This window comes from Betaproteobacteria bacterium, from assembly GCA_016713305.1.
Classification (GTDB): Bacteria; Pseudomonadota; Gammaproteobacteria; order Burkholderiales.
Map to the genome: position 1 here is coordinate 1 of JADJPK010000007.1, position 57,671 is coordinate 57,671.

General features: G+C 66.6%; 50 protein-coding genes and 3 pseudogenes (1 of these 53 running past the window's edge). 28 read left to right on the forward strand and 25 right to left on the reverse strand.

What is annotated here, in order from left to right:
• Positions 1-369 (reverse strand): hypothetical protein (locus IPK20_08145; protein ID MBK8016687.1); only part of this gene is annotated, 369 nt, incomplete at its 3' end.
• 117 nt (positions 370-486) lie between these two features.
• On the opposite strand from IPK20_08145, the gene IPK20_08150 reads away from it, so the two are divergent.
• Together IPK20_08150 and IPK20_08155 are read left to right on the forward strand one after the other, a co-directional pair.
• Positions 487-1,257, forward strand: a complete 771-nt coding sequence (locus tag IPK20_08150; GenBank protein MBK8016688.1) for a 2-hydroxychromene-2-carboxylate isomerase — start codon at positions 487-489, stop codon at positions 1,255-1,257.
• Between the two features lie 89 nt (positions 1,258-1,346).
• On the forward strand, positions 1,347-1,745 hold the full coding sequence (locus tag IPK20_08155; protein ID MBK8016689.1) for a hypothetical protein: 399 nt from the start codon (positions 1,347-1,349) through the stop codon (positions 1,743-1,745).
• 81 nt (positions 1,746-1,826) lie between these two features.
• Here IPK20_08155 and IPK20_08160 read toward each other — a convergent pair whose 3' ends face one another.
• A complete protein-coding gene (locus IPK20_08160; GenBank protein ID MBK8016690.1) occupies positions 1,827-2,930 on the reverse strand; it encodes a 3-deoxy-7-phosphoheptulonate synthase in 1,104 nt (367 codons plus the stop codon).
• 153 nt (positions 2,931-3,083) lie between these two features.
• Here IPK20_08160 and IPK20_08165 point away from each other — a divergent pair, with 153 nt between their 5' ends.
• Entirely contained in the window at positions 3,084-4,655 is a 1,572-nt protein-coding gene (locus tag IPK20_08165) for a carbonic anhydrase family protein (protein ID MBK8016691.1), read from the forward strand.
• 184 nt (positions 4,656-4,839) lie between these two features.
• Here IPK20_08165 and IPK20_08170 read toward each other — a convergent pair whose 3' ends face one another.
• The 4 genes and pseudogenes from IPK20_08170 to IPK20_08185 all read right to left on the reverse strand — a co-directional run bounded on the left by IPK20_08170 (position 4,840) and on the right by IPK20_08185 (position 9,094).
• On the reverse strand, positions 4,840-6,294 hold the full coding sequence (locus tag IPK20_08170) for an amidase (GenBank protein MBK8016692.1): 1,455 nt from the start codon (positions 6,292-6,294) through the stop codon (positions 4,840-4,842).
• A gap of 10 nt (positions 6,295-6,304) precedes the next feature.
• Positions 6,305-6,631 (reverse strand): NIPSNAP family protein, encoded by a 327-nt coding sequence (locus IPK20_08175; protein MBK8016693.1) that lies wholly within the window; start codon positions 6,629-6,631, stop codon positions 6,305-6,307.
• 432 nt (positions 6,632-7,063) lie between these two features.
• Positions 7,064-8,066: pseudogene (locus IPK20_08180) on the reverse strand (FAH family protein).
• Positions 8,067-8,134: 68 nt separating this feature from the next.
• Positions 8,135-9,094 carry an NAD-dependent epimerase/dehydratase family protein gene (locus tag IPK20_08185; protein MBK8016694.1) on the reverse strand — a complete coding sequence of 320 codons (960 nt, stop codon included), beginning with the start codon at positions 9,092-9,094 and terminating at the stop codon, positions 8,135-8,137.
• An 81-nt stretch (positions 9,095-9,175) separates the two neighbouring features.
• Between IPK20_08185 and pcaD the strand changes: the two genes are divergently transcribed.
• The 3 genes from pcaD (at position 9,176) to IPK20_08200 (ending at position 11,919) form a co-directional block, all read left to right on the forward strand.
• A complete protein-coding gene (pcaD, locus tag IPK20_08190) occupies positions 9,176-9,958 on the forward strand; it encodes a 3-oxoadipate enol-lactonase (protein ID MBK8016695.1) in 783 nt (260 codons plus the stop codon).
• Between the two features lie 137 nt (positions 9,959-10,095).
• Positions 10,096-10,677, forward strand: a complete 582-nt coding sequence (locus tag IPK20_08195) for a hypothetical protein (GenBank protein MBK8016696.1) — start codon at positions 10,096-10,098, stop codon at positions 10,675-10,677.
• Between the two features lie 57 nt (positions 10,678-10,734).
• Positions 10,735-11,919 (forward strand): fumarylacetoacetate hydrolase family protein, encoded by a 1,185-nt coding sequence (locus IPK20_08200; GenBank protein MBK8016697.1) that lies wholly within the window; start codon positions 10,735-10,737, stop codon positions 11,917-11,919.
• Positions 11,920-11,985: 66 nt separating this feature from the next.
• Here IPK20_08200 and IPK20_08205 read toward each other — a convergent pair whose 3' ends face one another.
• The gene (locus IPK20_08205) at positions 11,986-12,921 is read right to left on the reverse strand and encodes an aldo/keto reductase (protein ID MBK8016698.1); all 936 of its coding nucleotides are present in this window, start codon (positions 12,919-12,921) and stop codon (positions 11,986-11,988) included.
• A complete protein-coding gene (locus IPK20_08210; GenBank protein MBK8016699.1) occupies positions 12,839-14,116 on the reverse strand; it encodes an MFS transporter in 1,278 nt (425 codons plus the stop codon). The genes IPK20_08205 and IPK20_08210 overlap by 83 nt, the downstream gene beginning before the upstream one ends.
• A gap of 284 nt (positions 14,117-14,400) precedes the next feature.
• Between IPK20_08210 and IPK20_08215 the strand changes: the two genes are divergently transcribed.
• The 3 genes from IPK20_08215 to IPK20_08225 all read left to right on the forward strand — a co-directional run bounded on the left by IPK20_08215 (position 14,401) and on the right by IPK20_08225 (position 18,011).
• On the forward strand, positions 14,401-14,604 hold the full coding sequence (locus IPK20_08215; protein ID MBK8016700.1) for a cold-shock protein: 204 nt from the start codon (positions 14,401-14,403) through the stop codon (positions 14,602-14,604).
• 309 nt (positions 14,605-14,913) lie between these two features.
• Positions 14,914-16,152 carry a threonine ammonia-lyase gene (locus tag IPK20_08220; GenBank protein ID MBK8016701.1) on the forward strand — a complete coding sequence of 413 codons (1,239 nt, stop codon included), beginning with the start codon at positions 14,914-14,916 and terminating at the stop codon, positions 16,150-16,152.
• A gap of 242 nt (positions 16,153-16,394) precedes the next feature.
• The gene (locus IPK20_08225) at positions 16,395-18,011 is read left to right on the forward strand and encodes a methyl-accepting chemotaxis protein (GenBank protein ID MBK8016702.1); all 1,617 of its coding nucleotides are present in this window, start codon (positions 16,395-16,397) and stop codon (positions 18,009-18,011) included.
• 168 nt (positions 18,012-18,179) lie between these two features.
• On the opposite strand, the gene IPK20_08230 is transcribed toward IPK20_08225, so the two are convergent.
• Positions 18,180-19,028 (reverse strand): D-hexose-6-phosphate mutarotase, encoded by an 849-nt coding sequence (locus IPK20_08230; GenBank protein ID MBK8016703.1) that lies wholly within the window; start codon positions 19,026-19,028, stop codon positions 18,180-18,182.
• A gap of 167 nt (positions 19,029-19,195) precedes the next feature.
• Here IPK20_08230 and IPK20_08235 point away from each other — a divergent pair.
• Positions 19,196-20,403, forward strand: a pseudogene (locus IPK20_08235) (multidrug effflux MFS transporter).
• 16 nt (positions 20,404-20,419) lie between these two features.
• Here the strand turns inward: IPK20_08235 and IPK20_08240 are convergent.
• Complete coding sequence (locus tag IPK20_08240) at positions 20,420-21,271, reverse strand: DMT family transporter (GenBank protein ID MBK8016704.1); 852 nt, start codon at positions 21,269-21,271, stop codon at positions 20,420-20,422.
• A 172-nt stretch (positions 21,272-21,443) separates the two neighbouring features.
• Positions 21,444-22,283, reverse strand: a complete 840-nt coding sequence (locus tag IPK20_08245) for an HAD-IA family hydrolase (GenBank protein ID MBK8016705.1) — start codon at positions 22,281-22,283, stop codon at positions 21,444-21,446.
• 332 nt (positions 22,284-22,615) lie between these two features.
• Here IPK20_08245 and IPK20_08250 point away from each other — a divergent pair, with 332 nt between their 5' ends.
• Complete coding sequence (locus tag IPK20_08250) at positions 22,616-23,440, forward strand: PEP-CTERM sorting domain-containing protein (protein MBK8016706.1); 825 nt, start codon at positions 22,616-22,618, stop codon at positions 23,438-23,440.
• Between the two features lie 59 nt (positions 23,441-23,499).
• Here IPK20_08250 and mdeB read toward each other — a convergent pair whose 3' ends face one another.
• Positions 23,500-26,199 (reverse strand): alpha-ketoglutarate dehydrogenase, encoded by a 2,700-nt coding sequence (gene mdeB / locus IPK20_08255; GenBank protein MBK8016707.1) that lies wholly within the window; start codon positions 26,197-26,199, stop codon positions 23,500-23,502.
• A gap of 193 nt (positions 26,200-26,392) precedes the next feature.
• On the opposite strand from mdeB, the gene IPK20_08260 reads away from it, so the two are divergent.
• Positions 26,393-26,938 carry an Lrp/AsnC family transcriptional regulator gene (locus IPK20_08260; protein ID MBK8016708.1) on the forward strand — a complete coding sequence of 182 codons (546 nt, stop codon included), beginning with the start codon at positions 26,393-26,395 and terminating at the stop codon, positions 26,936-26,938.
• Here IPK20_08260 and IPK20_08265 read toward each other — a convergent pair.
• Positions 26,927-27,631, reverse strand: coding sequence for a hypothetical protein (locus IPK20_08265; protein ID MBK8016709.1), 705 nt, complete (start codon positions 27,629-27,631; stop codon positions 26,927-26,929). The genes IPK20_08260 and IPK20_08265 overlap by 12 nt on opposite strands.
• 208 nt (positions 27,632-27,839) lie before the next feature.
• Here IPK20_08265 and ccmI point away from each other — a divergent pair, with 208 nt between their 5' ends.
• The 6 genes from ccmI to IPK20_08295 all read left to right on the forward strand — a co-directional run bounded on the left by ccmI (position 27,840) and on the right by IPK20_08295 (position 34,868).
• Positions 27,840-29,051: a c-type cytochrome biogenesis protein CcmI gene (gene ccmI, locus IPK20_08270; protein MBK8016710.1), complete on the forward strand. Its 1,212-nt coding sequence runs from the start codon at positions 27,840-27,842 to the stop codon at positions 29,049-29,051.
• Positions 29,048-30,049 carry a lytic murein transglycosylase B gene (gene mltB, locus IPK20_08275; GenBank protein ID MBK8016711.1) on the forward strand — a complete coding sequence of 334 codons (1,002 nt, stop codon included), beginning with the start codon at positions 29,048-29,050 and terminating at the stop codon, positions 30,047-30,049. Before ccmI ends, mltB begins: the two co-directional genes overlap by 4 nt.
• An 85-nt stretch (positions 30,050-30,134) precedes the next feature.
• Complete coding sequence (locus tag IPK20_08280; protein ID MBK8016712.1) at positions 30,135-30,770, forward strand: DNA-3-methyladenine glycosylase 2 family protein; 636 nt, start codon at positions 30,135-30,137, stop codon at positions 30,768-30,770.
• Between the two features lie 209 nt (positions 30,771-30,979).
• The gene (locus tag IPK20_08285; GenBank protein ID MBK8016713.1) at positions 30,980-34,117 is read left to right on the forward strand and encodes a hypothetical protein; all 3,138 of its coding nucleotides are present in this window, start codon (positions 30,980-30,982) and stop codon (positions 34,115-34,117) included.
• 62 nt (positions 34,118-34,179) lie between these two features.
• The gene (locus tag IPK20_08290; protein ID MBK8016714.1) at positions 34,180-34,671 is read left to right on the forward strand and encodes a hypothetical protein; all 492 of its coding nucleotides are present in this window, start codon (positions 34,180-34,182) and stop codon (positions 34,669-34,671) included.
• A 26-nt stretch (positions 34,672-34,697) separates the two neighbouring features.
• Positions 34,698-34,868: a hypothetical protein gene (locus tag IPK20_08295; GenBank protein ID MBK8016715.1), complete on the forward strand. Its 171-nt coding sequence runs from the start codon at positions 34,698-34,700 to the stop codon at positions 34,866-34,868.
• Positions 34,869-34,899: 31 nt separating this feature from the next.
• Here the strand turns inward: IPK20_08295 and dinB are convergent, their stop codons facing one another.
• The 7 genes from dinB to IPK20_08330 all read right to left on the reverse strand — a co-directional run bounded on the left by dinB (position 34,900) and on the right by IPK20_08330 (position 46,705).
• Positions 34,900-36,117: a DNA polymerase IV gene (gene dinB / locus IPK20_08300; GenBank protein ID MBK8016716.1), complete on the reverse strand. Its 1,218-nt coding sequence runs from the start codon at positions 36,115-36,117 to the stop codon at positions 34,900-34,902.
• Positions 36,118-36,127: 10 nt separating this feature from the next.
• The gene (locus IPK20_08305; protein ID MBK8016717.1) at positions 36,128-37,270 is read right to left on the reverse strand and encodes a geranylgeranyl reductase family protein; all 1,143 of its coding nucleotides are present in this window, start codon (positions 37,268-37,270) and stop codon (positions 36,128-36,130) included.
• 78 nt (positions 37,271-37,348) lie between these two features.
• Positions 37,349-39,874: a DNA mismatch repair protein MutS gene (mutS, locus tag IPK20_08310; GenBank protein MBK8016718.1), complete on the reverse strand. Its 2,526-nt coding sequence runs from the start codon at positions 39,872-39,874 to the stop codon at positions 37,349-37,351.
• Positions 39,875-40,180: 306 nt separating this feature from the next.
• On the reverse strand, positions 40,181-43,507 hold the full coding sequence (locus IPK20_08315; protein ID MBK8016719.1) for an EAL domain-containing protein: 3,327 nt from the start codon (positions 43,505-43,507) through the stop codon (positions 40,181-40,183).
• 4 nt (positions 43,508-43,511) lie between these two features.
• Positions 43,512-43,916, reverse strand: a complete 405-nt coding sequence (locus tag IPK20_08320; GenBank protein MBK8016720.1) for a response regulator — start codon at positions 43,914-43,916, stop codon at positions 43,512-43,514.
• The gene (locus tag IPK20_08325) at positions 43,913-45,754 is read right to left on the reverse strand and encodes a PAS domain S-box protein (protein ID MBK8016721.1); all 1,842 of its coding nucleotides are present in this window, start codon (positions 45,752-45,754) and stop codon (positions 43,913-43,915) included. Before IPK20_08325 ends, IPK20_08320 begins: the two co-directional genes overlap by 4 nt.
• A gap of 135 nt (positions 45,755-45,889) precedes the next feature.
• Positions 45,890-46,705 carry an inositol monophosphatase gene (locus tag IPK20_08330; protein MBK8016722.1) on the reverse strand — a complete coding sequence of 272 codons (816 nt, stop codon included), beginning with the start codon at positions 46,703-46,705 and terminating at the stop codon, positions 45,890-45,892.
• A gap of 78 nt (positions 46,706-46,783) precedes the next feature.
• On the opposite strand from IPK20_08330, the gene IPK20_08335 reads away from it, so the two are divergent.
• The 10 genes from IPK20_08335 (at position 46,784) to IPK20_08380 (ending at position 54,941) form a co-directional block, all read left to right on the forward strand.
• The gene (locus IPK20_08335; GenBank protein ID MBK8016723.1) at positions 46,784-47,527 is read left to right on the forward strand and encodes an RNA methyltransferase; all 744 of its coding nucleotides are present in this window, start codon (positions 46,784-46,786) and stop codon (positions 47,525-47,527) included.
• Positions 47,528-47,708: 181 nt separating this feature from the next.
• A complete protein-coding gene (gene iscR, locus IPK20_08340) occupies positions 47,709-48,209 on the forward strand; it encodes a Fe-S cluster assembly transcriptional regulator IscR (protein MBK8016724.1) in 501 nt (166 codons plus the stop codon).
• A gap of 31 nt (positions 48,210-48,240) precedes the next feature.
• Positions 48,241-48,564: an iron-sulfur cluster assembly accessory protein gene (locus tag IPK20_08345; GenBank protein MBK8016725.1), complete on the forward strand. Its 324-nt coding sequence runs from the start codon at positions 48,241-48,243 to the stop codon at positions 48,562-48,564.
• A gap of 46 nt (positions 48,565-48,610) precedes the next feature.
• The gene (gene sufB / locus IPK20_08350; protein ID MBK8016726.1) at positions 48,611-50,047 is read left to right on the forward strand and encodes a Fe-S cluster assembly protein SufB; all 1,437 of its coding nucleotides are present in this window, start codon (positions 48,611-48,613) and stop codon (positions 50,045-50,047) included.
• Positions 50,044-50,817, forward strand: coding sequence for a Fe-S cluster assembly ATPase SufC (sufC, locus tag IPK20_08355; GenBank protein MBK8016727.1), 774 nt, complete (start codon positions 50,044-50,046; stop codon positions 50,815-50,817). The genes sufB and sufC overlap by 4 nt, the downstream gene beginning before the upstream one ends.
• Positions 50,818-50,823: 6 nt before the next feature.
• Complete coding sequence (gene sufD, locus IPK20_08360) at positions 50,824-52,125, forward strand: Fe-S cluster assembly protein SufD (protein ID MBK8016728.1); 1,302 nt, start codon at positions 50,824-50,826, stop codon at positions 52,123-52,125.
• Between the two features lie 42 nt (positions 52,126-52,167).
• Entirely contained in the window at positions 52,168-53,433 is a 1,266-nt protein-coding gene (locus IPK20_08365; GenBank protein ID MBK8016729.1) for a cysteine desulfurase, read from the forward strand.
• 8 nt (positions 53,434-53,441) lie between these two features.
• Complete coding sequence (locus IPK20_08370) at positions 53,442-53,915, forward strand: SUF system NifU family Fe-S cluster assembly protein (GenBank protein MBK8016730.1); 474 nt, start codon at positions 53,442-53,444, stop codon at positions 53,913-53,915.
• Positions 53,916-54,046: 131 nt separating this feature from the next.
• Positions 54,047-54,613, forward strand: a complete 567-nt coding sequence (locus tag IPK20_08375) for a NifU family protein (protein ID MBK8016731.1) — start codon at positions 54,047-54,049, stop codon at positions 54,611-54,613.
• Between the two features lie 10 nt (positions 54,614-54,623).
• Positions 54,624-54,941: a non-heme iron oxygenase ferredoxin subunit gene (locus IPK20_08380; GenBank protein ID MBK8016732.1), complete on the forward strand. Its 318-nt coding sequence runs from the start codon at positions 54,624-54,626 to the stop codon at positions 54,939-54,941.
• An 18-nt stretch (positions 54,942-54,959) separates the two neighbouring features.
• Here IPK20_08380 and IPK20_08385 read toward each other — a convergent pair whose 3' ends face one another.
• The 5 genes and pseudogenes from IPK20_08385 to IPK20_08405 all read right to left on the reverse strand — a co-directional run.
• Positions 54,960-55,433: a DUF4124 domain-containing protein gene (locus tag IPK20_08385; GenBank protein MBK8016733.1), complete on the reverse strand. Its 474-nt coding sequence runs from the start codon at positions 55,431-55,433 to the stop codon at positions 54,960-54,962.
• 78 nt (positions 55,434-55,511) lie between these two features.
• Positions 55,512-55,982, reverse strand: a complete 471-nt coding sequence (locus IPK20_08390) for a DUF4124 domain-containing protein (protein ID MBK8016734.1) — start codon at positions 55,980-55,982, stop codon at positions 55,512-55,514.
• A gap of 157 nt (positions 55,983-56,139) precedes the next feature.
• Positions 56,140-56,706, reverse strand: a complete 567-nt coding sequence (locus IPK20_08395; GenBank protein MBK8016735.1) for a polyisoprenoid-binding protein — start codon at positions 56,704-56,706, stop codon at positions 56,140-56,142.
• Between the two features lie 109 nt (positions 56,707-56,815).
• A pseudogene (locus IPK20_08400) lies at positions 56,816-57,384 on the reverse strand (YceI family protein).
• Between the two features lie 43 nt (positions 57,385-57,427).
• On the reverse strand, positions 57,428-57,671 hold the end of the coding sequence (locus IPK20_08405; protein ID MBK8016736.1) for a YceI family protein. It continues 335 nt past the right edge of the window; only the last 244 of its 579 coding nucleotides appear in the window; its start codon lies off the right edge, out of view; its stop codon occupies positions 57,428-57,430.

Genomic DNA, 57,671 nt, shown 5'->3' on the forward strand with positions numbered 1-57,671 from the left:
CGCCAGCGGCGCGCGGAGAAGTCCGGCGTCCGCCCGGGAAACTACCAGCGGCAGGGCGGGAGCGGTGCGCCGTCCTCGACCTCCGGGCCAGCCAACGTAGAAGTCCTGATAGCCGCTCACCCGCAGGCGGGTGACGAGGTTCTCGAGCGGGAGAAAGCCTTTCTCCAGATACAGGCGGGTCTGCTCCTCCACGGGCGTCTGCACGAGGAAGACGTCGCCGGGCTGGAGGTCCTCGGTGAGCGGGTAGACCGGGATCACCTGGCTCGCGCGGATGCCCAGCGCCCAGTCCTTGGCGATGCGCTCGAGTTGCGAGGCTGCGGGCTTGGTCGTCGAGCACGCGCCCAGGAAGGCGGTCAGGAATGCAGGCAACCAGCAGTGCCTGGAAGAGCCGGTTGTTGCTGTGTTCGCGAGCAGGTCTCAGCTGGCCGGATGCACGGAATATCGTCGCGCGGTTCCCGTTGTCAACGACGCGAGGCCCGCACGATCGTGCTATGCCGCATCGCATATGTCTGGGGTTATCCTCCAGCTGTACCCCCGTGGACTTTCCCGCTTCGGTCGTCAGGCGCCGCGCCGGCCTCGATTCATTCGTCTCACTGCAGCACGCCATGCCCGCCAAACCTCAGCTCGACTGGGTACTTCGACGTCATCTCGCCTTTTTCCTATTTCCAGCACGAACGCCTGAACGAGGTGGAGGCCGTGGCGGATGTGCGCCGCGTGCCGGTGCTCTTTGCCGGTCTGCTGCAGCACTGGGGGCAGCTGGGTCCGGCGGAGATCGCGCCGAAGCGCCGGTTCACGTTCCGCTATGCGGTCTGGTACGCCGACAGGATGGGCATCCCGTTTCGTCTGCCGCCCGGCCATCCGTTCAATCCGATCCGCCTGCTGCGCTTGATGGTGGCGTTCGATGGCCGCGCGGACGTGGTGAGTCGGGTGTTCCGCTTCGTGTGGGCGGAAGGCCGGACTTCGGACGATCCCGAGGCGTGGCGCGCGCTCTGCACGGAACTGGGCGTGGCGGATGGCGACGAGTTCATCGGCAGGCAGACGGTCAAGGACGGTCTGCGCATGAACGGAGAACGGGCGCTGTCGCGCAACGTCTTCGGCGTGCCGACGTTCGTGGCGCCGGACGGAGAATCGTTCTGGGGCGTGGACGCCACGGACATGTTGCTCGATCACCTGAGCGGCGCCCCGGTCATGGGCAGCGCAGAGATGGCGCGGGTGGACGCGCTTCCGGTGGCCAAGAGCCGGCTGACACCGGGCTGAGGCCCGCGGTTTCTTGCCCGTCTTCCCGCTCTCCAGCCCCGCGGACCGGTGCCGATAACAGGGGGCACCCGAAATTTCCCCGATGCCCCATGAGGTTTCCGCGCGCTGTGCTGGCGGCTTGTGCCGCCCTATCGCTTTCCGCTTGCGAAGATTTCCAGGCCGAATCCACCCGCAAGGAGATCTACAAGCTCGCCTTCAGGACCTCGCAGTTTCAGGAGGCGCTCGAGCGCTGCGAGGCGAAGCCCGAGGTGATCGAGAAGCATGACCACATCTGGAACAAGAACTTCGATGCCGCGGCCAAGTGGTTGGACGTCGAGCGGGAGGTGATCTCGGAACGTCAGAAGGCGGGACGCGACGCGCTGGGCGAAGACACCGAGCTGGGTTGCAAGGTGGTGCTGAAGGCCGTCAAGATTTCCATGAACGCCGCTCGCGAATGGGCGGACCGCATCGAGGAAGAAGACTACTGCGGCATCATGGGTTGCGAGTGACGGCCCACCACTGAGCATTGCCGCGCGACCGGCCCCGGGCGCGACGCCGCCCGGATCCGGCCCCGGAATTTCCCCGCAGAACTACCGCAGGTTCACCACTTCCGCGTCGCGATGCTGGATGCGCGCGGGCAGCACGTCCTTCAGCTTGTTGCGCACTTCGCGCAGGACCTTCTCCGTGCCTTCCCATTCCAGGCAGCCGTCGGTCACCGACACGCCGTACTTGAGCTGGGAGAGGTCCGCGGGGATGGACTGGTTGCCGAAGTGCAGGTTGCTTTCGATCATGGCCCCGATGATGGAGCGGTTGCCTTCCACGATCTGCCCGGCGAGATCGTGCATCACCAGGGGCTGCAGCGCGGGGTCCTTGTTCGAGTTGGCGTGGCTGCAGTCGATCATGATGTTCGCCGGCAGCTTGCTCTTGGCGAGTTCCTTCTCCACCAGGGCCACGGTGACGGAGTCGTAGTTCGGTCCCTTGGAGCCGCCGCGCAGCACGATGTGGCCGTAGCGGTTGCCCGTGGTGCGGATGATCGCGACCTGGCCGCGGGGGTTGATGCCGAGAAAGCTGTGGGGGCGGGACACGGACAGGAGGGCGTTCACCGCCACCGTCAGGCCGCCGTCCGTGCCGTTCTTGAAGCCCACGGGCGTGGACAGCCCGCTGGCCATTTCGCGGTGGGTCTGGGATTCGGTCGTGCGGGCCCCGATGGCGCTCCAGGTGACCAGGTCGCCCAGGTACTGCGGGCTGATGGGGTCCAGGGCTTCGGTGCCGGCGGGCAGGCCCAGTTCGTTGATGTCCAGCAGCACCTTGCGGGCGAGCTGCAGGCCGTGCTCGATCTCGAACGAGTCGTTCATGTGCGGGTCGTTGATCAACCCCTTCCAGCCCGTGGTCGTCCGAGGCTTCTCGAAGTAGACGCGCATGACGATGTAGAGGGTGTCGGAGACTTCGTCCGAAAGCGCCTTCAGGCGGCGGGCGTAGTCGATGGCGGCGACCGGGTCGTGGATGGAGCAGGGGCCCACGACGACGAGCAGGCGGTGATCCTGGCGGTCGAGAATGCGCTCGGTGACGTGGCGGCCTTCGAGAACGGTGCGCTCGGCGCGCTCCGTCAGGGGCACGCGCTGCTTGATTTCTTCCGGCGACGGCAGGACATCCTGCGACGCCACGTTGATGTTGTAGACCCGTTTCTCTTCCATGACTGGACCTCTGTGGCATTGGCGGCCGCCCGGAGGGCGGTTTTTGGCCGATTTTACGTGACGCCCCTGCCGGGCCGGAAGCAACGAATGGCTCAATCGTCTCCCGGCACGGCCGATAAGACCGACAGGCCTTGTCTTTTCGCTGCGTTCACGATGCGTCTCACTGCACTGCTGCTCTCGCTTCCCGCCCTCGGCGCTTTCGGGGCGGACTGGGTTCCCATCTCCAACTTCGCCCGGGAAAAACTGGAGCTGGACCGGGGGTCCATCGTCCGTCAGGGCGATTGGGGAACCGCCTGGGACCGGACCACCTACGAGCCGGGACGTGCGCCGGCGGCGGCCGGCGACGTGGAATTTCGGGTCGCCCGGACGCTGGTGCGCTACGACTGCGCCCGCCGGACGGTCGTGCCGGTGGTGCGGTCGTTCTCCCAGTCCGACGGCCCGGAGATCCTGCGGCAGAACGTGGAAGGGGCGGAACTGCCCCAGCCCGTGGTGCCGGACACCCCACGCGACCGGATGCTGGACATGGTGTGCAAGGTCAAGCCGCCGCCCGAGAAATCCCTGGCGGCCAAACCGGCGGTTCCGGTGGGGCAGCCGTTGCCGGTCGCGTCGGCCAAGGCATCGGCCCCGGCAGGGTCGAAGGCCGAGGCGGCCAAGGAAGACAAGTCCGCCGCGGAACAGGCCAAGGCCGCGGACAAGGGACAAGGCGAGAAGCCGGCGGCGCCCAGGACGGCGAACGCCAAGGAGCCCGACGGGAAGGAAGCGCCACCCAAGGCTGCGGAGGCCAAGCCTGCCGACGGCAAGGCCGCCAAGGCGGAACCGGCAAAGGCGGAGGGCGACAAGGCCGCTGCGGAGAAGAAGGACACTCCGAAGACGGCTGCGGCCTCGCAGGGGCACAAGCCGGTGGAAGGCAAGGGTCCCCCGCCCGGGCACGAGACGCCCAAGGACAAGAACGCCGCGGCCGCGCACGGCAAGCCTGGAGAGAAGACGGCCGAAGCCAGGCCCGCGGACGAACATGCCGGCGCCGACAAGGACGGCCACGACAAGAAGAAGGTCCACTGGTCGTATGCCGGCACCAATGGCGTGCAGCAGTGGCACAAGCTGTCGCCGGAGTTCGCGGCCTGCGCGGAAGGCAAGCGCCAGTCGCCCATCGACATCCGCGATGGCGTGCGGTCGCAGCTCGAGCCCATCGTGTTCAACTACAAGCCGTCGGGCCTGCGCGTGGTGAACAACGGGCACACGATCGAAGTGAAGTACGAGCCGGGCAGCAGCATCACCATTGGCGAGACGACGTATGCGCTGATCCAGTTCCACTTCCACCGCCCCGCGGAGGAACGCGTGAACGGGCGTGCGTTCGACATGGTGGCGCACCTGGTGCACAAGTCGACGGACGGCAAGCTGGCGGTGGTCGCGGTACTGATGATGACGGGCGACGAGAACCCCTTCATCAAGACGCTCTGGAACAATCTGCCGCTGGACGTGGACATGGAGGAACGGCTGGAGAGCGTGAAGATCGACGCCACGAATCTTCTGCCGAAGATCCGCGGCTACTACACGTACATGGGGTCGCTCACCACGCCGCCGTGCACGGAAGGCGTGCGCTGGATCGTGATGCGCACGCCGGTGCAGGTGTCGCGCACCCAGGTGCAGACGTTCGGGCGCGTGTACGAGATGAACGCCCGTCCGGTGCAGGCCACGAACGGGCGGCTGGTGAAGGAAGTGCTGTAGGGAAAGCGGCTCGGGCAGAAACAGCTCCGGGGCAAAGCGCCTCGCGTCCGGTCCGCTCGAGGTTCGTGGCTGCGACGATGCGACAACGCCGCGGCCTTGCTTTCGCGATCGACCGCAGCGGCGGCGTCCGAACAACGAGGCGCTGCCTCGATCCTTGTGACTGCGCGCCCGGCCAAGCTGTTCGCTATGCCGCGTAGGCAGGCGGCGGAACGAACCCGCCGAATTCCTTTTCCAGCATCTTCGCGAACTCGATGCAGGTGAGATCGCCGTACTGCGGCCCGACGATCTGCACGCCCACGGGGAGCCCGTCCGCGGCCTGTCCGGCTGGGGCGACCGTCGAGGGCAGGTAGGCCATGCCCGACAGGCCTGCCCAGAACATCTGCGTCGTCGAGGGCTGACCCGCGCCGTTGACCGGGACCATCCGTTCCCAGCGCTCGCCCTTCTGGTTGTGTTCGAACGCGGTCGATGCGCCGGCCGGACACAGCAGGACATCCCAGTCGCGAAAGAACTCGGTCCACTGTTCGAGCATGCGATGGCGCGCTTCGTCGCATGCGAGCCATTCGCGATGCGTGACCGTCACGCCTTTGAGCATCCAGGATTCGTAGTCGCCGGCATCCGGCCGCACCTTGCCCGCGCGCCGGACGAAGTTGGCGAAGGCCTCGTCCGAGGCCGCGCGGGACGTTGCTGCCCGTAGCAGCCGGATGAACACGCGATGCGCCTCGTGGAGGTCGAAGCCAGGGCGCGCGGTGTCGGACACTTTCGCGCCCAGGCGGCGGGCGCAGTCGGCCACGGCACGGATCTGTTTCTGCACGGCATCGTCGACCGGCGCGGTGTCCGCAGTGGGCAGCACGGCGATCCGCCACTTCTTCCACGGCTTGACCGGCGCCTTGGGCAGCGTCACCTTCCATGCGCTGCCATCGTGGGCGTTGGGGCCGGCGATCAACTTCAACGACAGCTCGAGATCGCGGGCGCTGCGCGCGAGCGGCCCGATGACGGCGATGTCGTTCCCGGTGACCCAGCGCGGAATGCGGTGGCCGTCTCCGGTGCAGATGCCGTAGGTCGGCTTGTGGCCGTAGACGCCGCAGTAGTGCGCCGGGTTGCGGATGGAACCGCCGATGTCGCTGCCCAGTTCCAGGCCGGTGAGACCAGCGGCCAGCGCGGCGGCTGCACCTCCCGACGAACCGCCGGGCACGCGCGCGAGGTTCCACGGATTGCTCGTGGTGCCGTACACCGGATTGAATGTCTGCCAGTCGGCCAGCATCGTCGGAACGTTGGACTTGCCGAAGATGACCGCGCCGGCACCGAGCAAGCGGTCCACCGCGACGGCGTTGCCCGTCGCGATGTTGTCCCGCAGGTCCGGCACGCCCCAGGTGGTGGGCAGGCCGCTCACGTCGAAGGCTTCCTTGACGGTCATGGGGACGCCGTGGAGCGGCCCCCACCACTGTCCCTTGGCCGCCGCCCGGTCCGCGGCGCGGGCGCGCTTTCGCGCGGTGTCCGTGTCCAGCACGCAGAGGGCTTTCAATTCGCCGTCGAAGCGGGACACGCGGTCGAGGTAGTGATCGAGCAGCTCGAGCGCGCCGATCTTGCCGGTGCGGATGAGGCGCGCGAGGCGGTGTGCGGGGAGGAAGGCGGGGTTCATCGCTCGTAGGTCACTTTATCTTCGAGTAGGAGGTCGGCTGCAGGAACAGGTTGGTGATGCGGGCGACGAGCGGGCCGTTGCGCTCGGTCTCGGCGCGCTTCTCGATCCACTCGGGGTCGGCCGCGAAGGCATTCCAGAGGCGCTCGCGCTCGGCGAGGTCCTTCCACTCGAGCAGGTAGTAGAGGTCCATGTTGGAGTCGCCCACCAGTACGGTCCAGAAGCCGGTCTGGCGGATGCCGTGCTTTTCCCACAGCTTGAGAGTGATGGTTTCGAACCGCTTGTTGAGATCGGGCAGGCGGCCGGGCATGCAGTGGTAGATGCGAAGTTCGTGGATCATTTTCAGGGTCTCGCGAAGTTGATGTCGGTTCAGTGAAAGGGATCGAATCGACGTTGATCGAAAGGGGATGGAAGCAGAGCGGCATTGGAGATGCTGGACCGGATCGACGCCTCTGTACACCCACCCCATCCTGTCCTTCCCCTGAAGGGGAAGGGACCTGCTGGTTGCAGTGCTCGTATCGTGGCGAGGGGAAGGGACCTGTTTGCGCATGCTCGGATCGACGCCTCTTCACCCACCCCCATCCTGTCCTTCCCCCTGAAGGGGAAGGGACCTCGGTTGCAGGCCTCGTATCATGGCGGAGGAAGGGACCTGTTTCTTGCATGTCCGGATCGACGCCTCTGTACTACCACCCCCATCCTGTCCTTCCCCTGAAGGGGAAGGGACCTGATGGTTGCAACGCTCTTGTCACCGTGTGAGGAAGGGACCTGCTTCCTACAGCGCTCGTACCGCCACGTGCCGCAGCGGTTCCCGCGCCGCACCGAGCGTGTTGCGCAACGGCCTGCCGAACCCTTCTGCCGAGATCTCGAACACGTCCCCAAGCCGCGTCTCCACCTTCTGCGTGAAGCTGCCCGTGGCGGCGCCGAAGTAATGCACGTGCACGTCGCCCGGCGTGCGGAACTGGCGGTACTTGAAGTGGTGGTGCTCGAGGTTCGCGACCGTGTGGCACATGTTCTCTTCGCCCGAGAGCCACTCCGACGACCAGATGGCTTCGCCGCCGCGCAGCAGCCGCGCCGTGCCCTGCACGCTCGCCGGCAGATCGCCCAGAAGGAGTTCGGGGCCGTAGCTGCTCTCGCGCAGTTTCGAATGCGCGAGGTACAGGTAGTTCTGGCGCTCGGTCACGTGATCGGAGTATTCATTGGCCAGGGCGAAGCCCACGCGCAGCGGCGTGCCGTCGTCGCCGACGATGTACAGGCCGCAGACCTCGACTTCCTCGCCGCCGTCCCTGGCGAAGGCCGGCAGTTCGAGCGCCTGTTCTGGAGCGACGATCCACCGCCCGTCGCCCTTAGTAGAACCACTCCGGCGGCGTGCCGATCTCGCCCGTCGCGGGGCGCCCGCCTTCCACGCCCCACTTGAACATCTTCATGGAGTCGGTGAGCTGGTCCTCGGACTGCTGGATCTTGGCGTGCATCGAATCACGCGCTGCCGCACTGCCCAGATGCGACAGCCCGGTGCCGGTGACGAGCCAGCGCGTGGGGTCCGGATGATCCAGCGGTGGCAGCAGGCGCCCGTTCGCGACGATCTCGTCGTAGTCTGCGAACTTCCCGGACGCCCGGGCATTCACGATGTCCTTGAGCGCGGTTCCCGTGCGCGCCGCCTCGCGGGCCAGGTGGTAGACGCGGTCGGTGCCATCGACGATCTCGAGCCGGTCATCACTGCCGCCGACGCGTCCCACACGCCGCGTGCCTGCGGCATCCATCCACTGTACGAGTCTCACCTTTCCTCCTCCGACACGGTGCTGGTTTTTTCCTGGGGCATTGTAGACCCGCGCCGGGCGCCAACCCGTCAGGTGCGGGCCGGACGATGCGACTTCCACCACGTCACGGTCTCGCGCAGGGATCGCTCGAACGGTGTGGCCTGGATGCCGAACGCCGCCTCGAATCGCGACGAGTCCACCACGAAGTCCGAGTCGAACTCGTAGAGCATCTCGCGCAGTTCGCGCAGCTGCGGATCGAACATTCCCAGCAGGCTCACCACCCAGGACGGCGCAGCCGACAGCCGGGGCGGCACTTCGCAGATCGCAGCGATCTGGCGGATGAGTTCCTTCGTGCTCACCGCCGGCGCATTGGGCACGTGCCAGATGCTTCCGGCGGCTTCGTCTCGATCCGCCAGGGCGATCAACGCCAGCGCGAAATCGGGCAGGTAGGTGTACGAGTGCAGGCGGGACGGATTGCCCACGACCTGCGCCGCCTTGCGTTCGAGCAGACGCTGGAAGACACGACTTCCCAGCATCGACGCGTCCGTCACTCCAGGGCCGAAGAAGTCCGACGCGCGGCCGATGACGGCGCTCACCTTGCCGGCCCGGTGGCTGTCCATGAGAGCGCCAGCCACTTCGGCGCGGATGCGGCCCTTCACGGTGGTGGCTGTCTCGGGCAGGCCTTCCCGCATGGGACCCGACACGGCGCCATATGAGTAGACGTTGTCGCCATAGACGATCCGCGCACCGGCGGCGGCCGCGCCTTCGATGACGCCGTTCATGAGGGCGGGGAACTCGCGCCAGCGCGGGTAGGGCAATCCGATGCAGTGGTAGACGGCTTGCGCGCCTTGGCAGACTTCGCGGCAGCGCGCGGCGTCCGTGACGTCGGCGGATTCCATCGCGATTCCCGCGTCCAGCGGCTGGCGCGGTTTGCCTGAACGGCTGACCAGGCGCACGGGACGCTTGAGGCGGCTCAGTTCGCGCGCGACGGCGAAGCCCAGCGGACCTGCGCCGAACACGACGTGCGACGGCTCGTTGCTGGCGGGCATGGAGTTCCCCCGGAGGGATCGACGAGGCCCGTATACTCCGTGGAACCGCGCTGCGGATCAAATCCCGATGGGAGGAACAGCATGCATGTAGAAGCCAACGGCATCCGGATTCACTACGAAATGCAGGGGAGCGGCCCCTGGCTCGTGCTGAGCCATTCGCTCGCCTGCTCCACGCAGATGTGGAACGAGCAGGTCAATGCATTCAGTGACCGTTTCCGCATCGTCAATTTCGACACGCGCGGTCACGGCAAGACCGACGCTCCGGCGGGCGAGTACAGCCTCGACATGCTGGCGGACGACCTTCAGGGAATGCTGGACGCGCTGGGCATCAACACGTGCCACTTCATGGGGCTGTCCATGGGCGGGATGATCGGCATGACGCACGCGCTGCGGCACCCCGGGCGCTTCAGCAGCCTCATCCTCTGCGACACGACCAGCCGCTTTCCGCCGGCGGTGGGGCCGGTGTGGGAGCAGCGGGTCAACATGGCGCGGACGCAGGGCATGGGCGCCCTGGTGGATTCCACGCTGGAACGCTGGTTCACCGAGCCCACGCGCAAGTCGCGTCCTGATCTCGTGCAACGCATCGGCGGTCTCATCAGCGCGACTCCCGTGGAAGGCTACGCGGGCTGCTGCCACGCCATCCCCAAGATCGACATCACCTCGAAGCTCGGCGCCATCGACGTGCCCACGCTGGTGATCGTCGGCGACCAGGACCCGAGCACGCCGGTGGAGATGTCGCGGGACATCCAGAAGGCGATTCCCGGTGCGCAGCTGGGCGTGATACCGCAGGCGGCGCACCTGTCGAATCTGGAGCAGCCCGAGGTCTTCAACGCGATGCTGGGGCAGTTCCTGAAGCACAGATGAACCGCTGCCGTCTTGCCGGTCCGCCGCAACCTCCGGCAGGATCGGCGCGAGGCTTCCTCCTACAATCCGGCAGCCCCCGTTCCACGCGCGTCACCACCGCGCGAACCGATCCGGGCTTCCTCGAATCGAGACGCATCTTGAACCGGCACACCATGAAGCTCCTTTCATCCTTGACCATCCTGGCCTGCATCGGGCCCCTGCAGGCCTGGGCCCACCAGGGAGACAACGACAGCGATCACGACGATGGCCTGTTCCTCGACTGCGATCGACTGCCGGCCGATGCGCTGACAGCCGTGCCGAAGCCCGTGGCCGAATACGTGCAGGTCGAATGCTCGGCCGAAGGTCAGAAGCTGGTCGCGGCCAAGGGCTGGCGCTGGCGTTATCCGGCGAGCTGGACGGTGCGTCCCGAGGCGCCTTCCTGGGCGCCCGACGCGTCGCGGCAGGTGATGGGAAAGAAGTACTTCACGCAGTTCCAGGTGGAACCTCTCGGCGGAGAAGCGATTGCCGCGGCCCACCAGAGGCTGCAGGAATCCGCGACGTACCGCTTCTACTTCGAGACCGTTCCGGCGGAGGTCGTCAAGCTCACGGCCGTCAACAGTCACGGCCACACGATGGAGATCTACTTTCCCAAGGAGCGCGAGGAGAAGTACTGGGGCTTCATGTGCGTTCCGTCGTGCCGCCCCGAGTACGCCTTCATGGTCGAACGCTCGGGCAGATAACCCAGGCAGATTCCGCCGGACGAACGTGCCGGCCCCCCAATGTCCGGAGACATTCGCATGGAACTCGACGCAAGCAGGATCCTTCCGACCGACAGCGGTGACGCCCTTCTCGTGGGGCGTGTCTGGATGCCCGGACCGCAGGCAGGCCCCAGCGTGGTGGCCGTGTCGGGCGGGCGCGTCCACGATCTCACGGGCGTGGCGCCCACGTGCGCCGACCTGCTCGATGCGGACGAACCCGCGGCGCTGGTGAGGGACGCCATCGCGTCCGGGAGAAGTGCCGCCATCGGCGAGGTGGGGCCGATTCTGGCGAACTCGTCCGCCGATCGCCACCATCCCGACCTGCCGTACTTTCTGGCGCCTTGCGATCTGCAGGCGATCCGCGCGTGCGGCGTCACCTTCGTGGCGAGCATGCTGGAGCGCGTGATCGAAGAACACGCCAAGGGCGATCCCGCGGCGGCGGAGGACATCCGCGGCACGTTGGGGCGCGAGATCGGCGCGTCGCTCTCGAGCGTGAAGCCGGGCTCTGCCGAAGCCGCGCGGGTGAAGGCGCTGCTCGTGGAGCGCAACCTGTGGTCGCAGTATCTGGAGGTGGGCATCGGGCCCGATGCCGAGGTCTTCAACAAGTCGCAGCCGCTATCCGCCGTGGGCGTCGGTGCGGAGATCGGGATTCTCGAGGCGTCGTCCTGGAACAACCCGGAACCGGAGATCGTGCTGGCCGTGAATTCGCGCGGCGCCATTGTCGGTGCCGCGCTCGGCAACGACGTGAATCTGCGGGACTGGGAAGGGCGCAGTGCGCTGCTGCTGGGCCGGGCCAAGGACAACAATGCAAGCTGCGCGATCGGCCCGTTCATCCGCCTGCTCGACGGCAAGTTCACGCTCGACCGTCTGCGCGGGCAGAACATCGAGGTGGAAGTGGCCGGGCCGGAGGGCTTCCACGTGCAGGGGCGCTATTCGCTCACGCAGATCAGCCGGGACCCGGCGGATCTGGCCTCGCAGGCCATCGGACTCAATCATCAGTATCCGGACGGCCTCATGCTGTTCCTCGGAACCGCCTTCGCGCCCACTCAGGACCGCGAGGCCCCGGGCCGGGGATTCACGCACCGGGTGGGTGACGTGGTCACCGTTCGCTCGGCCGATCTCGGAACGCTGGTCAACCGCGTCAACTACTGCCACCGCATCCCGCCCTGGACTTACGGCGTCGGGGCGCTGATGCGCAATCTCGCCGACCGCGGCCTCATCTGATCCGGGGAAGGGCCGATCCATGCAGGCGGTCGCCACGGAGGTCTGGCCGGTGGCGCCAGACCTTCCTCAAAGGCCGTCGAACCACTCCGCCATGCGCTGACGCGTGGCGGCATCGGGCAGGCGTCCAAGGCCTGCCCGCAGGTTGTCCTCGGTGTGTTCCTTCTTTCTCGATGCCGGGATCACGCACGTCACGGCAGGGTGGGACACGATCCACTTCAGGAAGTACTGCGCCCAGGACGTGCAGTCGAACTGGCTGGCCCACTCCGGCAGCGGCTTGCCGCGCACGCGGGAGAAGAGGGATCCCTGCGCGAACGGCCGGTTGACGATCACTGCCACGCCCAGTTCCGCCGCCAGAGGAAGCAGCCGGTCCTGAGCGTCCCGTTCGGCCAGCGAGAAGTTGAGCTGGACGAAGTCCCAGACCCGCATGCGCAGCAGCCGCTCCAGCTCGGCATAGGCGCCCGAGTGGTAGTGGGTGATGCCCAGATAGCGCACGCGGCCCTTCGCTTTCCACGCCTCAAGCGTTTCGAGATGCGTGCGCCAGTCCTGCAGGTTGTGCACCTGCATGAGGTCCATGCGGTCGGTGCGCATCCGGCGGAACGACTGTTCCATCTGCGCGATGCCCGCGTCCTTGCCGGTGGTCCAGACCTTGGTCGCGAGGAACAGCTGCTTGCGCAGATCCAGCCGGGCCGACAGTTCTCCTGCGATGGATTCGGCGTTGCCGTACATGGGGGAGCTGTCCACCACCGAGGCGCCATGCGCGACGAAGGCGCGCATCACGTCCTCCAGCGGCGCCAGGTCCTGCGCATTGGCGTCCACGTCGAACACCTGGTAGGTGCCCAGGCCGATCATGGGCAGCATCTCCGAAGAGGAGGGAATGGCGCGGCGGGCGATGGTCTGCATCCTTGTCTGGCTCCGGGTGTCACGGGCCGCGAGGCCCAGGGCGAGTGCTGCGGTCCGGTTCAGCATCCGCCGCCGGCCGGGGTCGGGAATCGTCTGTGTCATGAGGTCGCTCCCTCTCTTCGATGTCCAGGATTCTGCGTGTGCGTCCGAGGCGCCAGCCGATCAGGATGCCCGCCAGCGCGGCCGGCAGGGTCAGGAACGCGAGCGTACCTCCTGCATGGCCGGCGGCGCGCAGCGCATCGGTGATCCAGCTCGAGACGGCATCCGCTCCTCTGAACACGGCCGTGTCGATGAAGTTCTTTGCCTTGTACTTCACGGCACGAGGAAGCACGGTGAACAGCATTTCGCGGGCCGGCCGCGCGATGGCGTACTCGCCGGCCCGGCGAAGCACGCCGAAGATCACGAGCACCGCCAGTACGGGAGACAGGCCCAGGGCGATCAGTCCGAGGGCGGTGAGGAACGGCAGCAGCATCAGCGCGACCGACAGGCCGAACCGGCGCACCAGCGGCGCCAGGCCGAACACCTGCGCAAGCGCCGTCAGTACGTTCACGGCCAGATCCACCCTGGCGAAGAACGCCGTGCGCGCTTCGGCGGTGGGGAACGCATCCTTCACGATGCGCGTCTGCTCGAAGTACAGCACGGTGCCGACGAAGGAGTGCAGAGTGAGGAACACGCAGAACCACAGGAGATAGGGAGAGCGCAGCACCAGCATCAGACCTTCCCATGCGGATCCTCCGGTGGCCTCGCCGCCGGCGGGCCGCGGTCCGTGCCGGGGCGGCCGGCGCAGCAGGGGAATGCTCGACGACAGGGCGGCGGTCAGGAGCATTGCCGAGATGAGCAGCAGATCCGCAATCCCCGTCGTGGCGACCAGTCCTGCCGTCAATGCAGGCCCGGCCACCGCGCCCAGCGTGCCTCCCACGGCAATCACTCCGAAGACTCGCTCGGCCTGTGCGAGATCGAAGAGATCCGCCATGAGGCTCCAGAAGAGCGACACGGCAAAGAGATTGAAGACGCTCACCCAGACGAAGAAGACCGCGGCGATTTGCCGCACCTCGGAAGGTTCCTGCATCGCAACACGAAAGGCGAGCATGTGGCAGACGAAGAAACCCAGTACCAGCGGCACGAGAAGGGCGCGGCGGAATCGCGACACCAGCCAGCCGAACAATGGCATGAGCAACAACATGCCGGCGAACGTCGCCGAGAACAGCCACTTCAGCGATTCGGTCCCCATCTGCACGGCCATTTCGTCCCGTACGGGACGCAGGACGTAATAGCTGCAGAGCAGCAGAAAGAACATCGTGCCGGCGGCGAAAACGGTTCTTCGTTCGTCCGGAAGAACCGGGCTCAACTTGCTGCGGTGCGAAAGATTCGGCATGTAAGAGATCGGTAACTTCCCTTATGGGGTATGGTAAAACTCTCCGAACAATCATCCGAATAATGCTTGCGTCTTGATTGCAGGCGCGTATTATTCGCGCGTGTTGGGGAGAGGTGGTCGTCGGTGCTGGCAGAGTTGCCCTGTACGTTCTAGCCACCCAAACATGCGCACGGGTGGCAGCCCGCAAGTCCAGACAGGAGAAATACATGGCAACCGGTACCGTAAAGTGGTTCAACGACGCCAAGGGGTTCGGCTTCATCACCCCCGACGACAAGAGCGAGGACGTCTTCGCGCACTTCTCCGCCATCAAGATGAATGGCTTCAAGACGCTCAAGGAAGGCCAACGGGTCAGTTTCGAAGTGACCGTCGGTCCCAAGGGCAAACAGGCGTCGAACATTCAGGCCGTATAAGACTTTCGACGGGCTGCCGGCAGTGCTCTCTGGAAACCCGCGAAAGCGGGTTTCTTGTTGTATGGACCCGCGAAAGCGGGTTTCTTGTTGTATGGACCCGCGAAAGCGGGTTTCTTGTTGTATGGGCCCGCGAAAGCGGGTTTCTTGTTTCATGGCGCCCCGCAAGTCAATTCCGGCTGCTGCATTTCCAATCTCGATGCGATAGCACCCCGATCGGCGCGACCAGGGCAGGTGGACGACAGCCTCGAATCGGCGGCATGGCGTTCGCGCTGTACTCTCCCAGTTCTTTCTCACGCAGCGGAGCCTGCCATGAGCATCGAGTTTCCTGACGTGCAGGCGGCTGCCACGGCCCTGCGCGGCCACATCGTCCGGACCCCCTGCCTGCAATCGAAGACGCTGTCCGCCATCACCGGTGCCACGGTGTGGCTCAAGTTCGAGAATCACCAGTTCACCGCCTCCTTCAAGGAGCGAGGCGCACTCAACAAGCTGCTGCGTCTCGATGCATCGCAACGGTCCGCCGGCGTGATCGCGGTTTCCGCAGGCAATCACGCCCAGGGCGTGGCGTATCACGCCAAGCGACTGGGCATCCCCGCGGTGATCGTCATGCCACGATTCACGCCCACGGTGAAGGTCGAACACACGCGGGGGCACGGGGCCGAGGTCATTCTCGCCGGAGACAACTTCGACGAGGCCAGGACCCGGGCGATGGAGGTGATGAAGGAAAGGCACCTCACGCTCGTGCACCCGTACGATGACGAATGGGTGATGGCCGGCCAGGGCACCATCGCGCTGGAGATGCTGGATGACGTGCCGCATCTGGATACGCTCGTCGTCCCCATCGGTGGAGGCGGCATGATCTCGGGCATCGCCACGGCCGCGCGAGCTCTACGGCCGGACATCGAGATCGTCGGCGTTCAGACGGCGCGATTCCCGTCCATGCGATGTGCCATGCGGGGCGAGGCCGCCACGTTCGGCGCAACCACGCTGGCTGACGGTATCGCCGTCAAGCAGCCGGGCACGCTGACCTCCGAGGTCGTCCGCCGGCTGGTCGCGGATGTGCTCCTGGTGGACGAAGGCGACATCGAACGCGCCGTGCTGCTGTTGCTGGAAGTGGAGAAGACGGTGGTGGAGGGGGCCGGCGCCGTGGGTCTTTCGGCGCTGCTATGTCACGGCGACCGGTTTGCAGGACGCAAGGTGGGCCTCGTGCTGAGCGGCGGCAACATCGATCCCCTCGTGCTTGCGGACGTCATCCAGCGGGGAATGGTCCGCACCGGGCGTCTGACGCGGATGAAGGTTAGGCTGCGCGACCTGCCGGGGTCGCTCGCGCGGGTGACGGCGGCGATCGGCGAGGCGAACGCCAACATCGAGGAAGTCCATCACCAGCGGGCGTTCACGGATCTGCCGCTGCAGGATGCCGAGGTGGAATTCGTGCTGGAAACGCGCGGCTTCGAGCACGCCCGGCAGGTGGCGGATGCGCTGAACGCGCAAGGTTTCGCTGCGACGGTCGAGCACCTGTCAGGCGTCGCCGCGGAGCCCGGGCGCAATTGACTTTCATCAAACATTTCCTTGATTGACAGGGAAAAACGCAAGGCTGGCGGATTTCCGATGATTTTCGTCAGCTTTTCGTGATTTAGCTCTAAAGCCTCGCTGCTCCCGGCCGAAAGCCCCCTCGAGCCGGGCGGAACATTTCCCGGTTCCAGGACGACCGCCGCCCGTCAGCATTTGCGCCGAACCCAAGCGCTCGGGCAGATGCAGGCGTGTCGAGACACGAGAACACCGGACGGGATGTGATGACCGACACGCAACCACGCGGGCGCGAAGCCCGGATGCAGGCGCCCACGACAAGCGTCGAACACTTCGTCGACCCCAAGCACCCCATCGTCACCAAGACGGATCTCAAGGGGAAGATCACCTATGTGAACCGGGCGTTCGTGGAGATGAGCGGCTATTCCGAGGAGGAATTGCTCGGCAAGCCGCACAACATCGTTCGCCACCCCGACATGCCCCGCGAGGCGTTCGCGGACCTCTGGAACACCATCCGCCTGGGCATTCCCTGGCGTGGCCGGGTGAAGAACCGGGCCAAGAACGGCGACTACTACTGGGTCGACGCGTACGTCAGTCCCATCACCGAGAATGGGAACCTGGTGGGCTACATGTCCGTGCGCGGCCGGCCGAACGACGAGGCCAAGCGCGGGGCCGAGGCCCTGTACGCCGAGGTCCGTGCCGGCCGGGCGGCCATTCCGGCCACGCCCGTTCGGTTCGGCACGTCGCTCAAGGTCAAGCTGGCCGTCTTCTTTCCTGCGCTCACGGCCCTGGGCGTGGGCGCGGCCCTGTTGCCCCAACCGTGGAACTGGGGGTTGGCGGGCGGGCTGGCGCTCGCCTGCGCCGGTGGATACGCCTGGCTCTGGAACGAGATCGCGCGGCCGCTGGCGCGGATCAAGACCGAGCTGCGGCACCTGTCGGAAGGCGATCTGAAGCACGACACCGAACCCGAAGGAAGCCACGAGTTCGCCGAGGTGCTGGTGGGCCTCAGAAGCGCCAAGGTGAATCTTCGAGCCGTGCTCTCGGATGTCGTCACGTCCACCGAGAGAGTGGAGCGCGACTGCCGCCATCTGGTGCAGGAATCGGAACAGTTGCTGGAGCGTTCGCGCCGCCAATCGGACGGGATCAACGGCGTGGCAAGCGCGCTCGAGGAGCTGTCCGTGTCGGTGAACGAGATTTCCGATGCGACCCAGCGCAGTTCCGAACATGCCGAAATGGCGATCGACGTGGTGGCCGACGGAACGCGCCACATGGCGCAGTCGCTGGACGCCACCCACGACGTCGTGCGCGTGGTCGATGCGGCTCGCAGTCAGATCGAGTCGCTGGGCGAAGCGGTGGGCAAGATCTCGGTGGTGACCCGCACGATCCAGGAGATCGCGGAGCAGACCAATCTGCTGGCGCTCAACGCGGCCATCGAGGCGGCGCGGGCGGGCGAGCAGGGCAGGGGGTTCGCTGTCGTGGCCGACGAGGTGCGCAAGCTCGCCGAGCGGACTCGCAGCAGCACCGTGGACATCGCCGCGACCGTGGCCGAAGTGCAGGCGGGGACGGCGACGGCCATCGAGACGATGCGAAACGCCGTGGACGGCGTGCATCGCGGCACGGGCCTCATCCGCGATTCCAACGACAGTCTCGGCGCCATCGACAAGGCGAGCCGCGGCGTGGGGCAGTCTGCCCGCGATATCGCGTCCATGCTGGAGCAGCAGTCCCGCGCTTCGCAGGAAGTCGCTCAGAGCATGGAGCGCATGAGCGCGCTCACCGAAGAGAATCTGACCAGCATTTCATCCGTGGAAGCGTCCGTGCAGACGCTGGCGCAGACCACGAGCGATCTCCACAAGCTGCTGGAGCACTTCGAACGCAAGATGTGACGCGGTCCGGGTTCGCGTGACGGCGAGACCCGAGCCTTGTTCGTACCGGGCATGGCCCGGTCGGAATTCACATGCGTGCCCCATCGCCCGTGACCTGGACGGTGAAACGCCGCCGCGTGTGCGACGGCCTGCGGTGCTCGTCCCTGTGCCGCGACGGGGCGATGCGATTCAGAAGGGGATGATCAGCGACTGCCGTCCGGCCCACTGCGCGGCAGGTGCCAGCTCGACGGGTGAGGCCACGGTGGCGGCCTCGATGCAGATCATGCGGCGAAAGCCGTCCGGCGGCATGTCGGCGAACGCGCGCACACGCTCCACCCACGGGTTCCAGACGACGGTGTCGCGGAACCCTTCCTGTTCCACCACGAGCGGCCGGCCCGGCGACACGAGCTGCAGCGTCCCGGGTGTCTCCATGTAGATCCGGTCCACCTCGTCCGACACGCGCAGATGGCGCTCATGCTGCGTCTTCTCCCGGTTGCCGTCCGTCTGGTCCTGATACCGCACCCCTTCCAGTCCCGCGATGAAGGCTTCCTCGACTTCCCGGACCGCCAGGTAGGTGTGCAGCGCCGCCGTGAAGCGAATCGGCTCCCCCGCCGGATTGAGGGCCACCAATTCCACATCGAGCCGTCCACGGGAGAGATTGACCGTGTACTCCAGCTCGAACGGATGTGGCCACACCGGGTCGACGGATTGGGCCGTCAGCCGCCAGGTGGCCTGCGCGTAGTCGGCACCCGCGCGCTGATCCGACCGTTCCCACTGCGACACTCTTGCGAAGCCGTGTCTCAGCCCGGGACCCGAAGGACCGAACTGGGGAAAGATGACGGGAATCCCGCCACGCAAGGGTTTGGATCCGTCGAACACGGCGCGATCGCTCATGTAGAGCCGTTCGTCCCCCGCGGCGCGCGACCACGACACCACGTGGGCGCCGAAATCGGTGACGAGCACCGTGCCGCCGTGCGGCTCGACGAGTTTCAGGGCGGGAAGCCCGTGGTACTGTGCAGTTTCGATGGAGGCGTTCATTTCCGCAGTGTAGCGGCATCGGACGGGCCGGATCCTCGCGCAGCGGAGCAGAAGGACGCCTCGATGCGTGCGACCGCAAGGCAGGCCGGCGGAGTCAGGCTCCCCGCTGCCGTCGCGATACTGCGGCTGCAACGCGTTTCCCTCGCCGATCGATCAACCCCGCTCCCATGCCCCGCCACGCATCGCCTCGCTCCGCCACGACCCCGGTCGTCCTGATCCTCGGGGTGCTCACGGCGTTCGGTCCCATGTCCATCGACATGTACCTGCCCGCGCTGCCGGGCATCGCGCGGGAATTCGGATCGACCACGGCGGCGGCGCAGCTCACCCTCTCGGCATTCTTCGTGGGCCTCGCGCTCGGTCAGCTCGTCTACGGGCCGGTCATGGACCGCTGGGGACGCAAGCCGCCCTTGTACGCGGGGCTGGTCCTCTATCTCGGCGCCAGCGCGGGCGCCTCCCTGGCACCGTCGATGGATGCGCTGATCGCGTGCCGGTTCGTGCAGGCGCTGGGGGCCTGCGCAGGCATGGTGGTCTCGCGGACCATCGTGCGCGATCTCTTCGACCACCGGTCGTCGGCCCGCGTGCTGTCGCTGCTGATGCTCATCATGGAAATGACGCCCATCCTGGCGCCTCTCGCCGGGAGCGCCCTGATGAGCGTTGCGGGATGGCGGACGATCTTCCTCCTGCTCGCGGTCTTCGGCGCCATTTGCTGGGTGCTCACGTTCACCGGCCTGCCGGAGACCCGGCCGGCGGGAACGCCCAAGCCCACGATGCGGACCACGCTGCACGTGTACGCGGGACTGCTGCGTCACCGCGCCTTCGTCGGCTACACGCTCGCCGGCGGACTGGCCGGCTCGGGCATGCTGGCCTACATTTCCGGTTCGTCGTTCGTGTTCATCGACGTGTACGGGCTGACGCCCTCCGGCTATGCATGGCTCTTCGGTACCAACGCCGCCGGGCTCATCGGGTCGTCGCAGATCAACCGGTATCTCCTGCACCGCCACGCGCCCGACCGGCTCCTGAAGTGGGGAAATGCATGCAACGCGAGTTTCGGCGTCCTGCTCGCCGTTGCTGCCGTGACGGGGTGGGGCGGGCTGCATGGCATCGCCGTGTGCCTGTTCGCGTTCGTGGCGAGTCTCGGATTCATCTTTCCCAATGCTGCGGCCGGTGCGATGGCGCCGTTCGGCGATCGCGCCGGAGCGCGTCCGCGCTCATGGGGACCCTCCAGTTCGGCATCGCGACGGTCATGGGCGCCCTGGTCGGCCACTTCCACGACGGGACGGCCGTGCCCATGGCAATCGTCATCGCCTGCTGCGGAGGCGGCGCCTTTCTCGCGCAACGATTCATGACCGGCGCAGAGGGCCGGGCTGCCTCGTAGCGACACGTCCGGCCGGTCAGCGCCCCGGTGCCTTGCGGTTCACCAGGGCGATCCCCGCTCCCACCAGCACGACGGCGCCGGCGAACGCGGGGGTGACCGATTCGCCGAGAATCAGCGCGCCGAACAGCACGCCGAACAAGGGCGTGAGAAACGCGAAGATCGACAGCGGACCGGCGCGATATCGCGTGAGCAGCCAGAACCAGGCGAGGTAGCTCGCGAATGCGACGACGGCCCCCTGGAACACGAGGCTCCCCAGCGCCAGCGGCGACATGCGGATGACTCCGGGCTCTCCCAGCAGGGGCGAGGCGGCGAGCATCACCACGGTGCACACCGAGAGCTGATACAGCAGCACCTTCGAAGCGCCCAGGCGGGTGAGCGAACTGGCCCGGATCCACACCGTCGTGGCGGCCCACAGGATGGCCGCGACCACCCCGAACGCGTCCCCCAACAGCGAAGCACGGCTGCGTGCGAACCCTTCGCCGAACGCCGCGACGATGCCCAGGAAGGCCAGCAGCACGCCGCTCCACTGCAGCCGGTGCAGCTGTTCGCCCGGCACGCACAGATGCAGGCCCAGCGCGGTGAGCACCGGCGCGAGATAGACGAACACCACCATGCGCGATGCGGCCGTGTGTGCGAGCCCGGCATAGATGAAGACGAACTCGCCGGCGAAGAGCGCCCCCGCGACGATACCGGCGGCCAGCGTTCCGTCGCGGCGGAACAGCGTCTCGCCGCGCATGGCGGCCCAGGCCACGACCAGCACCGCGGCGAGGGCGGCGCGCAAGCCGCCCTGCATGATGAGCGAGACGTCGGGCGCGGCGAGCTTGGCCGCGACATGGGTGAGACCCCAGATGGCGCATAGCAGCACCATGAGGCTGCCGGCGCGCGAGTCGACCGAGCGACGGGTACCGGTCACGAATGCAGGTCCGGGCCCGCCGAGGCCGGCCGACGGCGCTGTGCGCTACACGCTCGCACCGCGGCGCGATGGCGGCCGCACATGCGATGCGTGCCCGTGCGAGGCGCGGGCCTCGAGCGTCGATCGCTCATGCGAGCTGCGACAGCAGCCAGGTGGGTCGGAGGGCCGGGGGAAGGGTCCGCTGCGCGATCCGGGTGACCCCCACGGTCAGCAGCGCCGAATCGATCCCTGCCGCATTGGCGCCCGCGATGTCCGTTTCGAGCTGGTCGCCGATCATCACCGCGTGGGCTTCACCGCCCAGCGCCAGCGCATGGCGGTACAGGTGCGGGTGCGGTTTGCCCAGCGGCACGAACCCGAGATCCTCGCGGTCGGGGTAGCGGCGCGCCAGCGCGGCCTCGAACATGAGTGCGACACTGCCTGCCGCGAAGCCGAACGCGTCGGTGCCTTCCGGATACAGGATGTCGGGGTTGGGCAGGATCAGCCGCGGCGTGCGGCCGGCGTCGATCATGCGGATGAGGCTGGTGAGCGCGGCGTCGGCGGTGGCCAGAAAGGGAAAGCCGGACTCATCGCACACCGCCAGGACATCAAAGTCCGCGGTGGCGGGCACGACGTGGCCGCCGGCGAGTTCCACGTAGGCGATTCCGTCGGCCGGGCCCAGCACGGCGCAGCGCGCGCCTCGCAGTCCGTGATCCGCGAAGTACGGTTCGAGCAGCATGCCGGAGGTGACGATCCGCGCCGGGTCGAGATGCAGACCGAGTCGCGCGTAGCGGGCCGCAGAGGTCGCGGGCAGTTTCGAGGCGTCGTTCGTCACCACGAAGTACGGTTTGCCCGCCGCGTCCAGCCGCCCGATCGCTTCTCGGGCGCCGGGCATGATGCCGGAGCCGTGCACCAGCACTCCGTAGGCATCGAACAGGAAGAGATCGTAGCGTTCGACGAGGGTGTCGAACCGGGTGGAGGGGGCGGTCATAGGCGCCGGAAGATGCCTGAGGAGGGGGGAGGGGTCAAGGGAAGGTGCCGGTCGACGGAGGCGGACGGTAACGGTTCATGAAGGCTCCGCGTTGGGCGCGCAGGGAACCGCTAACCGGTCCCTCCATGTCTACGGTACAGCGGTCCGGGACTTCCCTGCGCGGCAGGCCGCGTGCCGCCACGGCGCATTGCCGCTGTCATGACGATGTGCTCCAATGGCCGCGGGAGAAGTGTCGCTGCGTTCGCACAGTCGGAAGAGAGACCTGGGTCGGTCCCGCGTTGCTCCGGTCCGACGACAGGCTCCGGTCATCAACCGAATCCTGGAGACACCTCATGAATCCCAAGGCACTTGCAGCGGGTCTGGCGCTCGGCTTCGTTTTTTCGGCCCCCTCGGCCCAGGCCATCATCGTCAATTCCGACAACGGTTCGGCGGTCTTCATCACCGAGACCGTCGACCAGTTCCGCGCCACGCTGGGCGCGCTCAACTCGGGCGCGGCCAACTTCGCCGGCGGCCGCCGCGAGATCAACTGGGACGGCGTGCCCGACGCCTCTTCCGATCCGAACCTGTTCCCTGGGGATTTCTTCAATTCCGGATCGGGCGGCCGGGCCCGGGGCATCGAGTTTTCCACGCCGGGCAGCGGTTTTCTGGTGAGTGCCGACGACGACAATCCCACGGCCACGGCGCCGGCGTTCGGATTCCCGGGCGACTTCATTCCCTTCAGCGCCCAGCGCATGTTCTCTCCGGTGGGGAGCAACATCACCGACGTGACGTTCTACAACCCCGTCGTTCCGGACCAGCAGGCGACCACGATGGCGTTCGGTGCCGTGTTCGAGGACGTGGAGGCGCGGGGATCCACCATGTCGTTCTACGACACGGCCGGCAACTTGATGCTCACCATCGACGTGCCTCGCGGCGGCAGCGGCGAATTGAGCTTTGCGGGCGCCATCTTCCAGACGGCGGCCATCAGCCGGGTGCGCATCGTGACCGGCGATTCGATCCTGCTCGCCAACGGCAATTCGTCCGGGCCGGGGCAGGACACCGTGGTCATGGATGACTTCATCTACGGCGAACCGGTGCCCGTGCCTGAACCGTCCTCCATGGCAATGCTGGCGCTGGGGCTCGCTGGCGTGGGGTTCGCGCTGCGCCGCCGGCGCTGACCCGCAGGTAACAAAAAAGGCCGGGACATCCCGGCCTTTTTTCGCGGGGCGCCGCGGTCTCAGGCGTCCCAGGGATTCGCGCGGTCCGTGGCGAGGCCGTACTTCTCGATGGCCTGGGCGACGACCTCGCGCTTGATCGTGCCCTCGTCCGCCAGCGCCGTGAGGGTGGCCACGACCACGTTCTGCCGGTCCACCTCGAAGAAGCGGCGCAGGTTGGCGCGGGAATCGCTGCGTCCGTAGCCGTCCGTGCCGAGCGTCACGTACTTGCGGGGCACCCACGTGCGGGCCATGTCGGGCACGGCACGCATGTAGTCGGTGGCCGCCACGACCGGACCGGCGGTGTCCGCGAGGCAGCTTTCCACCCACGACTTTCGCGGCGCCTGCGCGGGATGCAGCCGGTTCCAGCGTTCCACGTCCATGCCGTCGCGGCGCAGTTCGGTGAAGCTCGTGACGCTCCACACGTCCGCCGCCACGTTCCACTCGGTTGCCAGCATCTCGGCCGCCGCGATGACTTCGCGCAGGATGGTGCCGGACCCCATGAGCTGCGCCCGGGCCTGGCCCTTCTTCGCCTTCGCTTCCTGCAGCCTGTACATGCCCTTGAGGATGCCTTGTTCCGCGCCCGCCGGCATGGCCGGATGGACGTAGTTCTCGTTCATCACCGTGACGTAATAGAACACGTCCTCCTGCGCTTCGAGCATGCGCCGTGCGCCGTCCTGGACGATGAGGGCGAGTTCGTAGCCGAAGCACGGGTCGTAGGCGACGCAGTTGGGCACGGTGGAGAACAGTACGTGGCTCGAGCCGTCCTCGTGCTGCAGGCCTTCGCCGGACAGCGTCGTGCGGCCTGCCGTGGCGCCGAGCAGGAAGCCGCGGGCGCGCGAGTCGCCGGCGGCCCAGACGAGATCGCCGATGCGCTGGAAGCCGAAGCAGGAATAGAAGATGTAGAAGGGCAGCATCGGCACGCCGTGCGCGCTGTAGCTGGTGGCGGCCGCGATCCACGACGACAGGGCGCCGGCCTCGGTGATGCCTTCTTCCAGGATCTGGCCGTCGCGGGCTTCCTTGTAGTAGAGCAGCTCGTCCTTGTCCTCGGGGTCGTACAGCTGGCCCACGGACGAATAGATGGCAATCTGGCGGAAGAGTGCCTGCATGCCGAACGTGCGCGCCTCGTCCGCGACGATGGGAACGATGTGCTTGCCCAGCGTGGCGTCCTTCAGCCATTGCGTGAGCATCTGCACGAAGATCATCGTGGTGGACTGCTCGCGGCCGTTGGTGCCTTCGAGAAACTTCTGGATCGTCTGCACGGCGGGCACCGGCAGATCCTTCGCCTTGCCCACGCGCTGCGGGAGATAGCCGCCCAGCGCCTCGCGCCGGGAGTGGAGGTACTTCATCTCCGGGCTGTCGGCGGCCGGCTTGTGGAAGCGAAGGCTGGTGACGTCGTCGTTGCTGAGCGGCAATGCGAACCGGTCACGGAAGGCGATCAGCGCCTCGTCGTCCAGCTTCTTCTGCTGGTGCGTGGTCATCTTGCCCTGGCCCCAGTGGCCCATGCCGTAACCCTTCTTGGTCTGGGCCAGGATCACGGTCGGCTGGCCGCGATGATTCATGGCCGCGTGGTAGGCCGCGTAGATCTTCACCGGGTCGTGACCGCCGCGGCGGAGGCGGTCGATGTCCTCGTTCGACAGGTGCGCCACCAGCGACTGCAATTCGGGGTACTTGCTGAAGAACTGTTCGCGGTTGAACTGGCCGTCGGTGGCGGCGTACCGCTGGAACTCGCCGTCCACCGTCTCGTGCAGCCGCTTGACGATCACGTTGTCGATGTCGCGCGCGAACAGCGGATCCCAGTCGGACCCCCACAGGAGCTTGATCACGTTCCAGCCGGCGCCGGCGAACAGGCCTTCCAGTTCCTGCACGATGGAGCCGTTGCCGCGCACCGGGCCATCCAGCCGCTGCAGGTTGCAGTTGACCACGAAGATCAGGTTGTCGAGGCCTTCGCGCGCCGCGAGCGACAGCCCGGCGAGCGATTCCGGTTCGTCCATCTCGCCGTCGCCAGGGAAGGACCACACCTTGCGCCCGGAGGTCTTGAGGATGCCGCGGTGCTCCAGGTAGCGCATGAAGCGCGCCTGATAGATGGCGTTCAGCGGTCCCAGGCCCATGGACCCCGTGGGGAACTGCCAGAACTCCGGCATCAGGTAGGGGTGGCAATAGGAGCACAACCCGGTGCCGCCCGTTTCCCGGCGATAGCTGTCGAGGTTCTCTTCCCCCAGCCGGCCTTCGAGGAAGGCGCGCGAGTACACCCCGGGCGCGGAGTGCGGCTGGAAGTAGATGAGATCGCCCGCCTGCCCCGCGCGGAAGAAATGATTGAAGCCCACCTCGAACAGATCCGCCGCAGAGGCGTAGCTGGCGATGTGTCCGCCCAGTTCCGAGTTCGCCTTGTTGGCCCGGACCACCATGGCGAGCGCGTTCCAGCGCACCAGCCCGATCAGCCGCTGTTCGATTTCCAGATTGCCCGGGAACTGCGGCTGGCTGCTGAGCGGGATGGTGTTGCGGTAGGGGGTGTTCAGCACCGGCGGCATGGGCACGTGCTTGTCGCGGGCGTGATCCAGCAGCTTGCGCAGCAGGTAGGTCGCGCGCTCCGGGCCCTCGTTCTCGATCACGGATTCGAGGGCGCCGAGCCACTCGCGGGTCTCCACGGGGTCGATGTCCTTGGGCAGGACACGCCAGAAGGTGGACCAGTCGAGTTGCTGGATGTCGGAAAGATCGGTCATGGAAATAGGCTCCGGAGTTCGCGATCCGCAAACGGTGACGGGGGATCGGGTGAATAACGGATGTTATCGGGAAATCACGAGCACGGGATGCCGAAGATGCCGGCAAAGAGAGCTGTTGTAAGAACAAACGTGAAGTATCTGCGCCGTTGGCAGCATGTTATGCTGCCGCGCGCCCTCATCGGACTGCCTGCACATGAACGACACGTCACGGCTCGACGCCACGGACCAGCGGATCCTCACCCTGCTGCAGGGGGATGCCCGCATGAGCAACGTCGAATTGGCGAAGGCCGTGAACCTGTCGCCTTCGCCCTGTCTCGCGCGGGTCCGGGCGCTGGAGGAGCGCGGCTACATCAGCGGCTACGTCACGCTGCTGGACGCCCAGCGTCTGGGCCTGCAGGTGAGCGTGTTCATCCAGGTGCGGCTCGAACGGCAGATCGAGACTGCGCTGGAGCGGTTCGAGAACGCGATGATCGAACGGCCCGAGGTCATGGAGTGCTACCTCATGACCGGCAACGCGGACTACCTGCTCCGCGTGGTCGTGCCGGATCTGCCCGCATTGCAGGAGTTCATCGTCAACTACCTGTCGAGGGTTCCCGGCGTGGGCAACATCCAGTCGAGCATCGCACTCAAGCAGGTCAAGTACCAGACTGCCTTGCCGCTCCCCAGCGGGGACGCCGCCCGCAGACCCGGATCGGCAAAGGCGCCCCTTTCCCGCAGCCGCCCTCCTTCACGCAGGTGATGCACGCGATCCGGCAGCCTTCGAGTGCCTGCCCGCGAGGGCTGTCAGGAGCAGCAGGCCGGCAGCCGTCAAGGGGACGGTGCCCGGTTCGGGCACCGCGGTGATGTTGTCCACTCCCAGGGACGACACCGACGTGTCCCCCGGGAAGCCGGGGTTGAAGCTGTTGTACAGGCGGATGAAGGCGGCGGTTTGCAGGGCGGTCGTCACCGATCCGAGCTGCGGGGTCAGGGCATCGGCGGAAAGGTCGAACACCACGGTCTGCCAGCCGCTCCCCGCCGCCAGCGATATGGCCTGCGAAGAATAGGCCATGTTGGCGGGCGAGCCGCCTGCCGTCTGGTCCTCGATCAGGAGCCTCAGGTGCAGATCCGATGCGCCGAGGTTGACGACATCCATCGAAAGCGCCGTGACGCCCGCGGCCACGTAGTCCCCGTCCCAGCCCGCCGATCCGATCGCGACCAGCCTGCTTCCGGCGCCACTGCCTCCGAGGGAGGTGAGGCGCAGATAGTCGTCGTCCGCTCCGGCCGGCCCGCCTGCCGCGAGTTCGGGGGGGACGGGATTCGGAAAGCCGGTGATCCAGCCCTGGGTCGAGCCGTCCTCGAAATCGTTGTGCTGGCCGAGCGACACCGCGAGCGCCGGAGAGGCGGCCGCGGCGGACAGAAGGAAGGCGGCAACAGGTGCCTGGATCGGGTTCATCATCGGTCTCCGCTTGTACGTGGTTGCAGGGTCCTGTTCGGACACGGGACGCCGCGCCGGGTTCGCGGAATTCCGGCGCGCTGGCGATGCGGCACTGCGGGATCATTCGTCCGTCATCCGGCCACCGGCGTGCCGAGGGGCGTCGCTATAATCCGGACCTTCGCCGAATCCGGGTTTCGGCTTCGGACGTCTTCACCTTTCGGATTTCATGCTCACCTTTTCTCTCGTCGCAGCGGCATGCGTGGCCGCTGCACTGGCCTTCCTGTTGCCGCCTCTGTTGTGGCGCAGCCGGCGTGCCCGGGTCACTTCCGAGTCGGCCAACGTCTCCATCTACCGCGATCAGCTCGCCGAGCTGAAGACGGACCTCGACAAGGGAACGCTCTCGCGGGACCAGTACGACCAGTCCCGGGCGGAGATCGAGGACAGGCTGGCGGAGGACCTGCGCGCGGCCGAATCGGCGGTCGCCTCCGAAGGCCGGTCGGGCAAGTGGATTGCCGTCGCGCTCGCCGTGGTGCTGCCGCTCGCGGCCATCGGGCTCTACGCGCTGCTGGGCAATCCCGCGGCGCTCGATCCGGTGAAGCGGCTGGGCATGACGCAGGAGGAAGCGGCGGAACGGCAGAAGATGGTCGATCTCACCGAACGCCTCGCTCAGCGCATGCGGCAACACCCGGAGGATCCCAAGGGCTGGAAGATGCTGGGGCGGGCCTACCGCGCGCTGGGCAAGATGCGCGAGTCTGCGGTGGCGCTGGAGAAAGGCATCGCCGCGGACCCGAAGGATCCTTCCGGCTATGTCGACCTGGCCGAGACCCTGGCCATGATCGAAGGCGGCCGCGTGCAGGGCGATGCGGCGGGTCTCGCCGCGCGGGCTCTGGCGCTGGACCCCAAGAACGAGAAGGCGCTGGCACTGCTCGGGACCGCGGCCTTCGAGTCGCGCGATTTCGCCGGCGCCGTCCGTTACTGGGAGCGTTTGCGCGCGCTGGCACCTGACGGCTCGGAGTTCGCCAAGGCGATCGACGGTGGCATCGCCGAAGCAAAGGCGGCGATGGCGCAGAAACCGGCCGAGGCCACCGATGGCAAGGAGAGAATCACGGGCATGGTGGAAGTCGCCCCCGCCCTTTCTGCCAAGCTCCCCCCTGACGCGACCGTGTTCATCTTCGCGCGACCGGTCCAGGGGCCCCGCATGCCGCTTGCCGTGATGCGTGCGTCGGTGAAGGATCTCCCGGTGAAGTTCCGCCTGGACGACAGCATGGGGATGGGCACGGGCGCGAAACTGTCGTCGCAAAGCCAGGTCGTCGTGGCCGCGCGGATTTCTCTCACCGGATCGGCAACGCCCTCGGCCGGCGACCTCGAAGGCAGCAGCTCGCCGGTCAAACCGGGTGCGGCGGGCGTGAGGGTCGTGATCGACCGGCAGGTGCCGTGACGGTCTCGCGCCGGCAGATGCTCGCGCTCATGGCGGGTGCGTTCGCGCCGCCCGTGCGGGCATACGAGTTCCCGCCGATGCTGCGGGGTGACGTGGCGCTGTTCACGGAACGCATCTGCACACGGCACGGCCTCGATGAAGGAAAGGTGCGCGAGCTGCTGCTCGAGGCCCAGGTGCTGCCCGGCGTGCTCCGGGCGATTGCGACGCCCGGCACGGCCAAGCCCTGGCATGTCTTCCGCGCGAACTACCTGAGCAAGCCCCGCATCGATGGCGGAGTGGCCTTCTGGCGCGACAATGCGCCGCTGCTCGTGCAGGCACGCGAGACGTTCGGGGTGCCGGAGGAACTGATCGTCGCGATCGTGGGCGTGGAAACGGTGTATGGCCGCACGACGGGCAGCTACCGCGTGCTCGACGCGCTCTTCACCCTCGGGTTCGAAGGCCAGAACCGGGCGGCGTACTTCCAGTCGGAACTCGAGGAACTGATGCTCCTGGCGCGAGACGGCATCGTGGATCCGCGGACCGTGAAGGGCTCCTACGCCGGCGCCATGGGCTGGCCCCAGTTCATGCCCTCCAGCCTGCGCCGTTACGGTGTGGACTTCGATGCGGACGGGCGCGTCGATCTCTGGTCGAGCCCGGCCGATATCATCGGCAGCGTCGCCAATTATTTCCGTCAGTTCGGCTGGCAGAGCGGGGCGGACGTCGTGCTGCGCGCGACGGTGCGCGAACCCTCCGAGGCCGCTTCGCTCGTGAGCCTCGGCGTGAAGCCCGCGGCCGGGCGCCAGCAGTTCGATGCCAAGGGGGTGACGACCGAGCGGCCCCTCAAGGACGGCGAGCTCGCATCGCTGCTGCTGTACGAGGGCGAGAACGAGGCGGAGTACTGGGCAGGCCTGGACAACTTCTACGCCATCACGCGGTACAACCGCAGCCAGAACTACGCCCTGGCCGTGTGGCAGCTGGCCCGGGCGCTGTCGGAAGCCCGCAGCCGGGCGTCCTGGTAGGCACCCCGCCCGGCGCGGGATCGTTGCCGCATCAGGCGCTGCTTTCCGTCCCGCCCGAACATCTGGCCCGAAACCGGAGCGACCCATGAAACCTGCCGAACACGCCGCGCGGCTCGTCGATGCGCAGCACCATCTCGCCGAACGCGACGCCCTCATGCGACGGCTCATCGCCGCGCATGGTCCCTGCGGACTGCAGCCGCGTTGGCGTCGCGGTCCCTACGAGGCGCTGGTGCGTGCCGTGATGTACCAGCAGCTGCACGGCAAGGCGGCGGCGTCGATTCTTCGGCGGTTCATGGATCTGTACCCCGGCACACCGTTCCCGGCCCCCGATGCCGTCCTCGAGCTTCCGGACGAGGCGCTGCGTTCCGCCGGACTGTCACGTCAGAAAGCGCGTTACGTGAGGGCGATCGCCAAAGCGGCGATCGGCGGCGTGATTCCGGTGAGCCGCCGCGGTCTTTCCGCCATGGACGACGAGGCGCTGATCGGGCAGTTCACGCAGGTTCTGGGCGTGGGTCGCTGGACGGTGGAGATGCTGCTCATCTTCACGCTGGGGCGCCTGGACGTGCTGCCCGTGGACGATTACGGCGTGCGCGCCGGGTTTCTGCGGCATGCGCGCGGCCGCGACAGCATCACCCCGCGGGAGCTGAAGGTGGTGGGCGAGCGCTGGGCGCCTTACCGGAGCGTGGCGTCGTGGTACCTGTGGCGGGCGGCGGAGGCGTGAGACGGGTGGCACGTTGCTGCTTCAGAATCGTGCGGTCCACAGACCCGCCGCCCCGGTTCGGCGGGTGCTGGCGATTCGGGAATATGCAATCCCATCCGTAGCCTATCGGTAAGACCGTCCGCGTTACCCTGTTTCCACGCTCACTGGAGCATCGCATGGTCAGGCAACGGCTTCCCGCGAAACTCATTCGTCCACGTCTCCACGGCGCCGTGCCGCGGGTTCGCCTGTTCCGTCGCCTGGACGAGGCCCGGGAGCAGAATCGGGCGATCTGTGTGGTCGGTCCGCCCGGCGCGGGCAAGACGACGCTGGTGGCGAGCTGGCTCGACGCGCGCGATGCGCCGGGCCTGTGGTTCCAGATGGACAGCGGCGACGCGGACCTGCCGACGTTCTTTCACTTTCTCCGTGAGGCTGCAGCCGCCTTCAGACGGCGCGGCCAGGAACCGCTGCCATCGCTGACGCCCGAGTATCTGGCGGACCCGGAGAAGTTCGCCCGGCGCTTCTTCCGCAACCTCTTCGACCGGCTGCCGGCGGGTTCGGTGGTGGCGCTGGACAACTATCAGGAGGTCGATTCCGGCCAGTTGCTGCACCGCCTCGTGGCGGATGCCGTGGAGGAGCTTCCGCCCGAGATCGCCCTGGTGGCGATCAGCCGGCGTGATCCCCCGGAGACCTACGCGCGGCTCGTGGCGAATGAGCGGGTGGTGCGCGTGGACTGGGATCAACTGCGCCTGACCGACGAGGAGGCGAGGGTGATCGCCTCGGACCGGATCGCGCTCTCCGAGACCGATTCCTCGCTGCTGAACGAACGTTGCGGCGGGTGGGTGGCCGGACTGACCCTGATGATCGAGGGTTGCCGCAGAACCGGGCTCCAGACGGTGGATTTGCCGGAAGGGCGCGACGCCATCTTCGGCTACTTCGCCGATGTGATCTTCGAAAAGCTGGCGCCGCCGGTCCAACGCTTTCTTGCCGTGACGGCGCATCTGTCCCAGATTCCGCTCTCGGTCGCCCGGGACCTCACCGGCGTGAACGAGGCAGCGCAGATACTCGAGGATCTGTACAGGAGGCACCTGTTCACTCACCGGCGCCCGGGCGCCGAGCCCGTGTACTGGTACCACGCGCTGTTCCGCGACTTCCTCAAGGCCCGTGCTGCCGCTCTGGTCGACGCGGGAGAACTTCCTCGCCTGTTGAGCCGCGCCGGGCGGTTGCTCGAGGCGCACGGGAGCGACAACGACGCGTTCGAACTGTTTCGCGATGCCGGCGACTGGGCCGCGATCTCCGGACTGGTCGAGAGGCGATCGGCGCCACTTCTGGTGCAGGGTCGCAACAGGACCTTGCAGGAGTGGATCCTGTCGCTCCCATCCCCTACGCTCGATGAGTCGCCGTGGCTGCGCTACTGGCTGGGCGCCTCGGTGATGGCCATGGACCCTGCCGATGCCCGCCAGCATCTCGAACGCGCGTTCGATCTCTTCTCCGGCGCCGGCGATATTCTGGGTCGTTCGCTGGCGGCGGCCGCCATCATCGAAGCCCACGTCTACGAGTGGAGCGATTTCCGCCCGCTCCGTCGCTGGGTGGAGGCGCTGGGAGAAACCTTCGGACGCATTCATTTCCTCGGCAACTCGGCATTCGAGCAGAAGGTCACCTGCAGCTTTCTTCTCGGGCTGGTCTATGTCGCTCCGGGCCATCCGCTGCTGCCCGATTGCGTCGAGCGGGTCACGGCCATGCTGGACGAGGACATGGACGACAACGGCAAGCTCGGTGCGGCGATGAATCTCCTGGCCTACTGCAACCTGACCGCCGACGAGCGCAGGAGCCGGATCGCGGTCTCCCAGGGCGCGCTGCTCGCACGGGGCACGGCCATCGCGCCGATCGCCCGGATGTGGTGGCAGATGCGTCTGGGCTGGCACCTGGGCCTGGCCGGGCGCTACGAGGATTCGTTACACGCCCTCGACCTGGCCGAAGAGATCGGCATCGCCCACGGGTTCGACCGCACATTCGCGTTCCAATGTCTGATCCCCAACTACCGGTTCGTGTCTCTGCTGGGATTGCGAGACGTTCGCGGCATCAGGATCAACGCCCGGCGGATGATGGAATTCGGGTCTTCCGGAGGTCCGATGACGCGCTTCCAGAGCGTCTACGGTCAGTTCTATTCCGCATGGGCCTCGGGTGACGAACGCGCAGCGGAAGCGCTGGGTGCCGATTTCATCGAGGCGGGCAGAGCATCCGGGATGGTCTGGCTGGAGGTGTATGCGCGAATGCACGACCTGGTTGCTTGCATCTGCGCCAGCGGACAGCGTGACACCCACGAACGCATCCAGTTGCTGCGCGCAATCCTGCGGGACACATGCTTCATCAGCGGTGGCATCGAAGTGGACCTGATCGAGGCGTCGGGCATGGTCTTGTGGGGCGATCGTGCCGCGGGACTCGCGTTGCTCGAGAAGGCGATGGCGAACTGGCGCGCCTTCGGAAGTCGGAGTTTGCATCAGTCGCTGTTCGTTTTCAGCCGGCTGATGTCCCGGATTCTCTCTGATGTGCTCGATGAAGGGATAGAGACGGAGCACGCCGCAGAGTTCATCCGGAGGATGCGCATCGTTCCTCCCCCGCTGGCTTCGGCACGGTGGCCCTGGGCGGTGCGGCTACGCACGCTGGGCGGCTTCGACCTGCGGATCGAGGGCGAGCCGCTGCGTTTCTCGGGCAAGGCGCCACGCAGGCCTCTGATGCTGCTCAAGGCGATCGTCGCGCTCGGATCGGTACGAGTGCCGGTCGCGCGGCTGATGGATGCCCTGTGGCCGGAGGAACCGGGAGATGCGGGGCGCAAGAGCTTCGACGTGACGCTCACGCGTCTGCGCAAGCTCCTCGAGCGCACCGACGCCATTCTCCTGAGCGACGAGGTCGTGAGCCTGAACCGGACGATCTGCTGGGTCGATGCGGAAAGTTTTTTCGAGAATACCCATGCCTCGGACGACTTGCCGCAACTTGAAGCGGCCTGCAGCCTCTACCGTGGCGAGTTCCTGCCCGAGGAGGCAGACGAACCGTGGAGCACGAGCCGCAGGGCGCTCCTGCGGAGCCGCTTCGCGGAGGCGGTGGAACGCATTGCTGAACTTGCGGAACGGGAGGGCCGCTGGGAGAAGGCACTGCAGTGGTATCGCAAGGGAATCGAAGCGGACGATCTGGCGGAGTCGTTCCACCAGGGGGTCATGCGCTGTCTCATCGCCCTGGAAAGGCCTGCGGAAGCGATGCTGGCGTATCGCCGATTGAGACAACTGCTGTCGGTCGTGCTGGGCATGTCTCCAACGGGAAAGTCGCAGGAGCTCGCCCGCAAGGCGAGTTCTGAATCCGTACACGATCCGTAAGGCCGCTGACGTGAATCTGTCCCGCGTGCGGCGATGTCGCCGCGTCAACTGGAGGCAGGGCCATGAGGACATCCATCACCGCGATCATCGCCGCGATCGTCGCCGTCACCGCATTTCCTGGAATCGCCTCGGCGGAGAAGGGCAGGTTCAGCGGGCACTGTGTGCTCGTGAGCACCAAGTTCAACGAAGTGAAGGCGATGGACGGCCACCCCATGAAGAGCGCCATGTCCGGAGAGCTCGACGGCCTTGTTTTCGGGAATGGGGGCGGCGGCCGCCTCGATCGCCTGCTCGACAAGGCGCACTATCACGTGGCCTGGGTGGGCGACGGAGGCGGCGGAGGGTACTGCCTCAAGACGTTCACCAACAAGGACGGCCACAAGCTGTTCGCGCGCTGCGACTCCCAGGGGACCCCGACGGGAAGCGCCGGGGTGATCACCCTGCTCGGCGGCACCGGTCCGTTCACGGGCATCAAGGGCAAGGGCAAATTCAACTTCGTCAGCGTCACTCCCGCGGTGGCCTGGGACGACATCGAGTGGGAGTGGGAAACGCCGTGAGCAGCGAGCCGTCGCGGGACTGTTACGTGATCCGCGTCTATCGGCGCAGCGACGAGCCGGGCCGCGAGGTCGCCGGCCTCGTCGAAGTGCTTGCGCGGGGAGAGTCGGTCGCGTTCAACGGCAGTGAAGAGTTATGGGCAGTTCTGAAAGAAGCACCGGAACGGACGAGGCGCCGTTCCGGTTCGGCAGATTCGTGATCGGTGTCTGGCGCGTCGCCGGCGTCCGGCGTTAGCGCGCGGCGGGGTCCGGGGCGAACAGGGGGAGCGTGCCCCGTTCACGCGCCACGGACCTCCGGTGGCTGACTTCCGCGCCTGGCGCCGCAGCTTCCTCGCGGCGCACGACCGCGCCGACCCGCACGCCCAGCAGCCGCAGCCGCCGGTCCAGCGGCACCCGCTTGAGACACTCGCCGGCCACGCGCCGGATCTCCCTCGCATCGCCGGTGTAGTGATCGATGCTGCGGTCGCGCGTGACCGTCTTGAAGTTGTCGTAGCGGAGCTTGAGTCCGATGGTGCGCCCGACGTATCCCTTGCGGTCGAGGTCCGCGGCCACCTGTTCGCACAGCCACGTGAAGAGGGTGCCGAGCTTCTCGCGGTCGTTGCGCGGATGCAGATCGTGCTCGAACGTGGTTTCGCGGCTGAACGATTTCGGTTCGCTGTGGGTGACGACCGGCCGGTCGTCACGGCCGTGGGAGGCCTCGTGCATCCAGCGGCCATAGCTCCGGCCGAAGTGCTCGGCGAGGACTTCCGGAGGAGTGCCGGCCAGTTCCCCGATCGTGCGGATGTCCATCCGTTCCAGCTTCGCCGCGGCCTTGGGGCCGATGCCGTTGATGCGCCGCGCCGGCAGGGGCCAGATGACCGCGGGGATGTCCTCGGCCGTCACCACCGTGAGGCCGTCGGGCTTGTCCAGATCGGAACAGATCTTGGACAGCAGCTTGTTCGGTGACAGTCCGATGGAGCAGGAAAGCCCCGTGGCCGAGCGCACGCGTTCCTTGATGGCCCGCGCGACGGAACGTCCGCCGTCGTGGGATCCTGCTGCCGCTTGCGTGAGGTCGATGTAGATCTCGTCGATACCGCGATCCTCGATGAGCGGGGCGAGTTCCGCGACGGCCGCCTTGAACAGCCGCGAGTACTTGCGGTACTCGTCGAAATCCACGGGCAGGAGGACCGCGTCGGGACACAGCGCGGCGGCTTTCATGAGGCCCATGCCGGAGTGCACGCCGAAGGCGCGGGCGGCGTACGTGGCCGTGGTGATGACGCCACGACCCGCGTAGTCGCGCAACACGGCGAACGCACGCTTTCCGTCCCCGCCCGCCGTGGGTTGATGGCGTCTCCCGCCGCCGATCACCACGGGTTTCCCCTGCAGCTCCGGATATCGCAGCAGCTCGACCGACGCGTAGAACGCGTCCATGTCCAGATGAGCGATGAGGCGCCCGGACGGAGCGTTCATTGCCGTGGTCTCAGGCCTTCGCCGCGGTGAACAGCCAGCGGGGCGCGCTGCGGATCATGCTCCGGAGGCAATCGCGATAGCTCACGTCCCCGGTGATGATGCCGGCGAACTTGCGCTGGCCCCGGGGATTCATGGCGAGGTGGCGAAACGAGAACCGCGGAAACGCGAAATAGGCACGGCCAATCCAGTTGGAGATGGTGAGTTCCGGCGCCAGCGTCTGTTCCATGGCGGCGCGGTAACGGGCTGCCGCATCGCTGCCGCCGTTCGCGGCCTCGAGCAGCGCACGCGCTGCGAGGTCGCCGCTGCGCATGGCGTAGTAGATGCCTTCGCCGTAAACCCCTTCGACGCAGCCGGCCGCATCGCCGACGAGGATCGTGCGGCCGAGGGCCAGGGGGCGGGAACGGTCGAACAGCGGGATCGCATAGCCGAGCCGCGCCAGCGGTTGGGCACCGCGCAGATCACCGTGCAGGCCGAGAAAGGCATCGAGCTGGGCGGGCAGCTGCCTCGCGCCCAGCGGGGAATAGATGCCGACGTTGAGGTGATCGCGCTTGGGAAAGATCCAGCCGTAGCCCCGGCTCATCCCGCCGAGATCGAACAGGGCGCGGTCGCGATAGCGGTCGAGAACGGACGGGGACACGCGAAGCAGCAGCTCCACGGACGGCACCTGCCGCACGGAGCCTCCGCCCATCATCCGCTTTCGCACCTGGCTGCCCACGCCGTCCGCCCCGACGAGATGGCGGCACCGGAAGATTCCCGCCGACGTTTCCACGCTCACCCCATCGGCGGTCTCTTCCGCGCCGATGAATCGCGTACCTTCCAGGACCGAGGCACCGGCACTGCGTGCGCGTTCCGCGAGCCAGGCATCGAATTCCTCGCGCACGGTGGTGCATGCGCCGGCTTCCTGCAGGTCCACGTCCACCGAGAGTTCATTGCCGTAGGTGAGCGTGGCCCGGCGTACCCCGTTGTGGACGATGGGGGACAGATCGAAGTCCACGAGCCTGAAGACCTTGCGGGACAGGGCCCCGCCGCAGACCTTCGGGCGCGGCATGGCGGCTTTTTCCAGGAGCAGCACCGACGCCCCTGCGCGAGCCAGCCGGTACGCGCAGAAGCTGCCCGCCGGTCCCGCGCCCACCACGATGGCGTCGTGGATCACGGTCCGAGGCTTCCTCGCGGATTCCGCTCACGGCACGGTCCCGCCAGTCCGTCGGCCCGGCGCCGCCGGCCGTGCGCGTCAGCCGAGCAGCGCTCGCAACGCATAGAGCGCATCGAGGGCCTCGCGCGGGCTCATGGAATCCGGATCGATCTGCGCGAGCCGTTCCACGGCGGGGTGGGATGCCGCTGCCGCCGGTTCGGGCGGGACGGAAGCCGACGCGACGGCGAACAGATCCCCCTGCGGCACGGCGGCCGTCTCCAGCTCCTGCAGCTTCCTGCGTGCGCTGCGTATGACGCCGGGTGGCACGCCCGCAAGTTGCGCCACCTGCAGCCCGTAGCTGCGGGACGCCGGACCTTCTTCCAGCGCGTGCAGGAACACGATGCGGTCCTTGTGTTCCACGGCATCCAGGTGCACGTTGGCGGCTTCGCTGTATTCCTCCGCCAGCCGCGTCAGCTCGAAGTAGTGCGTCGCGAAGAGGCACAGGCAGCGGTTGCGTTCCAGCAGATGCCGCGCAATGGCCCAGGCGAGCGAAAGCCCGTCGAACGTGGAGGTGCCGCGTCCGATCTCGTCCATCAGCACCAGCGATCGCGCGGTGGCGTTGTGAAGGATGTTCGCGGCTTCCGTCATCTCCACCATGAACGTGGAGCGGCCTCCGGCGAGGTCGTCGGCCGAGCCGATCCGCGTGAAGATGCGATCGATCGGACCCAGGACGGTCCGGCGGGCGGGGACGAACGATCCGCAGCTCGCGAGCAGCACGATGAGCGCCACCTGACGCATGTACGTCGACTTGCCGCCCATGTTCGGTCCGGTGATGAGCAGCATCCGCCGGGCCGGAGAGAGCCGGGTGTCGTTGGCCACGAACTGCTCCACCTGGCGCTCCACGACCACGTGCCGGCCGCCTTCGATGACGATGCCCTCGTCGTCGCTCAGTTCGGGCGCGGACAGATCGAGCACGCGCGCCCGTTCCGCGAATGCGGCCAGCACGTCCAGTTCGGCGACGGCGGCCGCGGCGGACTGGAGCGCCGGAATCGACGGCAGCAGCGCGTCGAGCAGCGATTCGAACAGCAGCTTCTCGCGCGCCAGGGCGCGGTCCTGGGCCGACAGGGCCTTGTCCTCGAAGGCCTTCAGCTCCGGCGTGATGTAGCGTTCGGCGTTCTTGAGCGTCTGGCGGCGCCGGTAGTCCGTGGGCACCTTGTCAGCGTGCGCGTTGGTGATCTCGATGTAGAACCCGTGGACACGGTTGTACTCGACCTTGAGGCTGGGTATGCCCGTGCGCTCCCGTTCGCGCTGCTCGAGCGCGACCAGGTAGTCGCCGGCATTGGTCTGGATGGCACGAAGCTCGTCCAGCTCCGCGTCGTAGCCGGTCGCGATCACTGCGCCTTCGCGCAGCACCGCCGAGGGCGTTTCCATGAGCGCGCGGCTCAGGAGTGCGGAGACCGTCGCATCGACCCCGAGCGCAGACGAAAGCGTGACTACACGCGGGCTGGCGACCGCCGCCGCGGCGGCGGCCAGCGAGGGCAGACGGGCGAGTGTGTCCCGCAGGCCCGACAGATCACGCGGGCGTGCGGAGCGCATGGCCACGCGGGCGCCGATTCGCTCGAGATCCGCCGTGTCCTCCAGCGCCTGGCGGATCTCTTCGAAGGGCCCGGCGTGCAGCCGGTCCACGGCATCGAGACGGCCCCGGAGCACAAGGCGGTCCCGCACGGGATGGTGCAGCCAGTGGCGAAGCAGACGGCTGCCCATCGACGTGATGCAGGTGTCGAACGTGGACAGCAGGGTCGGCGCAGGGTCGCCCCGCAGCGTCTCGCTGATCTCCAGATTGCGGCGCGTGACGGCGTCGAGCACCACCAGCGAATCCGCGTGCTCGACCGTGAGGCCGTTCACGTGTGCCATGGAAGCGCTCTGCGTGGCTTTCGCATACTGCAGCAGCGCGCCGGCCGCCCCGAGCGCCAGCGACAGTTCCTCCGCACCGAATCCGGCGAGATCGCGCGTCTGGAACAGGCTCGTGAGCGACCGCCTCGCGCTTTCCACGTCGAAATGCCAGTCCGGCAGGTGACGTCGGGGTACGGAGGCCGATTCGACCTCGGGAGGCATTCCGGCTTCGGGGCACAGGATCTCCGACGGGGCCAGGCGCGCCAGCTCGGATTGAAGATTCGCCAGGGGCGCCTCCGTCACGCGGAAACTGCCGGAGGCGAGCGAGAGCCAGGCGAGGCCGACCCGCTTTCCCTGCACGAAGATCGACAGCAGGGTGTTCTCGCGGCGCTCGTCCAGCAACGACGCGTCCGTGAGAGTGCCGGGCGTCACCACGCGCGTGACCTGCCGCTCGACCGGCCCCTTCGACAGCGCGGGGTCGCCGATCTGCTCGCAGATGGCGACGGATTCGCCAAGGCGGACGAGCCGGGCGAGGTACTGCTCCGCGGCGTGATAGGGAACACCCGCCATGGGAATGGGCGCCCCGGCCGAAGTGCCGCGGCGGGTGAGGGTGATGTCCAGCAGGCGCGCAGCCTTCTCGGCGTCGTCGAAGAACAGCTCGTAGAAGTCGCCCATGCGGAAGAACAGGAGTTTGTCCGCGTGCTGCGCTTTCATTCTGAGGTACTGCTGCATGACGGGCGTGTGCCCCGCCAGGGCGGGCTCGTTCGCCGTGGCGTTCACGCGGTCCTGCGACGGAGGGTCGAATCGTTCCAAGGGGGTCTCGTGGGCATCGGCGCAGCGTGCCGCCGGGCCGCCGGAAGAGCGGCGGACGGTTCGCTCGCGCCGTCGGATTATCGCCGACCTGCCGCATGCCGGCGCACCGGGCTCCCCCGGCATGGCGCCGCGCGGGGCGAGCGGGACAGCCAGGACCCGCCTGGCCGGAGCCGGAGCGGACGTGGTGACCGTCTGCCGGAGCCGGCTAGGATGCGAGCGGGAACGTCAGCCGGGAAGCCGCGCGATCTCCGCCATGGGCATGGGCTTGCCGAAGAGAAAGCCCTGCAGCTCGTCGCACTTGAGCAGGCGCAGGAACTTCGCTTCCTCCTCCGATTCCACGCCCTCGGCGATCACGTCGAGTTCCATGGAGTGGGCGAGCGAGATGATGGTGGATACGATGGTCATGCTCTCCGGCGACTGCGTCATCGTGTGGATGAACGAACGGTCGATCTTGAGCGTGTGGATGGGCAGGCGCGCGAGATAGGCCAGGGACGAATAGCCGGTGCCGAAGTCGTCGATGACGATGCGCACACCCATCTCCCCCAGCGCGGCGAGCTTGACGATGTTCGCGTCCACGTCGCGCATCACCATGCTCTCGGTCAACTCCAGGTCGATGAGATCGCCGCCCGCTCCCGTCTCGGCCAGCAGCGAGCCCACCGACTCCACGAAGTCGCGCTGCTGCAACTGGAGGGCGGACACGTTCACGGCGATGCGCGGCACCGGCCTGCCCTGCCGTGCGAGCCAGCGCGCATCCTCGATGGCACGCCGGAGCGACCACAGACCGACGTCGACGATGATTCCGGTTTCCTCGAGTACCGTCACGAACTGGGCCGGCATCTGCAGTCCCCGCTCGGGATCGTTCCAGCGGATGAGCGCCTCGAGGCCCTTCAGCTGGCGGGTGAGAGTATCCACCTTCGGCTGGTAATGCAGGACGAACTGCTGCTGCTCGAGCGCGCGGCGCAGGCGGTTCTCCAGCAGAAGGGTGCCCACCGGGCGCCGGCTCATGTCGGGCTGATAGAGGACGCATCGCTCGCCGGCCGACTTCGCGCGGGCGAGGGCAGCTTCGGCCAGACGTGTCAGCGTCTGCGCGTCCTCCGCATCTGCGGGAAACATGGCGATGCCCGCGTGGGTCGTGACGGCGATGCTCTCGCCGGCGACTTCGACCGGCCGGGCGTGCAGGTGTTCCTGGACGGCCAGAACCGAACCCAGCGCCTCGCTGCTGCCCGAGATATCCGGGATGACACCAGCGAAGAAATCGATGCCCAGCCGCGCCATGCACTCGGAGTCGGGCCAGCGTTCGACGAAGCGCGCGGCGAACTCGCGCAGGAACTGGTCGCCTGCGACCCGTCCGAAGGTGTCGTTCACCTGGTGGAAGCGGCGGATATCCATGACGGCCACGGCCAGGGCGACACCGCGGCGGCGGGCGCCGTGCAGACTCTGCTCGAGGCGGTCCATCAGTTCCTTGCGATTCGGCAGGCCGGTCAGCACGTCGAAGCGCGCGAGATAGTCCAGGCGGTCCGCCTTGTCGATGGACACGAGTGCGAAGGCGATGTCGCCGGCCAGTTCCCGCAGAAGCTCCAGTTCACCGTCGTTGAAGAAGTCCGGTTCCGGGGCGCCCAGGCACAGGACGCCCAGCACACGATCCTCCGCGACGAGGGGCAGGGCGATCATCGAGCGCGCGGCAGCGGATGCCGTGGCGTGTTCTTCATCGAGGTCGACTTCATTGTCGATCGCCACCTCTCCTGTCAGGACAGCGGTACGCACGAGGTGCGCGCCCACCGGTTCCTCGACCGGATGCGGCAGGTCCCGCAGGGCATCGGCGAAGTCCTCGGAGGCGAAGAATGCGGGTGTCACCTTGCCGGTGGCCGCGTCGAACTCGCTGATGCACGCGAAGAGAAAGCGGCCCTTGGTCACGGCAATGCGGCAGGACTCCTCGAACAGGGTCGTCCGGCTGCGCACGCGCACGATCAGCGAGTTGATCTGGCTCAGCACGCTGTAGATCCGGTTGAGCCTCGCGATGTCGACCTGCTGGGCCTTGCGCTCGAGGAAGTGGCCGATCAGATTGCCGATGGCCGCCAGTGCCTGCATCAGTTCGGGGTCCTCGTCGCGGCGCTCGCCGGAGAACAGGTCGATGACACCGATGGGATGGCCGCTCTGCGTGATCGGAAAGGCCACCGCCGAGCGCAGCCCGGCCGCGAGCCCCGCCTCGGAACGGGGCGAGGGCGGGATGCACCACAGATCGTCGACCCAGACCGGTTCCTCGCGGCTCCACGCGATTCCCGGCATGCCCTGGCCGACCGGGAAGCTCGCCTGCCGGCTCGTCTCGGCAAAATGCGCGAAGCGCCCGGAGCCGTCCGTCCATGCGCCGAGGCACCGTATCCGGCCTTCCTTGGGATTGACCTGCCAGACGGTGCCGGCGTCGAACCCCAGTGATCGGCACATGGCGTCGAGCAGCGGCGCCGCCGCGTGCGCCAGATCGTCGGCATCGGCGAGCACGCGCGACACCGCGTATTGCGCGGCCAGCCTTTGCTGCGTGAGAGTCAGGGCGCGCGTCTCGGCCTCGAGCGCCAGCGCATGCTGCCGCACCTTGCGAAACAGGCTGCCGTTCTCGTAGATCCGGCCGACCTGCCGGCCGAGGATGTCGAGGAGATGCTCGTCTTCTTCGGTGAAACGGTCCGCGCCGACCTTGTCCAGCACGCAGATCCAGCCGTAGACGATCGTATGTGACGCGACGGGTCCGGCGAGGACCGCGCGGACGGGACCCAGTTCCGGTGCGAGCCCGACGGCTTCCGCCTTGCCTCCGGGATTTTCCAGCCGCTTCGCGCGCACACCGATGTCGGGGGTTCCGAGCGGGCCATCACCGCAGCCCGGACGTTGCAGCGCCGACCGGACCTCGTCGGCCAGGCCGCAAAACGCCACGTGGAGGTTTTCGCCGCCGTTCTTGTCCCGCACTTCGAGAACACCGATGCGCGCTCCGATGAGTTCTCTCGCACCCCGGCAGACACCGTCGAGGAGCCGGTCGGGTTCCTTCTCGGAGGCGAGCGCCAGATTGAGTTCGGTCAGCGCGGCCAGCCGTCTGCTCGCGTTGAGGTGTCCCCGCGTCTCCTCCGACAGCTTGTCGGTCACGAGACGCAGGTGTTCGCGGTCGAACGTCTCGGGCACCAGGCCCCTGTCCCTCGCGGGAGGCGATCCCAGCGCCCGGCCCACGGCATCGAGAACGGCCTCCGGTTCCACGGGCTTCAGCAGCACCTGTTCGACGCCGCATTGCGCCGCCAGCGACCGGGCTTCATGTTCACGGTAGTGGGCGGTGTAGTAGATGACGGGCGTGCCCGCGAACCCCGGATCCTCCCGCAGCCGGCGCACGAATTCGTAACCGTCCATGGTCGGCATGAGGATGTCGCAGATCACCAGATCAGGCGAGGCATCGTGGACGATCTCCAGTGCCTCCTGTCCGTCCGCGGCTTCCAGCAGGCGGTGGCCCTGGAATCCCAGAATGGCGAGGAGCACGTCGCGGTTGGTGGGGTGGTCGTCGACGACCAGGATCGTGGCCATGACGCTACCCGCCCGCCGCGGTTGTCCGGCGAAGTGAAGGCGGCAGATAGGTTTCGACCTCGGAGACGAAGGTCTCCGGCACGATCGGCTTGGACATGTAGCCGTCGAAACCCGCCGCGAGCGCCGTCTCGCGGTCACCTTCCATCGACAGCGCCGTGACGGCGATGACGGGAACGCGGCTCCAGTGCGGGTTGGCGAGCAACGCCGACACCACCTGGAAGCCGTCGAGCACCGGCATCTGCAGGTCGCACAGGACCAGGTCGCAGGTGCCGCCGAGCGCGAGGCGCAGGCCGTCGCCGCCGTTGTCGGCAGTGATGGGGCGGTGACCGGACGTCTCCAGCAGGTACCGCGCGAGTTCCAGGCTGGACGGATCGTCCTCGATCACGAGAATCACGGCAGCGTCGATCATCGGTCGGGGATCTCCACCGTGAAGAGCGTGCCGATGCCTGGCGTGCTGGACAGCGAGATGCTGCCGCCCAGTGCTTCCGCCAGCTGCCGCGACAGATGCAGGCCCAGCCCGACGCCTTCGCGCCCGCGTTCCCCTTTGGCCACGACACGGCTGAACGGGCGGAACAGCAGCGGCTGGTCGTCGACGTGGATGCCGATTCCCGTGTCCTCGATTTCCAGGAACACGCCCGTGCGGCCGGGCATCACCGCGGGCCGCAAACGGATGTGGATGGATCCGCTGTCCGTGAACTTGATCGCGTTCTGGACGAGATTGATGAGGATCTGGCTGAACGCCTTGCGATCCGTGGTGACGGACAACGGGGCATCCGGCACTTCCACGAGGAACACCAGACCCTTGTCTCGTGCCTGGGGCGAGAGCGACGACAGGATCTCGTCCACCAGACGCGAACAGTCGAGACGCTCGAACTGGAACTCGGGCCGGCCCGCTTCGATGCGGGCGAGATTGAGAAGGTCGCTGATGAGGGCCAGCAGATGCCGGGCACTCGACTGCACCGTGCGCAGCTGCTTTTCCTGTTCGGCCGTCAGAGGCCCCGGCAGGCGCATGAGCAACGTGCCCGTGAATCCGATGATGCCGTTGAGCGGGGTACGAAGCTCGTGGCTCATGCTGGCGAGGAAGCGGTCCTTCGCCTTGCTCGCCTCCTCCAGTTCCGCATTGGTCTGGCGAAGCTGCTGCTCGATGCGTTTGCGTTCCGTGATGTCGCGGATGGCGCTGGACACGAGCATGCCTTCGTCGGTTTCGAGCGGACTCAGGCTGATCTCCACGGGAAACTCGGTGCCGTCCTTGCGCAGGCCATGAAGATCGAGGCCCGCGCCCATGGGTCGGACCCGCGGGTCGTCGAAGAAGCGGTCGCGGTGCACGCCATGGGACGGGCTGAAGCGGTGAGGAAGAAGGATTTCCACCGGGCGGTCCAGCAACTCGTACCGGGTGTAGCCGAAGAGCCGTTCGGTCTGGGAATTCACGAGCACGATCCTGCCTGTGCGGTCGACGATCACGATCGCATCGGGCGCAGCTTCGAGCAGGGAGCGGAACTTCCGTTCGGCGCGGCTCAGCTCGCCGATGGAACGCAGCGAAACGACGGCGAGACCGACGCCGTCGAACCAAAGCCGTCCGACGCTCAATTCGAGCTGGACGGTGGAGCCGGATGCATGCAGCGCCTCGATCTGGTGGGTGGTCACCGTGCGCGGCCGACCGGGCATCTGCGGCGTGTGCCACCAGCGTTGGCCGGGCAATGTGCCGGGGCTCGAGGGCAGCACCGACTCGATGGGCCGGGTGAGCAGCGTTTCGCCGTCGTGGCCCAGGATCTGGACGGCGCGCACATTCGCGAAGACGATCCGGCCGGTGGGTTCGACCACCAGGAGGCCCTCGGGGACCGCATCGAATACCGGGGCGTGAATCGTGCGCAGCGATTCGATGTGGCGGCGCGCGATGACGTCCGAGGCATCCCAGGCCTGGCTCACGATGGAGGGTGCTGCGCCGTCCGATCCCGGCACGAGCCGGTTGCGCACGCGGAGGATCAGGCGGCAGCCGTCGCGGTGCCGACGGACGCATTCCGCTTCCGCGTCGCCGGCGGCGAGGGTGTCCTGCAGGAGATGCCGCTCGAGGAGGGCGCGTTCGCCTACGACGACGAGTTCGTCGAGGCTGCGGCCGAGCGCGAATTCGGGACTGTAGCCATACAAGGCCTCAGCGGCCGCTGTCCACTGCAGGACTTCTCCGGAGGTCGACAAAACGACGCTGCCATCTCCGGAACCGCTGACCGGGGCCTCGTCGAGTTCGTCCATTGGGAACTCCCGAGCGAAGATGCGCGCACGGGTTTCGGTGCGCGCTACAGTCGCGTCAACTTAGCACAGCGGTACTTGCACACAAGATAGGCACTTCTGTCAGGGGAGCGCAGCCCCTGGTGGAAACCTCGGCCCTCAGGGCGGATTGCCGCTGGAACGGCGGAGGCTGGCGGGAAGATGGGGTTCGATGACCTGCAGCATCTGCGTGAAGATCCGGGGATTCGCCGCGACGATGTGTCCGGTCTCGAGAAAGTGTTCGTTCCCTTCCAGATCCCCGACGAGCCCGCCGGCTTCCTGCACGAGGAGGGCGCCCGCGGCCATGTCCCAGGGCGACAGACCGATTTCCCAGAAGCCGTCCATCCGGCCCGCCGCCACGTTCGCGAGATCGAGCGCTGCGGCACCCGGCCTGCGAATGCCTGCGGACTTGGGCATGAACTCCTTCAGCATGGCGACGTAGGCGTCGGTGTGATCGAACATCCGGAAGGGGAAGCCCGTGGCAAGAAGACAGTCGAGCAGCTTGTCGCGCCGCGAGACACGGATGCGGCGCTCGTTGAGGAACGCGCCGCGGCCCCGGGATGCGGTGAAGAGGTCGTTGCGGGTCGGGTCGTAGACGACGCCGTGGGTGAGCACGCCCTTGTGGGCCAGCGCGATGGACACGCAGTACACCGGAAAGCCATGCAGGAAATTGGTGGTGCCATCGAGCGGATCGATGATCCAGACGTACTCGGAGTCGCCGGCTGCGCCGCTTTCCTCCGCTAGAATCGCGTGGTCCGGATAGGCGCTCTTCAGCGTCTCGATGATGGCGTCTTCCGACGCGCGGTCGACCTCGGACACGAGATCGTTGAGCGACTTGTGGCGCACGGTGAGCGTGTCCAGGTTGTCGGAGGCGCGCTCGATGATGTTGCCGGCGCGCCTCGCAGCCTTGACCGCGATGTTGAGCATGGGGTGCATGGAGTCGCCTGAGCGGTGTCGGATTCGGAAAGCCCGCGATTCTAGCCCTTACCCTTCCTCAAGTCCTTATCTGACCCGATGACCCCGACCGACGCCGGCCGCCTGGCCAATGTCCGCATCGTTCTGTCGCACACCAGCCACCCTGGCAATATCGGCTCCACGGCCAGGGCCATGAAGACGATGGGCCTGCGCGACCTGGTGCTGGTGAACCCGCGGCGGTTTCCGGATCCCACGGCCGATGCCCTGAGCTCGAATGCCGTGGATGTGCTGGCGGGAGCCCGGGTGTGCAGCAGCCTCGAAGAAGCGCTCGAGGGGACGGTCCTGGCCGTGGCGGCGGTGGGCCATTCCTACGACGCCTCCCACGAACTGGTGACGAGCCGGGAAGCCGCCGCCCAGGCCATGGGGTGTGCCGGACAAGGGCAGGTGGCCTTCGTGTTCGGGACGGAGGCGAGCGGACTTACGGCCGATGAGGTGCGGGCCTGCAGCCTCTCGGCGATGATTCCGAGCAATCCGGAGTACTCGTCGCTCAATCTGGCGGCCGCCGTGCAGATCTTTGCCTACGAACTCCGGCTGGCGGCCGGCGCAGCGGTGCTCCCGGCCGTTCCGGACCCGGAACTCGCCTCTCACGAAGATATCGAACGATTGCACGTTCATCTCGAGTCCGTGCTGGCCGGGATCGGGTTCTTCGACCGCGACAATCCCAAGCGGCTGCTTCCGCGGTTGCGGCGCCTGGTGGCCCGCGCGCGACTCGAGCGGGAAGAAGTTCAGATTCTTCGAGGGATCCTGCGCGCGATCGAGTTGCTGCGGCGCAAGAATTCCTAGTGGCCGGAGGTGGTATCCCGAGGGGTTCCCCCACTCCGGAGTTCATGATTCCCCTAAAGTTTTCCGTCCCATCGTCGTTGTGGTTGATCGAAGTGCTTGCGTTCTTTTATACTTGAGCAAAACACTCAAGTAAAAAGGACATTTGCCCCGCGAGCGGGGCCGTTTGTCTTGAGAGGGAAAAATGCGACTCACCACGAAGGGACGTTTTGCCGTTACCGCGATGATCGATCTCGCCATGCGCGATGGGCAGGGTCCCGTCACCCTGGCCGAGATCAGCCAGCGTCAGAAGATCTCCCTGTCCTATCTGGAACAACTTTTCGGCAAATTGCGCCGCCAGTCGCTCGTGAACAGCACCCGCGGCCCCGGCGGAGGCTATACACTTGCCCGCCGTGCCGAGGACATGTCGGTGGCGGACATCATCCTGGCCGTCGACGAACCCATCGATGCCACGCAGTGCGGCGGGATGGAGAATTGCCAGGACGAGCAGAAGTGCCTCACGCACGACTTGTGGAGTGCTCTCAATACCCACATTTTCGATTACCTGAAGGACGTGAAACTGTCCAAGCTGGTGAACGATCAGCACGAGCGCATCGCCAAGGCGCGCACGGCGCCGCAGGCGGTGAGGGACGTTCCGGAAGTGCGCAGGCTTCCCCAGAGCGAGGCGATCGTCGCCACTCTGTAATTTTGCAGTTGCAGCAAGAGGTCAAGGAGCAGTGAGCATCCAGTTGACGGAAACGGCAGCCCGCCACATCCGCAAGTCCATTGTCGAGAAGCGGGGCGGCCTCGCCCTGCGTCTCGGCGTGAGACAGGTCGGGTGCGGGGGCCTGGCGTACACGTTCGATGGGGCAAGGGAACTGAGCGATCAGGATCGGCTTTTCGAGGCTCACGACGCGAAGGTGGTCGTTGCGGAGGAGGCGTTGCCGTTTCTGGATGGCGCCACGCTCGATTTCGTCCGCGACGGCTTCAAGGAGACTTTTCGCGTCGACAATCCCAACGCGAAATCGACTTGCGGCTGTGGCGAGAGCTTCGGCGTCTAGTGCCGGACGCTCACTTCGCCACACTGCAACGACGGAAGCGCATGAGATGAGCGCAGCTCTCAATCACCTGATCGATCAGCCCTACAAGCACGGGTTCGTCACCGACATCGAGTCGGACGTCGCCCCGAAGGGGCTGAACGAGGACATCATCCGGCTCATCTCCCGCAAGAAGAACGAGCCGGAGTGGCTGCTGGAATTCCGGCTGGCGGCATTCCGCCAGTGGTGCGGAATGACGGAACCGACGTGGCCCAACGTTCGCTATCCCAAGATCGATTTCCAGGACATCAGCTACTACGCGGCGCCCAAGCCCAGGAAGAAGCTGGAGTCCATGGACGAAGTCGACCCCGAGCTGAAGCGCACCTTCGAGAAACTCGGGGTGCCGATGCACGAGCAGGCCGCGCTGGCAGGCGTGGCCGTCGACGTGATCTTCGATTCCGTCTCGGTGACGACGACCTACAAGAAGAAGCTCGCCGACGTGGGCGTGATCTTCTGTTCGTTCTCCGAAGCCGTTCAGGAACATCCGGAACTCGTTCGCAAGTACCTGGGAACCGTGGTTCCTGCGGCCGACAATTTCTATGCAGCGCTCAACTCGGCGGTGTTCACCGACGGGTCGTTCTGCTTCATTCCGAAGGGCGTGAAGTGCCCGATGGAGCTCTCGACCTACTTCCGCATCAACACCCAGGAATCCGGCCAGTTCGAGCGGACGCTCATCGTGGCGGAGGAAGGCGCGGACGTGAGCTACCTGGAAGGCTGCACCGCGCCCAAGTTCGACACCAACCAGCTGCACGCCGCGGTGGTCGAACTGGTCGCGCTGGACAACGCCGACATCAAGTACTCGACGGTGCAGAACTGGTATGCCGGCGACGAGAACGGCGCCGGCGGCATCTACAACTTCGTGACCAAGCGCGGCCTGTGCAAGGGGGTGAACTCCAAGATCTCCTGGACCCAGGTGGAAACCGGCTCGGCGATCACGTGGAAGTACCCCTCGTGCGTCCTGCTGGGCGACAACTCCGTCGGCGAGTTCTACTCGGTGGCGCTCACCAACCACAAGCAGCAGGCCGATACCGGCACCAAGATGATCCACATTGGCCGCAACACCCGCAGCACGATCATCTCCAAGGGGATCTCGGCCGGCGAGTCGAACAACAGCTACCGCGGACTGGTGAAGATCGGCGCCGGCGCCCACGGGGCGCGGAATTACTCGCAGTGCGACTCCATGCTGATCGGTGACCGGTGCGGGGCGAATACCTTCCCTTACATCCAGGTGCAGAACCCGTCCGCCAAGGTCGAGCACGAGGCGACGACCTCGAAGATCGGCGAGGACCAGCTTTTTTATTTCTCGAGCCGCGGAATCGGCGCGGAGGAAGCCGTATCGATGATCATTAACGGCTTCGTGAAGGATGTCTTTACACAATTGCCCATGGAGTTTGCCGTCGAAGCCGGCCGGCTCCTGGGTCTGAAACTGGAAGGAAGCGTGGGATGACGACGCAACCGGGCACTGTCCTGCTGGAGGTTCGCGGGCTCGAAGCCGCCGTGGGTGGGGTGCAGATCCTGAACGGCATCGACCTCACGGTCAGAGCCGGTGAAGTGCACGCGATCATGGGCCCCAACGGCTCGGGGAAGAGCACGCTGTCCAAGGTGCTGGCCGGCCACCCCGCCTACGAGGTGCTGGGCGGCACGGCCGTCTTCTGCGGCAAGGATCTGTTCGCCATGGCGGCAGAGGAGCGCGCACAGGCCGGGTTTTTCCTGAGCTTCCAGTACCCCGTCGAGGTCCCAGGGGTGGCGAACGCCCAGTTTCTCAGGCTGGCGTACAACACGGTGCAGGGCGCGCGGGGCAAGGACGAACTGGATCCCCTCGAATTCGACGATTTCGTCCGCGAGAAGATGGGGATGCTCGAGATGGACCCGGCGTTCCTCGACCGGAGCGTGAACACCGGCTTCTCCGGCGGCGAGAAGAAGCGCAACGAAATCCTTCAGATGGCCTTGCTGGAGCCGCGACTCGCGTTTCTCGACGAGACGGACTCGGGACTCGATATCGACGCGCTCCGGGTGGTGGCGGGAGGCGTGAATCAGTTGCGTTCCGGCGAGAACGCCGTCGTGCTGGTCACCCACTATCAGCGGTTGCTCAATTACATCGTCCCGGACTTCGTGCACGTCATGGATGGCGGCCGGCTGGTCATGACCGGTGGCAAGGAGCTCGCTCTGGAACTCGAGGCCCGCGGCTACGACTGGATCCAGAAGCAGGCGGCCTGACGGACGATGGATGCGCTGCAGACCCGTTCGTTTCTGGACAACCTTCTCGGCAAGCCCGCGGCGGAGGGCCAGGACTGGCTGAAGGCACTGCGCTCGCGGGCGCTGGAGCGAGCCAACGTGCTGGCCGTTCCCTCGCCGCGTGACGAGGACTGGCGCTTTACCGATCTGACGCCGCTGTATCAGGCAAGCCTCGGCGCCCCCGCTGACGCGGGACCCGATCCCGACCGCGATTCGCTGGCGAGGTTTGCCGTGCCGGAAGCTTCGGCGACACTCGTCTTCGTGGACGGCCGGTATTGCGCGGGGCTGTCCTCGGTGCGTGCCGCATCCGGTCTGGTCATCGGCAATTTCTCGACCGTCGCCGTCGAATTCCCCGACAGCGTCGAACACTGGGTGGGAAACGCTGCTCCGTTCCTGCACGACCTGTTCACGGCCGTGAACACCGCGCGTCTGCGCGACGGCGCCGTGATTCACGCGGCCAGGGACGTGAGCGCCGGACCGGTACATTGCCTGTTCGTGGCTACGCGAAAGGACGTCGCCGTGCATCCGCGCTTGCTCGTGCGTGCAGACTCGGGTGCCGATGTGACGGTGATCGAGGATTACGTTTCGCTGCAGGATGGAGCGTATTGCGTGAACGCGGTGAGCGAAGTGTTCGTCGCCGCCCATGCGCGGGTGCGTCATGTGCGTCTGCAACGCGACTCGACACGGGCTTTTCACATGGCCAACACCGGCGTGTCCGTGGGGCGCGATGGCCGCTACTCCAACTGTTCCGTGGCGCTGGGCGCGCGCATCTCGCGGCACACGCTGAGTGTGGAACAGGCCGGGCCCGGCACCGAATTCGAGCTTGACGGTCTCGCGCTGATCGCGGGCCGACAACTGGCCGACACGCACTCGTTCGTGGATCACGCGCAGCCGAACGGCACCAGCCGGCAGCAGCACAAGTGCGTGGTATCGGGCGGAGCGCACGCCGTGTTCAACGGTCGAATTCTGGTACGGGAAGGCGCCCAGCAGACAAACTCCGCCCAGGAGAGCCGCAACCTGCTGCTGTCGGACAAGGCGCACGTGGACACCAAGCCGCAGCTCGAGATCTTCGCCGACGACGTGAAGTGCGCGCACGGCGCCGCGGTGGGACAGCTGGAGGCCGAGGAAGTCTTCTACCTGCGCAGCCGGGGACTGTCCGAAGCGGCGGCGCGCGGTCTGCTGACGTACGGATTTGCGGCTGACGTGGTGGACCGCATTCCGGTGCCGTCGCTGGTCGCCGCCTTGCACCGGACTATCGTGAATCAGACAGGAGGGCCCCAGCTGGGCTGACCCTCCGGTCGGCTTCGAGACTGGCAGGCAACGAGGAGTCGAATGAGCGCCACTGCATTGAAGGAACCGACTGCGACCGCGCAGGCGCCTTTCGACCCGGAGCAATACCGGGCCGATTTTCCGATCCTGTCCAACGTGCATCCGCACGGACATCGCCTCGTGTTCCTGGACAACGCTGCATCGAGCCAGATGCCGCGTCAGGTGATCGACCGTCTGGTCCACTACCAGACGCACGAGCACGCCAACATCCACCGGGGTGTGCACCTGCTGTCCGAACGCGCGACCGAGGCCTACGAGAACGCCCGCCGCAGCGTGCAGCGTTTCCTCAATGCTCGCGAGGAACGGGAGATCATCTTCACCACCGGATGCACGGAGGGGATCAACCTGGTGATGCACGGTTACGGCCGCAAGTTCCTCGGGCCCGGTGACGAGATCGTGGTCACGCAGATGGAGCATCACTCCAACATCGTGCCGTGGCAGATGCTGTGCGAGGAGAAGGGGACGCGACTGCGCGTGGCTCCCATCGACGATTGCGGCGAACTCGTGTTCGAGGAGTACGAGAAGCTCTTCAACGAGCGCACGAAGTTCGCAGCGGTGACGCACGTGTCCAACGCTCTGGGCACCATCACCCCGATCAAGCGGATGATCGATGTGGCGCACGCGCACGGCGTGCCGGTGCTGGTGGATGGCGCCCAGGCGGCTCCCCATCTGAGCGTGGACGTGCAGGCGCTCGACTGTGATTTCTACGCGTTCTCCGGACACAAGCTTTGCGGACCGACCGGCAGCGGCGCGTTGTACGGAAAGGCCAGGCTGCTGGAGAAGATGCAGCCGTTCAAGGGCGGCGGGGACATGATCCTGTCCGTCACCTTCGAAAAGACCACCTACAACACCATCCCGCACAAGTTCGAGGCGGGGACGCCGCCCATCGCCGCCATGATCGGGCTCGGCGCGGCCGTGGACTACCTCCAGGCGATCGGCCTCGACAGGATCGCGGCGCACGAGCACGCGTTGCTCGACTACGCTTCGCGGCGGCTCGTGGAGATTCCGGGCGTGCGGATCGTCGGCACGGCGCGCGAGAAGGCGGCCGTGGTGTCGTTCTACGTGGGGGACGTGCATCCCCACGACGTGGGCACGCTCCTCAACGAGGAAGGCGTGGCCGTGAGGACCGGGCACCACTGCGCGCAGCCGGTGATGCAACGCTTCGGCATTCCCGCCACGGCCCGCGCCTCCTTTGCCCTGTACAACACACTTGCGGAGGTGGATGCCCTCGTGGACGCCGTGCGCAAGGTGCAACAGCTGTTCGGTTGACCGCCGCCATGGACAGCAAGCAGCTCTACCAGGAGGTCATCCTCGATCACAACAAGAAGCCGCGCAACTATGGCTCACTGGCGGACGCCACCCATCGCTCGGAAGGGCTGAACCCGTTGTGCGGAGATCACATCTGGCTGCACCTGCATGTGAAGGACGGTGTCGTCGAGCGCGTGGCGTTCGAGGGCCAGTCGTGCGCCATCTGCAAGGCATCGGCCTCGATGATGACGACTGTCATCAAGGGACGGTCGGTGGCCGAGGCGGAGGCGCTCGTGGAGGAATTCCGCCAGATGACCACGGGGCAGCTCGATCCGGACAAGCAGCCCAATCATCTCGGGCGGCTCGCCGTGTTTCGCGGCGTCAAGGATCTGCCCTCGCGGGTCAAGTGTGCCATCCTGCCCTGGCACACCCTGCGTGCCGCGTTCGGCGAACGGCATACGGCCACGACGGAAGGGGAACATGATCCCGCGGCCGACAGGTGAGTGCGACATGCGTCCGGTGGACGGGATTCCCGGCGAGGCAGGTCAAGCCCGGCGAGCCCGGATGAACAGACAAGGAAAATCATTGCCGGCCGCGCCGGCAGGCCGCCGGAGAGCGGGAACCGCGATACCTCATGCCCAAGATCTCTGAAATCGAACCCACCCCCAATCCGAATGCACGCAAGTTCATTCTGAAGGAGCCCTTGAGCTGGGGCGTCGCGCATTCCTTCGACAGCGCCGCCGAGGCGGAAAGCGATCCGCTGGCCAGGGCGCTCTTCGGGATCGAGCACGTGACCAACGTGTTCTACGTCGACCACTGGATCACCGTGACGCAGGATGGATCGGCGGAGTGGGGGCCCCTCATGAAGGCGCTCGCCGTACCGATCCGGGAAGCCCCCGCGGCACAGGAACGTTCGGAGGCGCTGGCCGCCGCCGGTTCACCGCTGCTGGACCAGGAGCGCTATACGCCCGAGCAGCGCGAGAAACTGCAGCTCATCAGCGATCTGCTCGACGAACGGGTCCGCCCGTTCCTGCAGGGAGACGGCGGAGATCTCTTCATCGTGGGCCTCGAGGGGAACGAGCTTCACGTTCACTATCAGGGCGCGTGCGGCAGCTGCCCCAGTTCGCTGTCCGGGACGCTGGCCGGGATCGAGAGTCTCGTGCACCAGATCGACCCCGCGCTCGAAGTCGTTCCCGTCTGACCCGGTCGCCATGGAGTGGGTCGCCGTCTGTCCGGCCGCGGATCTTTCCTCCGGGGAACATCGAAACGTGGAAATCGATGGAACCCACGTGGTGGTCTTCAACCTGGAGGGCGAACTTTTTGCGCTCGAGGACGTCTGCACGCACGATGGGGGCCGTCTGACGGGGGGCTGCGTGGAAGGGGATCAGATCGTCTGCCCGCGTCACGGCGCGCGGTTCTCGATCCGGACGGGTGAAGCCCTCACGGCGCCGGCCTACGAGCCCACGGCCGTCTTTCCGGTGCGTGTGCGTGAGGGTGTGATCGAGACAAGGGACGACCGCTGGGATTGAGCCGGCGCCTTTTCCCCCTCAGAAGCTGCGTACCCGCTCGAGCTCGAAGATCTGACCGCCGCGGAGAATCACGGAGGTCGTGAACGGATCCGATGCTGTCGGGTAGTACGTCCAGACCTTGGACCCGACGGCCCCGTCGAAACTCTGGTAGTCCGGTGTGCCTGCACGCGAGAAGAGTTCCGCCTCCGTCATGCCGCGATCGAGGCGCGAAAATGTCTCGAAGCTCATTCCCCGCGCGCTGGGACGTGCTGCCGCCAGCCGCTCGGTGACGTCGCGATTCGCTCGCCACTCCCGGTCTTCACGCAAACGGTCGTTGCGCAGGCGGTCATACTGACACTGCACTGTCTGACAGGGACCCCGCCGCAGGTCCCCGGCAGCCGGTACCCGGGTTCGGATGCCCGTTGCCGTTCCTGCGGCCCCCGCGGGAGCGCGATCGCCATAGTTCACCCTGCCGTTGGCATCCGTCCAGCGGGCGACTTCTCCCCCTGACACCGGCTGAGACAGTGCAGCGATGGCAAGAAGTGCGCCGATCAACGAGCAGCCAAGCTGTCCCGGCGGCTCGCGCATCGGTTACCGGCCCCGCATCCGGATGGAGACCTGGGGTTCTCCGCGCGGCCCGTCGTGCGCCGGCCGCTGTACCGGCGGGTGGGGATTCACGATGACACCGTGGCGGCGATAGAAGATGGGCGTGTCGTGTCGCGGGACTTCCTGGGGTGGGGGCGCCTGGGCCGCCCGCGTGCGCTCGGCGCGTTCGGCCCGGGACTGCATGTCACGGCGCCATTCGGCTTCCCGGACAAGCCGGTCGTCGCGCATCCGTTCGTACTGGCAGCGGATGGTGTAGCAGCCCGCGGGCGGATCGACGGGATCGTTGCCCTGCAGCGCGATGGGAAGCCTCGATGCGTTGGCCGCAGCGGCCGGGCGCTCGCCGTAGTGGGTGACGCCGCGCTCGTCTACCCACTTGTAGACCTGGGCGAAAGCGCCCTGAGAAGCGATCAGCAAGGCGGCAAGACAGCACGAATGGCGAAGAAATCCGGGGCACATGCGTCCTCCGACCGATTCGGCCGGCGAAGATTCCTCGGCGACCCACGGGATGTCCCGCCTCGCCTCCACGCCATGATGCCGCAGGCGGAGGCGGCTGCAAAGTGCGGGGCCGCCGGGGGCGGCGATACCGCCGCTCGACCCCGGCGAATCCGCACGGTCAGTCCTTGAACGCCTCGATCTGGATGGCGATCTTCACTTCGTCGCTCACGGCGGGGACGTAAGCCTTCATTCCCCATTCGGAGCGCTTGATGGTGGTGGTCGCATTCGCGCCACACAGCGGCTTCTTGTTCATGGGGTGGTTGCCGCAGACGAAGGAGTCGATCGTCAGGGATACCGGCTTGGTGACGCCCAGCAATGTCAGGTCGCCATCCGCACCCACCAGCTTGTCGCCGCTGAAACGCAGATTGGACGCCTTGAACATCATGGTGGGGAACTTGGCGACGTTGAAGAAATCCTCACCGCGCAAATGATCGTCACGCTTGGCAAGACCGGTGCTGATCGAGGCCGTGTCGATGGTGATGTCGATGCTGCCGCTCCTGGCGGCAGCATCGAGGGTGATCTTGCCCTGGGACTTCTCGAAGGAACCGCGGGTGGTGGAGAAGCCCAGGTGGTTGATCTCGAAGGACGGATAGGTGTGGGTGGGGTCGGCCGTGTACGAATCGGCGGCGAAAGCGGGTGCCGCAAGGGCAAGCGAGGTGGCGGCAGCGACGAGCGCGAGTTTCATGTAGTTCTCCAGGGATTGACGGTGGTGCAGCGGGCGGCCGGTGTTCGGGCCGCGATTCGTGAGACTCGCGGCGGGAGGGGTCGAGAGTCCCGGATTTCGTTGCCAAGGCTCAGTCGCGGAACGCTTCCACGGCCATCGTCAGACGCACGTCGTCGCCCGTGCCGGGCAGCCCCTTGGTGAGGCCGAACTCCGAGCGCTTGAACGTCGCCGACGCCATGCCGCCGCAGACGAACTTCTTGTTGATGGGATGGGTGATGCAATTGAATCCCGTCAGCGTCACCTTGACCGGTTTGGTCACGCCCAGAAGAGTGAACTCGCCCTCGGCTCCGGCCACCTTGTCGCCGTCGAAGAGCACCGTCGTGGACTTGAAGGTCATGGTGGGAAACTTCTCGACGTTGAAGTAATCCTCGCCGCGCATCTGCTCGTCCCACTTGTCGATGCCCATGTCGATGGACGCGGCGTCGATGGTGAGATCCACCGAGCCCTGCCTGGCCTCGCGGTCGATGGTGATCTTGCCGGTGGCCTTGTTGAACCGGCCCATCTGCAGGGACAGTCCGAGATGATTGATGTGGAAGGAAGGAAGCTGTGCCGCGAATCGAGCGTGAAGGATTCGGGCGCGGCCTGGACGGCGGTCGCGAGTGCCGTGGCCAGAAGCGTCGCGAGCGGGCGGATGATCATGCGAAGGTTCTCCTCGGAATGTGCGGCACGGCGATCGACCGGATCACTTGCCGGTGGTCGTGAACTTGAAACGGACCTGCACCTCGTAGGCGACCGTCTCGGGGTCGTTCCACGGGCCGTCCCCGATGCCGAAATCGCTGCGGTTCATGAGAAAGCTGCCTTCGAAGACCTGACCGCTTCCGGCGGGCTTGACGGTGAAGGGCGTCGTGACGGTCTTGCTCTTGCCCTTGATCGTCATGGTGCCCGTCAATTCGTAACGGTTGGGGCCCAGGGCTTTCACGGACGTG

Coding starts and splice junctions, on each gene's coding strand:
- IPK20_08200 (MBK8016697.1), top strand. CDS start 10,735: ATGGAACTCGACGCAAGCAGGATCCTTCCGACCGACAGCGGTGACGCC.
- IPK20_08395 (MBK8016735.1), bottom strand. CDS start 56,706: ATGAAACTCGCGCTCGTCGCTGCCGCCACCTCGCTTGCCCTTGCGGCA.
- IPK20_08245 (MBK8016705.1), bottom strand. CDS start 22,283: ATGACCGCCCCCTCCACCCGGTTCGACACCCTCGTCGAACGCTACGAT.
- sufD (MBK8016728.1), top strand. CDS start 50,824: ATGGATGCGCTGCAGACCCGTTCGTTTCTGGACAACCTTCTCGGCAAG.
- iscR (MBK8016724.1), top strand. CDS start 47,709: ATGCGACTCACCACGAAGGGACGTTTTGCCGTTACCGCGATGATCGAT.
- sufB (MBK8016726.1), top strand. CDS start 48,611: ATGAGCGCAGCTCTCAATCACCTGATCGATCAGCCCTACAAGCACGGG.
- IPK20_08390 (MBK8016734.1), bottom strand. CDS start 55,982: ATGTGCCCCGGATTTCTTCGCCATTCGTGCTGTCTTGCCGCCTTGCTG.
- pcaD (MBK8016695.1), top strand. CDS start 9,176: ATGCATGTAGAAGCCAACGGCATCCGGATTCACTACGAAATGCAGGGG.
- ccmI (MBK8016710.1), top strand. CDS start 27,840: ATGCTCACCTTTTCTCTCGTCGCAGCGGCATGCGTGGCCGCTGCACTG.
- IPK20_08230 (MBK8016703.1), bottom strand. CDS start 19,028: ATGAACGCCTCCATCGAAACTGCACAGTACCACGGGCTTCCCGCCCTG.
- IPK20_08170 (MBK8016692.1), bottom strand. CDS start 6,294: ATGAACCCCGCCTTCCTCCCCGCACACCGCCTCGCGCGCCTCATCCGC.
- IPK20_08155 (MBK8016689.1), top strand. CDS start 1,347: ATGAGGTTTCCGCGCGCTGTGCTGGCGGCTTGTGCCGCCCTATCGCTT.
- IPK20_08225 (MBK8016702.1), top strand. CDS start 16,395: ATGACCGACACGCAACCACGCGGGCGCGAAGCCCGGATGCAGGCGCCC.
- dinB (MBK8016716.1), bottom strand. CDS start 36,117: ATGAACGCTCCGTCCGGGCGCCTCATCGCTCATCTGGACATGGACGCG.
- IPK20_08215 (MBK8016700.1), top strand. CDS start 14,401: ATGGCAACCGGTACCGTAAAGTGGTTCAACGACGCCAAGGGGTTCGGC.
- IPK20_08250 (MBK8016706.1), top strand. CDS start 22,616: ATGAATCCCAAGGCACTTGCAGCGGGTCTGGCGCTCGGCTTCGTTTTT.
- IPK20_08290 (MBK8016714.1), top strand. CDS start 34,180: ATGAGGACATCCATCACCGCGATCATCGCCGCGATCGTCGCCGTCACC.
- IPK20_08375 (MBK8016731.1), top strand. CDS start 54,047: ATGCCCAAGATCTCTGAAATCGAACCCACCCCCAATCCGAATGCACGC.
- IPK20_08280 (MBK8016712.1), top strand. CDS start 30,135: ATGAAACCTGCCGAACACGCCGCGCGGCTCGTCGATGCGCAGCACCAT.
- IPK20_08265 (MBK8016709.1), bottom strand. CDS start 27,631: ATGAACCCGATCCAGGCACCTGTTGCCGCCTTCCTTCTGTCCGCCGCG.
- IPK20_08260 (MBK8016708.1), top strand. CDS start 26,393: ATGAACGACACGTCACGGCTCGACGCCACGGACCAGCGGATCCTCACC.
- IPK20_08210 (MBK8016699.1), bottom strand. CDS start 14,116: ATGTTCTTTCTGCTGCTCTGCAGCTATTACGTCCTGCGTCCCGTACGG.
- IPK20_08330 (MBK8016722.1), bottom strand. CDS start 46,705: ATGCACCCCATGCTCAACATCGCGGTCAAGGCTGCGAGGCGCGCCGGC.
- IPK20_08240 (MBK8016704.1), bottom strand. CDS start 21,271: ATGGTGCTGCTATGCGCCATCTGGGGTCTCACCCATGTCGCGGCCAAG.
- IPK20_08335 (MBK8016723.1), top strand. CDS start 46,784: ATGACCCCGACCGACGCCGGCCGCCTGGCCAATGTCCGCATCGTTCTG.
- IPK20_08325 (MBK8016721.1), bottom strand. CDS start 45,754: ATGGACGAACTCGACGAGGCCCCGGTCAGCGGTTCCGGAGATGGCAGC.
- IPK20_08380 (MBK8016732.1), top strand. CDS start 54,624: ATGGAGTGGGTCGCCGTCTGTCCGGCCGCGGATCTTTCCTCCGGGGAA.
- IPK20_08365 (MBK8016729.1), top strand. CDS start 52,168: ATGAGCGCCACTGCATTGAAGGAACCGACTGCGACCGCGCAGGCGCCT.
- IPK20_08370 (MBK8016730.1), top strand. CDS start 53,442: ATGGACAGCAAGCAGCTCTACCAGGAGGTCATCCTCGATCACAACAAG.
- IPK20_08160 (MBK8016690.1), bottom strand. CDS start 2,930: ATGGAAGAGAAACGGGTCTACAACATCAACGTGGCGTCGCAGGATGTC.
- IPK20_08165 (MBK8016691.1), top strand. CDS start 3,084: ATGCGTCTCACTGCACTGCTGCTCTCGCTTCCCGCCCTCGGCGCTTTC.
- IPK20_08320 (MBK8016720.1), bottom strand. CDS start 43,916: ATGATCGACGCTGCCGTGATTCTCGTGATCGAGGACGATCCGTCCAGC.
- IPK20_08205 (MBK8016698.1), bottom strand. CDS start 12,921: ATGACACAGACGATTCCCGACCCCGGCCGGCGGCGGATGCTGAACCGG.
- mdeB (MBK8016707.1), bottom strand. CDS start 26,199: ATGACCGATCTTTCCGACATCCAGCAACTCGACTGGTCCACCTTCTGG.
- IPK20_08315 (MBK8016719.1), bottom strand. CDS start 43,507: ATGGCCACGATCCTGGTCGTCGACGACCACCCCACCAACCGCGACGTG.
- IPK20_08220 (MBK8016701.1), top strand. CDS start 14,914: ATGAGCATCGAGTTTCCTGACGTGCAGGCGGCTGCCACGGCCCTGCGC.
- mutS (MBK8016718.1), bottom strand. CDS start 39,874: ATGCAGCAGTACCTCAGAATGAAAGCGCAGCACGCGGACAAACTCCTG.
- IPK20_08175 (MBK8016693.1), bottom strand. CDS start 6,631: ATGATCCACGAACTTCGCATCTACCACTGCATGCCCGGCCGCCTGCCC.
- IPK20_08185 (MBK8016694.1), bottom strand. CDS start 9,094: ATGCCCGCCAGCAACGAGCCGTCGCACGTCGTGTTCGGCGCAGGTCCG.
- sufC (MBK8016727.1), top strand. CDS start 50,044: ATGACGACGCAACCGGGCACTGTCCTGCTGGAGGTTCGCGGGCTCGAA.